This window comes from Streptomyces sp. NPDC006733 (assembly GCF_040636125.1).
Classification (GTDB): domain Bacteria; phylum Actinomycetota; class Actinomycetes; order Streptomycetales; family Streptomycetaceae; genus Actinacidiphila.
Genome location: NZ_JBEYJD010000058.1, coordinates 1 through 49,298, shown reverse-complemented (window position 1 = coordinate 49,298; position 49,298 = coordinate 1). Strand labels below are relative to the sequence as shown.

The 49,298-nt window shown below is 73.3% G+C and carries 39 protein-coding genes and 2 pseudogenes; 22 read left to right on the top strand and 19 right to left on the bottom strand.

Annotated features, from left to right (window positions below; all coding sequences use genetic code 11):
- Positions 1-195: 195 nt before the first annotated feature.
- The 5 genes from egtD to ABZ721_RS35585 form a co-directional block, all read right to left on the bottom strand.
- The gene (gene egtD, locus ABZ721_RS35605) at positions 196-1,167 is read right to left on the bottom strand and encodes an L-histidine N(alpha)-methyltransferase (RefSeq protein ID WP_358792927.1); all 972 of its coding nucleotides are present in this window, start codon (positions 1,165-1,167) and stop codon (positions 196-198) included.
- The gene (gene egtC / locus ABZ721_RS35600) at positions 1,164-1,916 is read right to left on the bottom strand and encodes an ergothioneine biosynthesis protein EgtC (protein ID WP_358792926.1); all 753 of its coding nucleotides are present in this window, start codon (positions 1,914-1,916) and stop codon (positions 1,164-1,166) included. Before egtC ends, egtD begins: the two co-directional genes overlap by 4 nt.
- Complete coding sequence (gene egtB / locus ABZ721_RS35595) at positions 1,916-3,265, bottom strand: ergothioneine biosynthesis protein EgtB (protein ID WP_358792925.1); 1,350 nt, start codon at positions 3,263-3,265, stop codon at positions 1,916-1,918. Before egtB ends, egtC begins: the two co-directional genes overlap by 1 nt.
- On the bottom strand, positions 3,262-4,596 hold the full coding sequence (gene egtA, locus ABZ721_RS35590; protein ID WP_358792932.1) for an ergothioneine biosynthesis glutamate--cysteine ligase EgtA: 1,335 nt from the start codon (positions 4,594-4,596) through the stop codon (positions 3,262-3,264). The genes egtB and egtA overlap by 4 nt, the downstream gene beginning before the upstream one ends.
- A 156-nt stretch (positions 4,597-4,752) precedes the next feature.
- Positions 4,753-5,979 (bottom strand): aminotransferase class I/II-fold pyridoxal phosphate-dependent enzyme, encoded by a 1,227-nt coding sequence (locus ABZ721_RS35585; protein WP_358792924.1) that lies wholly within the window; start codon positions 5,977-5,979, stop codon positions 4,753-4,755.
- 114 nt (positions 5,980-6,093) lie between these two features.
- On the opposite strand from ABZ721_RS35585, the gene ABZ721_RS35580 reads away from it, so the two are divergent.
- Positions 6,094-6,618, top strand: a complete 525-nt coding sequence (locus ABZ721_RS35580) for a hypothetical protein (RefSeq protein WP_358792923.1) — start codon at positions 6,094-6,096, stop codon at positions 6,616-6,618.
- A 196-nt stretch (positions 6,619-6,814) separates the two neighbouring features.
- Positions 6,815-9,550, top strand: a complete 2,736-nt coding sequence (locus tag ABZ721_RS35575) for a sugar-binding domain-containing protein (protein WP_358792922.1) — start codon at positions 6,815-6,817, stop codon at positions 9,548-9,550.
- Between the two features lie 88 nt (positions 9,551-9,638).
- Here ABZ721_RS35575 and ABZ721_RS35570 read toward each other — a convergent pair whose 3' ends face one another.
- The gene (locus tag ABZ721_RS35570) at positions 9,639-11,861 is read right to left on the bottom strand and encodes an RICIN domain-containing protein (protein ID WP_358792921.1); all 2,223 of its coding nucleotides are present in this window, start codon (positions 11,859-11,861) and stop codon (positions 9,639-9,641) included.
- 34 nt (positions 11,862-11,895) lie between these two features.
- Entirely contained in the window at positions 11,896-13,314 is a 1,419-nt protein-coding gene (locus ABZ721_RS35565) for a ricin-type beta-trefoil lectin domain protein (RefSeq protein WP_358792920.1), read from the bottom strand.
- Between the two features lie 372 nt (positions 13,315-13,686).
- Here ABZ721_RS35565 and ABZ721_RS35560 point away from each other — a divergent pair, with 372 nt between their 5' ends.
- The 3 genes from ABZ721_RS35560 (at position 13,687) to ABZ721_RS35550 (ending at position 16,219) form a co-directional block, all read left to right on the top strand.
- A complete protein-coding gene (locus ABZ721_RS35560) occupies positions 13,687-15,141 on the top strand; it encodes an NAD(P)/FAD-dependent oxidoreductase (RefSeq protein ID WP_358792919.1) in 1,455 nt (484 codons plus the stop codon).
- Between the two features lie 155 nt (positions 15,142-15,296).
- The gene (locus ABZ721_RS35555; RefSeq protein ID WP_358792918.1) at positions 15,297-15,716 is read left to right on the top strand and encodes a phage holin family protein; all 420 of its coding nucleotides are present in this window, start codon (positions 15,297-15,299) and stop codon (positions 15,714-15,716) included.
- Positions 15,713-16,219 carry a DUF3618 domain-containing protein gene (locus tag ABZ721_RS35550; RefSeq protein WP_358792917.1) on the top strand — a complete coding sequence of 169 codons (507 nt, stop codon included), beginning with the start codon at positions 15,713-15,715 and terminating at the stop codon, positions 16,217-16,219. Before ABZ721_RS35555 ends, ABZ721_RS35550 begins: the two co-directional genes overlap by 4 nt.
- A gap of 96 nt (positions 16,220-16,315) precedes the next feature.
- Here the strand turns inward: ABZ721_RS35550 and ABZ721_RS35545 are convergent, their stop codons facing one another.
- A complete protein-coding gene (locus ABZ721_RS35545) occupies positions 16,316-16,585 on the bottom strand; it encodes a DUF4235 domain-containing protein (protein WP_358792916.1) in 270 nt (89 codons plus the stop codon).
- 323 nt (positions 16,586-16,908) lie between these two features.
- On the opposite strand from ABZ721_RS35545, the gene ABZ721_RS35540 reads away from it, so the two are divergent.
- Both ABZ721_RS35540 and ABZ721_RS35535 read left to right on the top strand, forming a co-directional pair.
- Positions 16,909-18,267, top strand: a complete 1,359-nt coding sequence (locus tag ABZ721_RS35540) for an NAD(P)/FAD-dependent oxidoreductase (RefSeq protein ID WP_358792915.1) — start codon at positions 16,909-16,911, stop codon at positions 18,265-18,267.
- A gap of 19 nt (positions 18,268-18,286) precedes the next feature.
- Positions 18,287-19,816 (top strand): MFS transporter, encoded by a 1,530-nt coding sequence (locus tag ABZ721_RS35535; protein WP_358792914.1) that lies wholly within the window; start codon positions 18,287-18,289, stop codon positions 19,814-19,816.
- 12 nt (positions 19,817-19,828) lie between these two features.
- On the opposite strand, the gene ABZ721_RS35530 is transcribed toward ABZ721_RS35535, so the two are convergent.
- Positions 19,829-20,989, bottom strand: coding sequence for a PP2C family protein-serine/threonine phosphatase (locus ABZ721_RS35530; RefSeq protein ID WP_358792913.1), 1,161 nt, complete (start codon positions 20,987-20,989; stop codon positions 19,829-19,831).
- A 95-nt stretch (positions 20,990-21,084) separates the two neighbouring features.
- Here ABZ721_RS35530 and ABZ721_RS35525 point away from each other — a divergent pair, with 95 nt between their 5' ends.
- The gene (locus ABZ721_RS35525) at positions 21,085-21,576 is read left to right on the top strand and encodes a MarR family transcriptional regulator (protein ID WP_358792912.1); all 492 of its coding nucleotides are present in this window, start codon (positions 21,085-21,087) and stop codon (positions 21,574-21,576) included.
- Positions 21,577-21,601: 25 nt separating this feature from the next.
- On the opposite strand, the gene ABZ721_RS35520 is transcribed toward ABZ721_RS35525, so the two are convergent.
- Positions 21,602-23,992 carry a SpoIIE family protein phosphatase gene (locus ABZ721_RS35520; protein WP_358792911.1) on the bottom strand — a complete coding sequence of 797 codons (2,391 nt, stop codon included), beginning with the start codon at positions 23,990-23,992 and terminating at the stop codon, positions 21,602-21,604.
- Positions 23,993-24,165: 173 nt separating this feature from the next.
- Positions 24,166-27,117: pseudogene (locus ABZ721_RS35515) on the bottom strand (response regulator); the annotation flags it as partial.
- A 326-nt stretch (positions 27,118-27,443) separates the two neighbouring features.
- Between ABZ721_RS35515 and ABZ721_RS35510 the strand changes: the two are divergent.
- On the top strand, positions 27,444-28,394 hold the full coding sequence (locus ABZ721_RS35510) for an anti-sigma factor RsbA family regulatory protein (RefSeq protein ID WP_358792910.1): 951 nt from the start codon (positions 27,444-27,446) through the stop codon (positions 28,392-28,394).
- A gap of 144 nt (positions 28,395-28,538) precedes the next feature.
- Here ABZ721_RS35510 and ABZ721_RS35505 read toward each other — a convergent pair whose 3' ends face one another.
- Both ABZ721_RS35505 and ABZ721_RS35500 read right to left on the bottom strand, forming a co-directional pair.
- A complete protein-coding gene (locus ABZ721_RS35505) occupies positions 28,539-29,414 on the bottom strand; it encodes an RNA polymerase sigma factor SigF (RefSeq protein ID WP_358792909.1) in 876 nt (291 codons plus the stop codon).
- 84 nt (positions 29,415-29,498) lie between these two features.
- Complete coding sequence (locus ABZ721_RS35500; RefSeq protein ID WP_358792908.1) at positions 29,499-30,335, bottom strand: undecaprenyl-diphosphate phosphatase; 837 nt, start codon at positions 30,333-30,335, stop codon at positions 29,499-29,501.
- Between the two features lie 447 nt (positions 30,336-30,782).
- On the opposite strand from ABZ721_RS35500, the gene ABZ721_RS35495 reads away from it, so the two are divergent.
- The gene (locus ABZ721_RS35495) at positions 30,783-31,214 is read left to right on the top strand and encodes a YchJ family metal-binding protein (protein ID WP_358792931.1); all 432 of its coding nucleotides are present in this window, start codon (positions 30,783-30,785) and stop codon (positions 31,212-31,214) included.
- 10 nt (positions 31,215-31,224) lie between these two features.
- On the opposite strand, the gene ligA is transcribed toward ABZ721_RS35495, so the two are convergent.
- Complete coding sequence (gene ligA / locus ABZ721_RS35490; RefSeq protein WP_358792907.1) at positions 31,225-33,303, bottom strand: NAD-dependent DNA ligase LigA; 2,079 nt, start codon at positions 33,301-33,303, stop codon at positions 31,225-31,227.
- Between the two features lie 60 nt (positions 33,304-33,363).
- Between ligA and ABZ721_RS35485 the strand changes: the two genes are divergently transcribed.
- Positions 33,364-33,534: a hypothetical protein gene (locus ABZ721_RS35485; protein WP_358792906.1), complete on the top strand. Its 171-nt coding sequence runs from the start codon at positions 33,364-33,366 to the stop codon at positions 33,532-33,534.
- Positions 33,535-33,552: 18 nt separating this feature from the next.
- Here the strand turns inward: ABZ721_RS35485 and ABZ721_RS35480 are convergent, their stop codons facing one another.
- Positions 33,553-34,173 carry a HutD family protein gene (locus ABZ721_RS35480; RefSeq protein ID WP_358792905.1) on the bottom strand — a complete coding sequence of 207 codons (621 nt, stop codon included), beginning with the start codon at positions 34,171-34,173 and terminating at the stop codon, positions 33,553-33,555.
- Positions 34,174-34,681: 508 nt separating this feature from the next.
- Here ABZ721_RS35480 and ABZ721_RS35475 point away from each other — a divergent pair.
- The 6 genes and pseudogenes from ABZ721_RS35475 to ABZ721_RS35450 all read left to right on the top strand — a co-directional run bounded on the left by ABZ721_RS35475 (position 34,682) and on the right by ABZ721_RS35450 (position 41,379).
- Positions 34,682-35,143 (top strand): NUDIX domain-containing protein, encoded by a 462-nt coding sequence (locus tag ABZ721_RS35475; protein WP_358792930.1) that lies wholly within the window; start codon positions 34,682-34,684, stop codon positions 35,141-35,143.
- Between the two features lie 238 nt (positions 35,144-35,381).
- The gene (locus ABZ721_RS35470) at positions 35,382-36,560 is read left to right on the top strand and encodes a lactonase family protein (protein ID WP_358792929.1); all 1,179 of its coding nucleotides are present in this window, start codon (positions 35,382-35,384) and stop codon (positions 36,558-36,560) included.
- A gap of 153 nt (positions 36,561-36,713) precedes the next feature.
- Positions 36,714-38,399: pseudogene (locus tag ABZ721_RS35465) on the top strand (NPCBM/NEW2 domain-containing protein); the annotation flags it as partial.
- The gene (locus ABZ721_RS35460; protein ID WP_358792928.1) at positions 38,391-38,855 is read left to right on the top strand and encodes an NPCBM/NEW2 domain-containing protein; all 465 of its coding nucleotides are present in this window, start codon (positions 38,391-38,393) and stop codon (positions 38,853-38,855) included. The pseudogene ABZ721_RS35465 and the gene ABZ721_RS35460, both read left to right, overlap by 9 nt.
- A gap of 175 nt (positions 38,856-39,030) precedes the next feature.
- The gene (locus ABZ721_RS35455) at positions 39,031-39,525 is read left to right on the top strand and encodes a peroxiredoxin (protein ID WP_358792904.1); all 495 of its coding nucleotides are present in this window, start codon (positions 39,031-39,033) and stop codon (positions 39,523-39,525) included.
- Positions 39,526-39,693: 168 nt separating this feature from the next.
- Complete coding sequence (locus ABZ721_RS35450; RefSeq protein WP_358792903.1) at positions 39,694-41,379, top strand: serine/threonine-protein kinase; 1,686 nt, start codon at positions 39,694-39,696, stop codon at positions 41,377-41,379.
- A 32-nt stretch (positions 41,380-41,411) separates the two neighbouring features.
- On the opposite strand, the gene ABZ721_RS35445 is transcribed toward ABZ721_RS35450, so the two are convergent.
- Positions 41,412-42,650 carry an MFS transporter gene (locus ABZ721_RS35445; protein WP_358792902.1) on the bottom strand — a complete coding sequence of 413 codons (1,239 nt, stop codon included), beginning with the start codon at positions 42,648-42,650 and terminating at the stop codon, positions 41,412-41,414.
- Positions 42,651-43,157: 507 nt separating this feature from the next.
- Between ABZ721_RS35445 and ABZ721_RS35440 the strand changes: the two genes are divergently transcribed.
- Positions 43,158-43,331 carry a hypothetical protein gene (locus ABZ721_RS35440; protein ID WP_250974274.1) on the top strand — a complete coding sequence of 58 codons (174 nt, stop codon included), beginning with the start codon at positions 43,158-43,160 and terminating at the stop codon, positions 43,329-43,331.
- A gap of 381 nt (positions 43,332-43,712) precedes the next feature.
- Here the strand turns inward: ABZ721_RS35440 and ABZ721_RS35435 are convergent, their stop codons facing one another.
- Complete coding sequence (locus tag ABZ721_RS35435; protein ID WP_358792901.1) at positions 43,713-44,267, bottom strand: SRPBCC family protein; 555 nt, start codon at positions 44,265-44,267, stop codon at positions 43,713-43,715.
- Positions 44,268-44,493: 226 nt separating this feature from the next.
- Here ABZ721_RS35435 and ABZ721_RS35430 point away from each other — a divergent pair, with 226 nt between their 5' ends.
- On the top strand, positions 44,494-44,955 hold the full coding sequence (locus ABZ721_RS35430) for a universal stress protein (RefSeq protein WP_358792900.1): 462 nt from the start codon (positions 44,494-44,496) through the stop codon (positions 44,953-44,955).
- On the opposite strand, the gene ABZ721_RS35425 is transcribed toward ABZ721_RS35430, so the two are convergent.
- Together ABZ721_RS35425 and ABZ721_RS35420 are read right to left on the bottom strand one after the other, a co-directional pair.
- Complete coding sequence (locus tag ABZ721_RS35425; RefSeq protein WP_358792899.1) at positions 44,939-45,523, bottom strand: winged helix-turn-helix domain-containing protein; 585 nt, start codon at positions 45,521-45,523, stop codon at positions 44,939-44,941. The two genes, ABZ721_RS35430 and ABZ721_RS35425, sit on opposite strands and share 17 nt — an antisense overlap.
- 309 nt (positions 45,524-45,832) lie before the next feature.
- The gene (locus tag ABZ721_RS35420; protein WP_358792898.1) at positions 45,833-46,051 is read right to left on the bottom strand and encodes a hypothetical protein; all 219 of its coding nucleotides are present in this window, start codon (positions 46,049-46,051) and stop codon (positions 45,833-45,835) included.
- Between the two features lie 213 nt (positions 46,052-46,264).
- Between ABZ721_RS35420 and ABZ721_RS35415 the strand changes: the two genes are divergently transcribed.
- The 3 genes from ABZ721_RS35415 to ABZ721_RS35405 all read left to right on the top strand — a co-directional run bounded on the left by ABZ721_RS35415 (position 46,265) and on the right by ABZ721_RS35405 (position 49,253).
- The gene (locus tag ABZ721_RS35415) at positions 46,265-48,340 is read left to right on the top strand and encodes an FUSC family protein (RefSeq protein ID WP_358792897.1); all 2,076 of its coding nucleotides are present in this window, start codon (positions 46,265-46,267) and stop codon (positions 48,338-48,340) included.
- 121 nt (positions 48,341-48,461) lie between these two features.
- Positions 48,462-48,650, top strand: coding sequence for a hypothetical protein (locus ABZ721_RS35410; RefSeq protein ID WP_358792896.1), 189 nt, complete (start codon positions 48,462-48,464; stop codon positions 48,648-48,650).
- Positions 48,651-48,704: 54 nt separating this feature from the next.
- Positions 48,705-49,253, top strand: a complete 549-nt coding sequence (locus ABZ721_RS35405; protein ID WP_358792895.1) for a flavoprotein — start codon at positions 48,705-48,707, stop codon at positions 49,251-49,253.
- Positions 49,254-49,298: the final 45 nt, after the last annotated feature.

Here is a 49,298-nt window from a genome sequence, read left to right as displayed (position 1 = left end):
CGATCGCGGCGATCACCACCGCACCGGCGACCACCACACCGACAAGGATCCGATGCGTCCGGGTCATGCGTATCGCGGGCACCCGCGACCCCTCCTGTCGGTGTCGTACATCAGTTCAGCGGTGCCCAGAGTCTCATGGGCGGGGACCGCCGGAACCGACACCCCTGGAAGAGCCGCGGGTGAGCGCCTCGCGCGCTAGCGGGGAACGGACAGCGACAGCCCGAACCGGCCGCCCGCGTCCGTCCACCAGTGGCGCAGGTCGAGGCCGGCGGCCTCCAGTTCACCGCGCAGCCCCTCCCGGCGGAACTTCGCCGAGATCTCGGTGCGCATCTCCTCGCCCGGCTCGAAGGTGACCGCGAGGTCCAGCTCCGGGATCTTCACCGTCTGGTGGGAGCGGGCCCGCAGCCGCATCTCGATCCACTCGTTCTGCCGGTCCCACAGGGCGAGGTGGTCGAACTCGGCCGGGTCGAAGTCGGCGCCGAGTTCGCGGTTGATGACGTGCAGCACGTTCTTGTTGAACTCCGCGGTCACCCCGGCCGCGTCGTCGTAGGCCGCGACGAGGGTCCCCTCGTCCTTGACCAGGTCCGTGCCGATCAGCAGCGCGTCGCCCGGGGCGAGGCCGGCGCGGACCGCGCTCAGGAACACGGCGCGTTCGGCGGGCAGCAGGTTGCCGAGCGTGCCGCCGAGGAAGGCCACCAGCCGCGGCCCCTCGGGGCCGGGCACGCGCAGGTCGCCCTGGAAGTCCCCGATGAGCGCGTCGACGCGCAGCCCGGGGTACTCGGCGAGCAGCGCCTCCCCGGCCTGCTGCAGGGCGGCCTCGCTGACGTCGACCGGCGTGTACGCCTTCAGCGTCCCGGCGGCGAGCAGTGCGTCCAGCAGCAGCCGGGTCTTGTCGGACGACCCCGAGCCGAGTTCGATCAGGGTGGCCGCTCCCGTGGCGGCGGCGATCTCACCTGCCCTGGTCTGGAGGATCTCCCGCTCCGCGCGGGTGGGGTAGTACTCGGGGAGGCGGGTGATGTCCTCGAAGAGCTCGCTGCCGCGGGCGTCGTAGAACCACTTGGGCGGCAGCCACTTGGGATCCGCGGTGAGTCCTTCGTGTACGTCGGAGCGCAGGGCGTCGGCGGTGGCGTCGGCGGGCAGGCGGCGGGTGAGCGTGAAGGTACTCAACGGTTCGGCTCCTTGAGCGTGGTGAGCTGGATCTCGTCGCGGGTGGCGACGAGCAGGGTCCGGTCGGGGACCCTGACCCAGGTGTCCGCGTCGTCGTGGGGCTCCGAGACGACGAGGACCGAACGGCCCGGCTCGTGGCGGTAGTAGAGGGTGTCGCCCCAGGCGGTGGCGGCGATGGCGGCCCCGTCGGCGAGGAGCAGGTTCAGCCGCCCCCGGTCGGGCGGGACCAGGTCGGCGATGGCGCCGGCGAGGGCGTCGCCCGGCGGTTCGCCGGCCCGCAGCCGGTGCAGCACGAGGGCCCAGACGAAGGCGGAGTCGCAGCGCGCGTCCAGGGAGAGCAGCTCCGCGGCGGAGAGCCGCGCGGCGGCGGCCTCCAGGTTCGCGGGCCACCCGGTGAGCGCCCCGTTGTGGCTGAAGAGCCAGCGGTCGGCGGTGAACGGCGCCGCGGCGCTCTCTCCCCCCTCCCCGCCCTCGGTCGCCGAGCGGACGGCGGCCAGCAGCGCGCCGGTGGTGACGACGCGGGCCAGGCCGGGGAGGGACGCGTCGGCCCAGATCGGGCCGGCGCGGCGGTAGCGGGCGGGCACCGGATCGCCGTCCGCGTACCAGCCGACGCCGAACCCGTCGGCGTTGACGGTGCCGTGCAGCTGCTCGCGCGGTGCCCAGGACTGCCGGTACAGGCTGTGCTCCGGCGCGGTGAGCACGGTGCGCAGCGCGACGGGCGGCCCGAGGTAGGCCAGGTGCCGGCACATCAGCGGCAGTCCTGGGAGCGGGCGGTGCGGAAGCCGGAGAAGATCTGCCGGCGCACGGGGTGGTCCCAGTTGCGGAACGTGCCGCGGCAGGCGACCTGGTCGACGGCGAAGGCGCCGCCGCGCAGCACCTTGTAGTCGCCGCCGTAGAAGACCTCGCTGTACTCCGGGTAGGGGTAGGCGGTGAAGCCGGGGTAGGCCAGGAAGTCGCTCGCGGTCCACTCCCAGACGTCGCCGATCAGCTGGCGCACGCCCAGCGGGGACGCTCCGGCGGGGTAGCTGCCGGCGGGGGCCGGCCGCAGGTGGCGCTGGCCGAGGTTGGCGTGCTCGGGGCCCGGGTCCGCGTCCCCCCACGGGTAGCGGCGGGAGCGGTCGGTGGCCGGGTCGTGGCGGGCGGCCTTCTCCCACTCGGCCTCGGTGGGCAGCCGGCGGCCGGCCCAGCGGGCGTAGGCATCGGCCTCGTACCAGGACACGTGCAGGACCGGCTCGTCCGCGGGCACCGGTTCGGTGACGCCGAAGTGCCGGCGCAGCCACTGGCCGCCCTCCTGGCGCCAGTACAGCGGCGCGGTCAGGCCGGTCCGCTGCCGGTGCTCCCAGCCGGGGCCGGTCCACCAGCGCGGGTCGTCGTAGCCGCCGTCGGCGACGAACCGCAGGTAGGCGCCGTTGGTGACGGGCGTGGTGTCGATGTGGAACGCGTCGACGTGGACGCGGTGGGCGGGACGCTCGTTGTCCAGCGCCCAGGGCTCGGTCGAGGTGCCCATGGTGAACGGCCCGCCGGGCACCAGGACCTCGCGCGGCAGGGTGGCGGCGTCGGCGGGCGCCGCGGGGGGCGCCGGCGCGGTGAGGACGGCGGGCCCGGTCCGCAGCTGGTGGGTGATGAGCATGGTCTCGTCGTGCTGCTGCTCGTGCTGGGCGACCATGCCGAAGGCGAAGCCGGCGTCGAGCAGGCCGCTGCCGTGCAGCGGGGTCTTCTCGATGAGGTCCATGACCCGGCCGCGGACCTCGTGGTTGTAGCCGCGGGCCTCACCGGGCGGCAGCAGCGGCAGCCGGGGGCGCTCGGCGCGCGGGTGCTCGAAGGCGTCGTAGAGGGAGTTGATCTCACTGGGGAAGATGGGCTCGTGGCCGCCGACGGTGCGCAGCAGCCACAGCTCCTCCTGGTTGCCGATGTGCGCGAGGTCCCAGACCAGGGGCGACATCAACGGCGAGTGCTGGGCGGCGAGGTCCGGGTCGTCGACGCATTCGGTCAGGACCCGGGTGCGGTCGCGCGCGGTCGTCAGGACCGCCGCGATGCGGTCGCGCAGCGCGGCTTCGTCCTGCCCGGGGGCCTGCCCGGGGGCGGTGCTGTCGTTCACGCGCGGTCCTCCTCGGTCGGTGCGCCGCCGTCGGCCGGCGGGCGGCCGGTCGCGGAGCGGTGCTGGTCGATCAGGTCGTCGGCGGGACATCGGCCGCGTGCGACATACCGTTCGGCGAACTCGGTGACGGTCTCCTGGACGTGCGGGGGCGCGCCGATCCTCGGCAGCGCCTCCAGGGCGGCCCGGAAGCAGGCGTCGGCCGCCCGGCGCAGGGCGGGGTCGGTCAGGCCGCGGCGGGCCGCGCGGACCCACAGCGGGTTGCGCGGGGCGGGCGGCCCGCCCGCGCCCAGCGGCAGCAGGGCCCGCAGCGCCGCCTGGTGGGCGGCCGGGTCGTCGAACAGGGCGGTGACCACGGCGAGCGGCACCATCCAGCCGTCGTCGCCGGACTGCGCGTCGATCATGCGCAGTTCCAGGTGGCCCTGCGGGCGGACGGGCGGGAACAGGGTGGTCAGGTGGTAGCGCAGATCGTCGAGGGTGGGTGCGGAGCCGTGCGGGCCGCCGGTCGCGATCCAGTCGCGGAAGGTGAGTTCGGCGGGGGTGGTCCACGGCGTGCCGTCCTGCTGCCGTATGCACATCACGGGCGCGTCGAGGGCGTAGCGGGCCCAGGCGGCTCGTGGCTCGCGGTCCAGTGGCGGGGCGAGGGTGCGGGCGGTGTCCATCAGCGACCACACGGCCTGGCGGGTGGACCGCCAGCCGCTGGGGACGCCCTGGCGCAGCGGCGAGTTGGCGAACGCGGCGACCAGGACCGGGCCCAGCAGGTGGGCCAGCCGCCAGCGGGAGCGGATGCCGTGCGGGCCGGGGGTGTCGGTGCCCGCGTCCACGCAGACCTGCACGGAGGCGGTGGCGCACATCATGGAACGGCCGGCGGTGCCCGCACGGTCGAAGTACTCCTCCATCGCGACATAGCGCGGGAGGTCCAGGATGCGGCGGGGTGTTCGATAAGGGTCGTGGCCGTGACCGGCGGCGACCAGGCCCTGCGCCTTGAGGTGGCCGCGGACGGCGGCCAGGTCGGCCGAGGTCTCCTCGACGCACTGCGCGAGGGAGTCGGCGGGGCGGGAGCTGAGTTCTATCTGCCCGCCCGGCTCACGGGTGAGCCCTGCGTTCAGCGGGAGCTGTTCCAGGCCGCTGACGGCTTGTGCCAGCCGGCCGGGGTCGAGGTGGACGGCCGGGTCGTGCGCGTCGTACAGGAACCATTCGAGCTCGGTGCCGATCCTGGTCGGTGGTCCGGTCTTGAAGCAGATGCCGTGGATGAACAGCTCGGCCTCGGCCTCGGTGACCGGTCCCGCGGATCCGGGGCTCCGCCGGGCCGGTCGCCTGGCGGTGCCTGCCATGTCTTGGCGCATGGTGATGTCTCCCATCGGGCCGCTGTGGCGGCCGCTCACCAATGTGCCTCACCACGGCCGATTGCGCTCGCTATTTCATATGCTTTGTTCGAATATGTTAGCTTTTTGGCCGATGTTGCCCGGTGCCCTCCTGGTCCGCCCGGATCACCGGCCCGCGGACCGCCTTCCCGGCGCCTTTTCGGCGAAACGGGCGATCCGTTCGGCCGCCTCGGCGAGCGCCGGCGCCGGCAGCGCGAAGTTCAGCCGCGCCCACCCCCGCCCGGCCGCCCCGAACGCGGCGCCGTCCGTCAGCTCCACCCCGCACGCGGCCAGCAGCACCTCACGGATCCCGGCGTCCGGCGCGAGCCCCTCGGGCCGGGCACCGCCGAAGGCCGCCCCGTCCAGCCACAGCAGGAACGACGCCTCCGGCACGCACGCGACCGCTCCGGGCACCGCGTCCGCCAACCGGGTGACGATCAGGTCCCGCCGGTCCGTCAGCCCGGCAGTCAGTGAACGCAGCCACGGCTCGCCGTGTTCCAGCGCGATCTCCTGGGCGAGTGCGCCGAGCAGCCGCCCGCCCTCGAAGAAGCCGAACCCCTCCAGGGTGGCGACGACCCGTCGCCGCAGGTCCGGGTCGGGGACGAGGAGGAACGCGTCCGCCAGGCCGCTGACGTTGAACGCCTTGCCCACCGAGTGGACGACGACGGTGCTCGCCGCGAACTCCCCCGCGGCCCGCACGGCGGTGACGTGCCGGTGCCCCGGATGCACGATCTCGCAGTGCACCTCGTCGCTGATCAGGACGCCGTCGCCGCCGGCGGCCGCCGCGGCGAGCGCGTGCAGCTCGTCGGCTTCCCAGACCCGGCCGGTGGGATTGTGCGGGCTGCTGAGCGCCACCACGGCGCCCGGCTGCCGCCGGCACGCGGCGGCGAACTCCTCGACGGGCAGCCGGTACGTGCCGCCCGTCCGGTCGAGCGGGATCTCCCGGACGGTCCGGCCGGCGGCGCCGGCGACGGCCGCGAAGCCGCCGTACTCGGGCGTCGGCGTCAGCAGCGGACCGCGCGGCGCCGGGCCGGCCGCCGCCGCGTCGAGCACCACGCGGACCGCGGTGCGGGGGCCGAACGGCAGCAGCACCACCCAGTCGGGATCGACGGCGGCACCGTGGCGGCGGCCGTACCAGCGCGCGACGCGTTCGCGGGCGGCGGGATCGACCCGGCTGTAGCCCAGCGCGGGGTGTCCCAGCCGCTCCCGCAGCGCCGCGAAGAGCGCGGGGAACCCCGGCAGGTCCATGTCGGCCACACCCAGCGGGATCCGCCCGGGGTCCTGCTCGACCCCGGCGTTCAGCCACTTCACGCTCCGGGTGCCCGTCCGGTCCAGCCCGTCCCCGCCGCGCATCCGCTCTCCCTGTCGTCACGTCGGCCAGTCCCGCCCCTGCCTCCCCATCCCTTCCACGGAAGTAACCCGGAGATATCGCTTGCCTCTCTAGATGAGAGGAGTAATTTCTATTACATGATTACATCGAAGGATCGTGAGGCGGTACGCGGCTGGTTCGCCGGGCGGCTGCCGGAAGGACTGTTCACCGAGCTCCTGGAGGTCACCGTCGACCGGGAGGAGATCACCGTCGTGGGCCGCATCCCCGAGCCCGAACTGGCCGCGGACGCCCCGCAGGCGGAGCGGGACGCGGCCCGGGAGGGGCGCATCGCGGAGTTCCGCGGGCGCACCCGCGCCGCCCGCATGGAGGTGGCCCGCGAGGCCGAGGAGAAGTACGGGCGCAAGGTGTCGTGGGGCGTGCAGTGCGCGGACACCCGCGGCTGGTACACCACGGTCGCCGCGCCCGTCATGACCCGGCTGCGCCAGCCGGAGCGGCAGGTGCTCGACACCCTGATCGCCGCGGGCGTGGCCCGCAGCCGCAGCGACGCGCTGGCCTGGTGCGTCCGGCTGGTGCAGCGCAACACCGACGACTGGCTCGGCGATCTGCGCGACTCGCTGGAGCACGTCGAGCAGGTGCGCGCGCAGGGGCCGGACACCGACTGACGACCGACCACCCGGACAGCACCCCCGTGCCGGCGCCGCCCGCCCCGCGGGCCGCGCCGGCACGCGCACGTCCGCCAGGCACCGTTGACAGGTCCTGCCCGGCTCCCTAGGTTCGGGGCCACCGGGTTAGTAAAGTTTCTTAACTTAAGACTCGGCACCCAGGCGCGAACCCCCACGAGCCACTGGGAGACCCAGCGTGCTACTCCGTCCGGCACCCCACCGACGACGGCAGGCCACCGCGGCGGCCCTCGCCGTCCTCGGCCTCGCCCTCGCCCTCATCCTCCCCGCCAACGCCGCTCCCCCGACCCCCGGCGCCGGCCGCTCCCCGGCGCCGGTCACCGCGACGGCCTCCGAGCCGGGCACGGCGACCGCCCTCACCGGCTACGCCATCCAGTCCTCCGCCAAGGTCACCGACTCCCCCACCGCGGTCTCCACCCCCGGCTACCCGGCCGCCGGGTGGTACCCGGCCGGGCCGCGCTCCACCGTGCTGGCGGCGCTGCTCGCCACCGGCCGCTACGCGGACCCCTTCTACTCGCAGAACCTGAAGAAGATCCCGGCCGCGGACTTCGACGTCCCGTGGTGGTACCGCTCCGACTTCACCGTCGACGACCCGTCCGCGCGCACCTACCTGGACTTCAGCGGTGTCGTCTCGGCCGCCGACGTGTACGTCAACGGCGTCCGGGTCGCCACCAAGGACGCGGTGGCCGGCGCCTACACCCGGCACGAACTGGACGTCACCGCCCAGGTGAAGGCGGGCACCAACACCGTCGCCTTCCTCGTGCAGCCCAACGATCCGCGCAAGAACCTCACCATGGGGTGGATCGACTGGCTCCAGCCCCCGCCCGACGAGAACATGGGCCTGGTCCGCGACGTCCTGGTGCGCCGCGGCGGACCGGTGGCGCTGCGCGACGCGCACGTGGTCACCGCCCTCGCGCTGCCCTCCCTGGACTCCGCCGACCTGACCGTCAAGGCGCAGGTCCGCAACGACTCGGCCGCGCCGGTCACCACGACCGTCTCCGGCACGATCGGCGACCTCGCCTTCGGCCAGGACGTCGCCCTGGCCGCGCACCAGACCAAGGCGGTCGTCTTCGCACCGTCCGGCTACCCGCAACTGCGCCTGAGCCGGCCCGCGGTGTGGTGGCCCGCGGGCATGGGCGCCCAGGCGATGTACGACCTGCGGCTGACCGCCACCGTCGCGGGCACCGCCTCGGACGGCGCGCACGAGCGCTTCGGGATCCGGGACGTGAAGGCGCCGCTGAACGCAGACGGGGCGCGCCAGTACTCCGTCAACGGCCGCAAGCTGCTCATCAAGGGCGGCGGCTGGTCACCCGACGTGTTCCTGCGCTGGGACCGGACGTACACCGAGGACCGGCTGCGGTACGCCCTGGACCTGGGCCTCAACACCATCCGCCTCGAGGGCCACATCGAACCGGACGAGTTCTTCGACCTGGCCGACCGGTACGGCATCCTGACGATGCCCGGCTGGGAGTGCTGCGACAAGTGGGAGGGCAACGTCAACGGCGGCGAGCCCGGCGACAAGTGGACCGCGGCCGACTACCCCGTCGCCAAGGCCTCCATGGCCGGCGAGGCCGCCCGGCTGCGCGGCCACCCCAGTGTCGTCTCGTTCCTCATCGGCAGCGACTTCGCGCCCGACGCCACCATCGAGAAGAACTACCTCGACGCCCTGAAGGCCGCCGACTGGCCGACCCCGGTGGTCGCGGCCGCCTCCGCCAAGTCCTCGCCGCAGTCCGGGCCGTCCGGCATGAAGATGAGCGGGCCATACGACTGGGTGCCGCCCAACTACTGGTACGCCAAGCGCGAGGGCGGCGCCACCGGCTTCAACTCGGAGACCAGCGCGGGCCCCGACATCCCCACCCTGGACACCCTGCGCCGCACGCTGTCCCCCGCCGAACTCGAGACGCTATGGAAGGACCCCACCGCCAAGCAGTACCACCGCTCGCCCTCGCAGACCTTCAGCGACCTCAAGCTCTACGGCAACGCCCTGGCCGGCCGGTACGGCAAGCCCACCGGCCTGGACGACTACGTCCGCAAGGCCCAGCTGGCGCAGTACGAGGCCGTACGCGCCCAGTTCGAGTCCTACGGCCGCAACGCCTCCGACAGCTCCCAGCCCGCCACCGGCGTCGTCTACTGGATGTTCAACAGCGGCTGGACCTCCCTGCACTGGCAGCTCGTCGACCGCTACCTCGACCAGGGCGGCGCCTACTTCGGCGCCAAGAAGGCCAACGAGCCGCTGCACGTGCAGTACTCCTACGACACCCGCTCCGTGGTCGTGGTCAACAACCGGCACGCTCCCGTGTCCGGGCTGACCGCGCGGGTGAGCCTGTACAACACCGACGGGACCCTGAAGTACGACAAGGCCGGTACCGGGCTGACGGTCGGCGGCGACGGCGGCAAGACCACCGCGCTCACGGTGCCGTCCACGGTCGGCGGGCTGTCCACCACCTACCTGGCCAAGCTCGTCCTCACCGACGCCGCAGGCGCCGAGGTCAGCCGCAACGTGTACTGGCTCTCCACCCGGCCGGACGTCCTGGACTGGGACAACACCGACTGGTACTACACGCCCACCACCGCCTACGCCGACCTCAAGGGGCTCAGCTCGCTGGCTCCGGCCGCCGTCTCGGCGACGGCACGGACCACGGCCGGCGGCGACGGAACGTCCACCACCACGGTCGTGCTGCGCAACACGGGCACGGGCCGGACGCCCGCGCTGCTGACCGACGCCCATCTGGTGGACGGCGCCGGCGCCCCGGTGCTGCCGGTGACCTGGTCCGACAACCAGGTGAGTCTGTGGCCCGGCGAGTCGCTCACCCTCACCGCCTCGTACCGCACGGCCGACCTGCACGGATCCGCGCCCCGCGTGCGGATCTCGGGCTGGAACACCGCCACCGCCACCGTCCCCGCCGCCCGGTAGGGAGCGGCACCCGGCACCACCGCGCCCGGCCGCTGGGAGTCCAGCGGCCGGGCGCGGTGTCGTGTTCGCCCAGGACAGGGCTACGGAGCTACGGGTAGCTGACGAGGTTGGCGACGTTGCTGCCCGAGTTGGACGGCCCGCCGGTGGAGTTGATGACGTGGTTGATGGTCCCGGTGCCGCCCAGGGAGACGGTCACCATGTTGTGGAACTTCACGCCCGGGGTGTTCGGGACCTCGAAGGAGTGCTCCTCCACGACACCGGGGTTGCTGCTGAAGTAGCAGTAGCTGCCGAAGCCCCACGCCTCGTGACTGGTGACGGAGTCCGCGACCTTGTAGGCCGCGTAGCCCCTGGTGCCGCCGTTCATCCAGGCCGCCTGGTTGGGCGGGTCGTACGGCAGCTCGTTCTGGTAGAAGTACGTGCGGCCGCCGTTGCCGTTCCAGATGGTCTGGTACTGCTGGTAGTGCTCGACGAAGAGCCCGTACATGGTGACGTTGTTGCCGTTCACGACCAGGCCGGTGGCGGCGGTGTTGGACGTCCAGCCCACCCCGCTGCCGTGGTCGGCCCGCCACAGCCACATGTGGTCGCCGATGACGTTGGAGCTGTTGACCACCAGGCTCTGGGTGGCCTTGCCGACGCCGGCGCCGCCGATGCGGAAGAACACGTCGTGCAGGGAGGTCGGGTTGGCCGCGTGACTCTGGCTGGAGCCGGCCGCGCCGACCTGCATGAGGGTCGCGGAGTTGACCGTGCCGGCGTCGATCAGCAGCCCGGCCACCTTCACTCCGTCGACGTCCGCGACCGACATCGCGGTCACGCCGTTGTCCGGGACCAGCGTGGCGAGGCCCAGGCCGAGGACGACGGTGTCGGGGCGGGTCACCCTGATGGTGTCGTTCAGGTGGTAGACGCCCGGAGTGAACAGCAGGTTCTTGCCCTGTGCGAGGGCGGTGTTGATGTCACCCGCGGTCGCGCCCTGCTTGACGATGTAGAACTGGCTGATCGGCAGCGCGGACCCGGCGGCCGAGCCGCCCGCCCAGGTGGTGCCCTGCGAGTTCGACCGCAGCGCGGGGACGAACACCTGGTAGGCGCCCGCCGCGTCGATGGAGAGGAAGGGCTTCTCCCGGGCGACGGGAGTCTGGTTGACCGTGGTGTACGGCGGGTTGGGGAAGGAGTTCGCGGGCGCGTTGGTGTCGCCGACGAAGACCATGTTCCAGTTCGATCCGGTCCAGCTGCCCCACTGGCTGTTGCGGGAGAGCCACTGCTGCTGCGAGCCGGAGCGCACCTGGCCGTCGACCTTGGAGTCGGCCATGAAGCCGCCGCTGGACCAGCCGCCGTCGTCCAGCGCGAGGTTGCCGCGCACGTGCATCCGCCGGTAGGGCGCGGCCTGCGAGACGGCCCAGCGGTCGGTGCCCGAGCTGGGGTTGACGGAGAGGTTCTCGGCCGAGCGCCAGAAGTTCTGGGTGGCGTTGCCCTGGAACCAGTCGGCTTCCGCGTGCACGCCGCCGTTGATGGTGACCGAGTCCGGCGACAGGCCGAGGCCGGCCACCTGGGTGTAGAAGCCCACGTTGACGTCGGCGTTGTAGGTACCCGGCTTGAACAGCAGAGCGAAGCGGTTGGCGCCGAACTGGTTGCTCTCCTGCTGGGCGAAGACGGTGTTCAGCCGGCTCTGGATCGCCGACGAGGACATCGACGGGTCGAAGACCGAGACGTTGGGGCCGAGGTCGGGGGTGCCGGGCGGGTTGTCGGGCGGGGTCCCGTTCACCGGGGCCACCTGGAAGGACTGGGCCGTGGTGCCGTTGCACGCCCACTGCTGCAGCTGGACGCTGTTGCCGGTGGAGGCGCTCGGCACGTCCAGGCACTTGCCGCTGTTGCGGCTGACGAAGTGGTACGTGCCGCCGGCCTCCTCGACCGGCAGCCACTGCTGGTTGCTGCCGCCGCCGTAGGTCCACAGGTGGACCAGGCCGCCGTCGGCGGTGGAGACGTCGGCGACGTCCCACACCTGGGCGGCGTTGCCCTGGCTGTTGACCCGGACGTAGCCGTCGCTGGTGGCCTGGAACTGCCACTGCTGCGCGGCACTGCCGTTGCAGGTGTACTGCTGCACGGCGGTGCCGTTGGCCGTCGAGGCGGCGCGGGCGTCCGCGCACAGGCCGCTGTTCTTGTTGGTGACGGTGACCGGCCCGGTGGGCAGGGCCGCAGCCGACGCCTGGTCGGCGGGGGCCAGCAGCGTCCAGCCGGTCAGGGCGGCGACGACGAACGCCAGCGCCAGCGGGCCCGCTTTCGCGGCGGATATCGGATGGTTCCTGTGTCGTGCGGTCATGGGGTCCTCCTGTCGTGGTGGGGGGCGGCGGCCGTCAGCTGGGAAGCGTCCACTGCTGGTTGGCCGATCCCGCGCAGTCCCACAACTGGAGGCGGGTGCCGTTGGCCGAGCTCTGTCCGGTGGCGTCGAGGCAGCGGCCCGAGGCGGGGTTCACCAGCGTGTTGCCGGAGCGCGTCCACTTCTGGGCACCGCCGCCGGAGCAGTCCCACAACTGGATCTTCGTGCCGTTGGCGGTGCCCTGGCCGGTGGCGTCCATGCACTTGCCCAGGGCCTTCAGCGAGCCGTCGGCGCCGACGGTCCAGTTCTGGGCGTTGGTGCCGTTGCAGTCGTAGAGCTGCACGGCGGTGCCGTTGGCGGAACTGGCCGCCGCCACGTCGACGCACTTGCCGCCGATCCCGGTGACGCGCCCGACGGGCTCGGTCCCGCCGCCGCCGTTGTTGCCGGTGATCGCGTTGAAGGTGCGGGCGAACTGGTACGGGCTCTGCGAGGTGCCGCTGCAGGTGTCGGACAGGGTGCCGTTGCTGGCGCAGGCCTTGTCACGGCCCAGGGCCCAGAAGGACAGCTCCTGGATGCCGTGGGAGGCGGCGAACGTCTCCAGCGCGGTGGCGTTGGCGGTGGTGAAGACCTCGCTGGTCGTGTCGTTCACCCCGATCATGGGCGTGTTGCCCTCCATGGCCCACAGTTGCTCGGAGGTCTTGGTCGTCCAGATCTGGCCGAGCTGTCCGTGCAGGGCGGTGGCGGCGTTGATGGCGGCCTGGCCCATGTCCATGGCGGGCCCGTAGTCCATCGTCATGATGTTGACGACGCTGACGTTGAGGCCGCGGCTCTTCGCGTTGTTCAGCAGGCTGAGCGAGTTGGACTCCAGGCCCGTGGGGTTGACCGGGAGGGTGTAGTCGACGGCCAGCGTGCGCCCGGCCGCCGCGTACTGCTGCTGCAGGCCGGCGAGCGCCTGGTTGCGGCGGTCGTTGGCCGCGGTGTCGTTCAGCGCGCCGCCCTCGATGTCGAGGTCGATGCGGGTCAGGTTGAGGGTGTCGACGACCCGCTTGTACTGCGCCTGGAGCGTGGAGACCGACGTACACGCCTGGCCGAGTTCGGTGCCGGAGGCGCCGCCGAAGGAGGCGATGACGTCGCCGCCGGAGGCGCGCAGGCTGTTGATCGCGTTGGTCCAGCCGGCGTCGGCGATGTCGGTGCTGCCGTTGAACGTCGCGTTGCAGCCGTTGCCGGCGATGACGAAGGCGAGCGTGAAGTACTTCAGACCGGTGGCGGCCTGCGCACTGGCCATCGCCGAGGGCGAGTTCCAGGTCTCGACGTAGGGGGCCGCGTAGTGCGCGGGGAAGCCGGGTCCGGGGTTGGCGGCGGCGTTGGCGGCGGGGCTGCCGCCGAGCAGCAGACCGGCCGAGGTGAGCGGGATCGCCGCGGCGACCAGACTTTTCTTCAGGCGTGACCAGGGCATGGCTGTCCTTCGGAACGTGCGCGAAAGCGCGTGGGGGGTGGGCCCGCCGCCCGGGGGGTGGCGGATTCCTGACCGGTGGTGCGGCGTGGTGGAACGAGCCGCCGGTGAGCTGGTGGGGGGTCGGCGGCGGCCGCGCGGGAGAAGGCCGCGTCAAGAGGTCGGAGAAGCGCGGCTTCTTTTATCACCACTTAGTTCAAGGGGTGATTGAACTAAGTGGCGATGGTCGCGTCAAGGGTCTGGACCAATCAAATGGAAACCTTCCTACCGGTGCCTTCCGGCACCGCCGCGCCCGCACCGGGGGTGGTGGCCGTAACCCGGGCCGTTCGGCGAAGATGGCAGCCGGACGCCCACCCCCTGCAGACAGGTCCTGTCATGAGCCCTTCCCCCCAGTCGTCCGAGCCCACGGAGTACGACGTCGTCGTCATCGGCGCGGGACCCGTGGGAGAGAACCTCGCGGACCGCACCCGGGCCGCCGGCCTCACCACCGTCGTCGTGGAGAGCGAACTCATCGGCGGCGAATGCTCCTACTGGGCCTGCATGCCCAGCAAGGCGCTGCTGCGCCCGGTGGCCGCGCTGGCGGGCGCCCTCGGCGTCGCCGGCTCCCGCGAGGCGGTGGGCGGCGGCACCCTGGACGCCGCCGCGGTGCTGGCCCGGCGCGACGACTTCGCCTCGCACTGGAAGGACGACGGCCAGGCCGCCTGGCTGGAATCCGTCGACGTCGACCTGGTGCGCGGCGAGGGCCGGCTCGACGGGCCGCGCAGGGTCGTGGTCCGCACCCCCGGCGGCACGGAGCGTGTACTGACCGCCCGTCACGCGGTCGCGGTCTGCACCGGCAGCCGCGCCGTCCTGCCCGAACTGCCCGGCCTCGACGAGGTCCGCCCCTGGACGAGCCGGGAGGCCACGTCGTCGCCGGCCGTGCCGGGCCGGCTGGTCGTGGTGGGCGGCGGTGTGGTCGGCGTCGAGATGGCGACGGCCTGGCGGGCGCTGGGGTCGGAGGTCACCCTGCTGGTGCGCGGCTCGCACCTGCTGCCGAAGATGGAGCCGTTCGTCGGCGAGTCCGTCGCGACGTCCCTGACCGACGCGGGAGCCGTCGTCCGCACCGGCGTCGACGTGGCGGCCGTGCGCCGGCCGTCGCCGTCCGGGCCGGTGACCGTGGTCCTGCACGGCGGGGAGGAGATCGAGGCGGACGAGGTCCTGTTCGCCACCGGCCGCGCACCGCGCACCGACGCCCTCGGCCTGCACACCATCGGGCTCACCGACGGCTCGTGGCTGGAGGTCGACGACTCCTGCCGGGTCACCGGCGTCGACGGCGGCTGGCTGTACGCGGTCGGCGACGTCAACCACCGGGCGCTGCTGACCCACCAGGGCAAGTACCAGGCCCGGATCGCGGGCGCCGCCATCGGCGACCTCGCGGCCGGCCGGCCGCTGGACAGCTCGCCGTGGGGCCCGCACGCGGCGACCGCCGACGTGGCGGCCGTCCCGCAGGTGGTCTTCACCGAACCGGAGATCGCCTCCGTCGGCCTGACGGCCCAGGAGGCCGAACGTGCCGGGCGCCGGGTCCGCGTCATCGACCACGACCTCGGCCAGGTCGCCGGCGCCTCCCTCTACCAGGACGACTACCGCGGTCAGGCCCGTATCGTCATCGACCTGGACCGCGGCCACCTCATCGGCGCCACCTTCGCCGGCCCCGGCGTCAGCGAGCTGCTGCAGTCGGCCACCATGGCCATCGCCGGCGAGATCCCCGTCGACCGCCTGTGGCACGCCGTCCCCGCCTACCCGACCATCAGCGAGGTCTGGCTGCGCCTGCTGGAGACGTACCGGGGGTAGCGGCCGCAGCATTTGGGGGCCGCCGTCGCGCGTCATCGTCGCCCGTCGTCGTCACGACATTCCGTGAAACCGGGTTTACCAGGTTTCCAGCAGGTCAGGCGGACAGTAGAGCCAGCGGCCAGCCGACGACGCGCGCCAACGAGAGGCAACCCCCCATGACCCTGCCTGAGAACCACGCCCGCACCGGTGAACCCGACAGTTCTGTGGGTGAACTGGTCAAACGGGCGTCGGAGCAGCTGTCCGAGCTGGTCCGCGGGGAAATGCGGCTGGCGCGGGCCGAGCTGGCGGAGAAGGGCAAGCGGGCCGGGCTCGGCGGCGGGTTGCTGGGCGGGGCCGCGCTGATCGCGGTGATCGGACTGCAGGCCCTGGTGGCCACCGCGATCGCGCTGCTGGCTCTGGCCGTCTCGGTATGGGCGGCGGCCGCCATCGTCACGGGCGTCCTGTTCGTGATCGCGGCCGTCCTGGCGCTGCTGGGGAAGAAGCAGGTGGCGCGCGCCGTTCCGCCGGCCCCCGAAGCGGCCATCGACAGCGTGAAGGCAGACGTGGAAGAGATCAAGGGAAGGGCACACCGATGACGAGCATCCCCGAGGCCAACGAGCCCGGTGCCGCCGCGAGCAAGGACGAGCTCCGGGAGCAGATCGAGCAGACGCGGGAGGAACTCGGCGACACCGTCGAGGCCCTGGCCGCCAAGGCCGACATCAAGGGGCGGGCGCAGGACAAGGCCGCCCGGGTGAAGGACCAGGTCGGCCGGAAGTCCGCCGAGGTGACGGCGGAGGCGCGCGACAAGGCGGCCCACGTGACGGACAAGGCGGCCGCGGTCACGGCCGACGCCCGGGAGAAGGCCGCGCACGTCACGGCCGAGGCCCGCGGCAAGGCGGCCCAGGTCACGGCCGAGGCACGGGACAAGGCGGCCCAGGCCGCCCACATCGTGCAGGACCGGACGCCCGAGCAGGTCAAGTCGGTCGCCGTCCAGGCCGCCGACACCGGCCGGCGCAACCCCGTGCCGGTGGCCGTCGGCGCGGCGGCGCTGGCCGTGCTGGCGGTGGTGCTGTTCAAGCGCGGCGGCAAGCGCCGCTAGGTCGTGTCTTCCTAGGCAGCGACGAGAACGCCGGTGGGACCCGCGATCCGCGGGTCCCACCGGCATTCTCACTGCCGCGCCGCAACGGCGCTCCTGCTAGTCGCCCGGCCAGGTGCCGGTGACACGGCGCCAGCCGACGGCCCCGCCCCGCTGCACGGCCGCGCGGACCACCGAGAAGATCACGCCCTCGATGGCTGCCGCGGCCAGCACCTCGCCCCATGTGTGGTCGCTCTCGAGCGGTTCCGGGGCGTCCCCGGGTCCGACCCGGTCCCACACCTTCCGGAAGATCAGCCCGGCCACGGCGCCGCCCGCCATACCGACGACCAGGCCTATCGGCTTGTACACGACTTTCGCTGTCTTCGGCACAGCGATGCCCCCTTCTCCTTCACCCGCGGTCCACCGCAGGTGTCACTTCACCGCATCGACGGGTCCGAACGCCATACCCGGTCCGGACCCCGCGTCCCGGCTGAGGTCCGACTGCCCCCTCCCCCTGCCGCTACGCCTGCGCCGCACGTCGTGATCAAACGGGTGACGGGATGTTTTCCGTACCGGATCGCGGGTTAGCCGGAACCATGGAGCCCGTTCACACCGTCCGACCGGCCGGTGACCGGGCCGGGCCCGCACGGCGTCGCGCTGTCGCGATCGTCACCGCGTCGCCGACCGCGTAACGGACAACGGAGGCTGTGGACATGGACCGACCCCGGATCGTCGTAGTGGGAGGCGGGTTCGCGGGGCTGGAGTGCGCGCGCCGGCTGGAGCGCCTGCTGGGGCCCGACGAGGCGCAGATCTCGCTGATCACCCCCTTCGGGTACTCGCTGTACCTGCCCCTGCTGCCCCAGGTCGCCTCCGGGGTCCTGACGCCGCAGTCGGTGGCCGTCTCGCTGCGCCGGATCCTGCGGCGCACGTCCGTCATCCCCGGCGGGGCGATCGGCATCGACCCGCAGGCCAAGGTCTGCGTGGTCCGCAAGACGACCGACGAGACCGTCAACGTCCCGTACGACTACCTGGTCCTCGCACCCGGCAGCGTCACCCGCAGCTTCGACATCCCGGGCCTGGAGGAGAACGCCCGCGGGATGAAGACGCTGGCCGAGGCCGCGTACCTGCGTGACCACGTCATCGCGCAGCTCGACCTCGCCGCGAACAGCACGGACCGCGCGGAGCAGGAGGCGCGGCTGCAGTTCGTGGTGGTGGGCGGCGGCTACGCCGGCACGGAGACGGCCGCCTGCCTGCAGCGGCTCACCACCGGGGCGCTCAAGCGCTACCCGCGCCTGGACCCGTCGCTGATCAAGTGGCACCTGATCGACATCGCCCCCAAGCTCATGCCGGAACTCGGCGACGAGCTGGGCCGCAAGGCCATGACCATGCTGCGCCACCGCGGCGTCGAGGTCTCGCTGGGCGTCTCGGTCGCCAAGGCCGCCCCGGAGAGCGTCACCCTGACCGACGGCCGGGAGCTGCCCTGCCGCACGCTGGTCTGGACGGCCGGTGTCGCCGCCAGCCCGCTGATGGGGACCCTGGGCACGGAGACCGTCAAGGGGCGCCTCGTGGTGGACGCGTCGATGGAGGTCCCCGGCCTGGACGGCGTCTTCGCGCTGGGCGACGCCGCCGCCGTTCCCGACCTGGCCCGCGGCGACGGCCAGATCTGCGCGCCGACCGCGCAGCACTCCCAGCGCCAGGGCAAGGCGGTCGCGGACAACGTCGTCGCGGTCCTGCGCGGCCAGGAGACCCGTCCCTACGTCCACAAGGACCTCGGGCTCGTCGTCGACCTGGGCGGCACCGACGCGGTCTCCAAGCCGCTGGGCATCAACCTCTCCGGCCTCCCGGCGCAGGCCGTGGCGCGCGGCTACCACCTGATGGCGCTGCGGACCAATGTCGCCAAGGTGCGCGTGGTGACGAACTGGGTGCTCAACGCCACCGCCGGCGACGACTTCGTGCGCATCGGCTTCCTGGCCCGGCGGCCCGCCCGGTTGCGGGACTTCGAGTACACCGACGCGTATCTGACACCGGAGCAGATCCGCGAGCATACCGCTCCCCTGGCCGCGCGTTCCTGATCGCCGAGGAGGCGTCCCCATGTCGCTGTCAGACACCCCGAGCCGGTCGCACGGCTCCGACAGACCCGGCGGCGACCCGTCGGAGACCGGCACGATCACCACCGCGGTGCCGGCCCGCCTGGACCGCCTGCCGTGGTCGCGCTGGCACTGGACCATCGTGATCGGTCTGGGCACGGTGTGGATCCTCGACGGCCTCGAGGTCACGGTCGTCGGCAACATCGCCGGCCGGCTCTCCGAGCCGGGCAGCGGACTGGACATCACCTCCTCGCAGGTGACCGGTCTGGCCGCCGCCCTGTACGTGGCCGGGGCGTGCGTGGGCGCGCTGTTCTTCGGCTGGCTCACCGACCGGTACGGCCGCAAGAAGCTGTTCCTGATCACGCTGGCCGTCTACCTCGCGGCCACCGCGATGACCGCGCTGTCCTTCAACTCCTGGTGGTTCTTCACCTTCCGGTTCCTGACCGGGCTGGGCATCGGCGGCGAGTACGCGGCGATCAACTCGGCCATCGACGAGCTGATCCCGTCCAAGTTCCGCGGCCGGGTCGACCTGATCATCAACGGCAGCTTCTGGCTGGGGGCCATCGCCGGCTCCCTGCTGTCGGTGCTCATGCTCGACACGGACATCTTCGCCATCGACGTGGGCTGGCGGCTCACCTTCGCCCTGGGCGTGGTGCTGGGTCTGATCATCCTGGTGGTGCGGCGGCACGTGCCGGAGTCCCCGCGCTGGATGTTCATCCACGGCCGGGGTGAGGAGGCGGACCGGCTGGTGGCGTCCGCCGAGGAGCAGATCAAGCAGGAGAAGGGCCGCGACCTGCCGGAGCCCGCCGGTGAGATCACCATCCACCAGCGCGCCTCGATCGGCTTCGGCCTCATCGCGAAGACGGTCTTCCGCGACTACCCCAAGCGCGCCACGCTGGGCCTGGCGCTCTTCGTGGGCCAGGCGTTCCTCTACAACGCGATCACCTTCGGCTTCGGCGCGATCCTCACCACGTTCTACGACGTCCCCACCGGCCACACCGGCTACTACTTCGCGGTGATCGCGGCGGGCAACCTGATGGGTCCGCTGCTGCTGGGCCGGCTCTTCGACACCTGGGGCCGGCGCCCCATGATCGCGGGCACCTACATCGGCAGCGGGCTGCTGCTGTTCGGCACCGCGTGGCTGTTCGGCAACGGCAACCTGACGGCCAACACCCTGACGGCGTGCTGGTGCGTGGTGCTGTTCTTCGCCTCCACCGGGGCCAGCAGCGCCTACCTCACCGTCTCCGAGATCTTCCCGATGGAGACCCGGGCGATGGCCATCGCGTTCTTCTACGCGATCGGCACGGCCGCGGGTGGCATCACCGGCCCGCTGGTGTTCGCCAAGCTCACCGAGTCCGGGGTGGTCGACGACACCGTTCTGGCGTTCTGCATCGGCGCCGCGCTGATGACGGTGGCCGGGATCGTCGCCGCCTTCCTGGCGGTGCCGGCGGAGGGACGCTCCCTGGAGGACATCGCCACCCCGCTGTCGGCCGCGAAGCCGTCCACGCCCAAGACGTCCACCCCGGCCACCTGACGGCCCGGCGGGTCAGGCGGGCGCGCCGAACCAGTCCAGGCATACGACCAGCGCGTCGTCGTCACCCTGGGACGAGCCGCGGTGCGCGGTGAGCGCCTCGAGTACGGCCCGCGGCACATCGGCCGCGGGCAGCAGCCGGGTGGCCAGCAGCGCGCGGCCCAGCGCCCGCTCGCCGTACGTCTCGCCGCCCGCACCGGGGACCGCGTGCACCCCGTCGCTGACGAACAGCAGCCGGTCGCCCGGCAGCACCTGGAACGACTCGGGCACGTAGTCGGTACCGTCGAACATGCCCAGCGGGAGCTGGGCGTCGAACGGCAGCGGCAGCACCGCTCCGTCACGCAGCAGGAACGTCAGCGGGGAGCCCGCCTCGATGACCTCCACCCGGCCGGTGGCCAGCTCGAAGCGCAGCAGCAGGCACTCCAGATGCTGCTCGCCGCGGTGCTGGCCGTACAGCGCCTGGTCGGCGAGCGCGGCCTGGTCGGCCAGGCCGAGTCCGGCCCGGCGGGCGTTGCGCAGCGCGCCCACGCCCAGGCTGGTGAGCAGGGCCGCGTCGATGCCGTCGCCCATCCCGTTGGTGATCGACAGGAGCAGCGCGTCGGGCGAGGAGGACCAGTCGAAGTTGTCCCCGAACGTGTCGTACGCGGGCTCCAGTTGCGCGCCGAGCGCGAACTCGGGCCGGAGGCAGGAGCGGGCGGGCAGCAGCTGCCACTGCATCTCGGCCGCGAGGGTGAGCCGGTCCAGCCGGCGCGCCTGGACGTACAGGTCGGTGTCGCGCTCGGCGACCACCACCTCGTGGGCGAGCAGCACGGCGATCTCCAGCAGCTCCGCGACGGCGTCCTGGGCCGGCGGCTGCGCGAACGTGACGCTCAGCACGCCGAGCCGGTCCCCGCGCGCGGTGACCGGCAGGTGCAGGACGCTGTTGCCGCCGCGCCGCTCGACGTGCGGTTCCTGCGAGCCGAAGGCCCGCCCGGCGCCCGATCCGTGCACCGGCAGTGCCGGGGTACCGTGCGGCGGAACCGTCATCGCCTGCAGGTAGCCCAGGCTGTAGTCGGCCATCAGCAGGTCGGCGCCCAGGGCGTCGTGACTGCGGGCCAGGATCGGCCGCAGGACGTCGAGCAGGGCGGGAGAGGTCGCGGCGCGCAGCGCGCGTTCGCACTCCTGGGGAACGTTCATCGGTGGCCGGCCATGCCTTCGATCGATGGGGCGGTACTCACCGGCGGGTGCCGGAAAGCTGACAGTCGGGGTCTGACAATGCGAAGGTGAAGGCTATGCACTCCTCCCGATCCGCAACTCACCTCGAGGAGGCGGCAGGCGCCGCCTCGGACATCACCGAGCTGCTCGAGGTGCTGTGGGGCCGCGGACGGGACGATTCCGCGGCACCGGTCTCGGCATCGCAGCTGCGGGTGCTGTTCATCCTCGCGGACAATGAGGACATCAACCTCCGCAACCTGTCGGAGGCGCTGGGCTCGACCCCGCCGTCCGTCAGCAGGCTCTGCGACCGGCTGCAGGCCGTCGGATACCTGGAGCGCGACCCCAATCCGGAGAGCCGCCGCGAGGTCCGGCTGCGGCTGAGCGGGCGCGGGGCGAAGTTCCTGGAGGAGTTGCGGGCCCGGCGCCGCGAGCAGCTGTCGCAGGTGCTGGTCCTGATGCCGCCGTCCGCGCGGGCGGCCCTGCTCAGCGGGCTGCGCGCCTTCCAGCACGCCGCCGCTGCCGAAGGGTCCGCGGCGCCGGGGCACTCCGCCGCCGCACACATCGCGTAGCGGCCTCCCGCGGCGCACGGGCGGCTCACCGCGGCCGGAAGCCGATGACGCAGGTGTCGTCATCGGTGTCGGAGTTGCTGTGGGTGAGCAGCCGGTCCAGGTCCTTCTCCAGGTCGCCGGTGGGCGGCCCGGCGTCGCGCAGCAGCTGCTCCAGCGACTGGTTGACGGTCCGGTCCCGGCGCTCCAGCAGCCCGTCGGTGTACAGCAGCAGAGTGTCCCCCGGCGCCAGCAGGACGGTCTCCTCCGCGTACCGCGCCTCCGCCACGGCGCCGAGCAGGATGCCGGCGGGCAGCGGCAGCACCGTGGAGCGCTCGCCGCGGACCAGGACCGGCGGCGGGTGCCCGGCGCGGGCCCAGCGGACCACCCGGGTCGCCGGGTCGTACAGTCCGCAGACCACGGTGGCGGTGACGTGCTCGGTGAGCCGGTGGGCGACGGTGTTGAGCCAGCCCAGCATCCGGCCCGGTCCCGCGCCGGTCGCGGCGAGGCCGCGCAGCGCGTTGCGCAGTACGACCATGCCGGTGGCGGCGTCGATGCCGTGCCCCGCGATGTCGCCGACCACCAGCAGGACCTGCTTGCTCGGCAGCACCACGACGTCGTACCAGTCACCGCCGACCAGGTGCCGCTTCTCCGCCGGCCGGTAGCGGACCGCGACCTGCAGCCCCGACACCTCGATGGGGGCGGGGGCCGCCGGCATGATGGCGCGCTGCAACTGCAGGGCCAGCTCGTCGCCTTCGTCGGCGCGCTGCTCGGAGTCGGCGAGCCGGTCCCGGGTGGCCGCCAGCGCGACCTCCGTCCAGTGCTGCGAGGAGACGTCCTGGTAGGCGCCGTGCACGGTCATCGGGCCGCCCGCCGGACCGGGCACCGGCTCCGCGACGGCCCGGATGTAGCGGACCACCCCATCGGGCCGCAGCAGGCGGAAGGCGGTCGACGCGGGCCTGCGCCGGTGCAGCACCTCCCGCAGGAACCGTCCGATGACGTCGGCGTCGTCGGGGTGGGCGTGGTGCTGCAGGCGCTCCAGCGGGATCGGCGCGGAGTCCGGCGGCAGCCCGTAGAGGTCGAACAGCTGGCTGTTCCAGATGACCTCGCCGATGGCCGGGGTCTCCTCGAAGCCGCCGATCCGGCCCAGCCGCTGGGTGTGTTCGACCAGGGCCGCCAGGCGCGTCGCGCTGTCGTGGGTGCGCCAGCTCACCAGCAGGCAGTCGCCGTACCGGCCGATGCCCAGGTCCGCGGTCGCCTGCGGCAGCGCACCACCGGCGGTGGCCGGCAGGACCATCCGCTCGGTGCGGAACGGCTCGCCGGTGGTGTGTGTCCGCAGCGCCCGCTCGAACAGCCCGCCCGGCGCGGCCGCCAGCGGATAGACCTCCAGCAGCGACCGTCCGGTGACGTCGGCACGCGGGCGGCCGGCGAAGTCCGCGCAGAGCTCGTTGGTGTACGTGATGCGGAAGTCGCCGATCCGGCCCTGGTCGTCCACCAGGGGCCGCAGGACCATGGCGCGGTCCAGCAGGCCTTCGGCGAGGGCGCCGAGCGGGTCGGCGCCGGCCGCGAGCGGGTCGGCGGCGTCCGGTACGGCGGAGCCGGCCCCGTCCAGGGTGTGCGCGCACAGTTCGGCGAGGCCGGCCAACTGGCGGTGCACCGCGCGCGACAGCGGCTCGCCCGGCTCCGGCCAGCACACCTCCAGGACGCCGACCGTGCGGTTGGTCCGCCGGGCGGGGATCAGTGCGCGGGCGCCGTCCCCGGTACCGGACAGGCCGATGGACACGGCCGAGGCGGGCGGCGCGCCGTGCCACAGCGTCCGCCCCGACAGCAGCGCCTGCTGGGCCAGCACCCCGACGCGGGGCGGCACGTACCGCCAGCGGACGGCCTCCGCCGCGGGGAATCCCGCGCTGCCGGCGAGGGTGAGCGACCCGTCCTGGTCGGCCTGCCAGACCGCCACGGCGGTGGCGCCCAGCGGCCGCAGCGCGTGGACCAGCAGCGACCGCGCGACCGCCGGCGCGTCGGTGCCGCTGAGCGCGCCGGCCTCCGCCATCCGCAGCCGGACGGCCTCGGGGGGCGCGGTCCCGTCCGCATCCCCTTCCGGGGCCGGCACGGCGCGCGCCAGCATGTCGCGTGCCGCTTCGTTGACGATGTCGGCGGCCAGCTCGGCGGCAGGCAGCCCGGCCCGGTCGGCGAGCTCCTCCAGCTGCCGGGCGGCTCCGGCGGGTCCGCCCACGCCGCGCTCGACGAGGATGCCCTTCGCCACGTCGAGCAGTCCCCGGGTCGCGGCGGCCCGCTCGTGCGCGTCGAGTTCGCGGCGCAGCCGCGCCACGACCGCCGCCAGCCGTTCCACCCCGAGCCCGCCCGTGACAAGCTCCGCGAGCGGCTCGCGCGGCAGCGGCCGGTCCGTGTCCGGGGCGGGGTCGGGGGCGGGCTCGTTCACAGACGGGATTCCTTCGGGTCTCATCAGGTGGTGCGGGGCGCTGGAGTGCGGTTCGGGTCGGCACGGCGGGTCGGTTCGGGTCGGTTCACGGTGGTTCGGGGCCGGGGCCCGGTGCCGGGCGCCCGACCCGGGGGCGCGGGGGACGGCCGCCGGGGGCGGCGGCTCGGGGGGGCCTACCGCAGCCGGCGCCGGATACAGGAGATCAGCTGGGCGGAGTCCACCGGTTTGGTGACGTGGTCGTCGGCGCCGCAGGCCAGGCTCTTCTCCCGGTCCCCGTCCATCGCCTTGGCCGTCACCGCGATGATCGGCAGCTCGGCGTGGCGGGGCATCGCCCGGATCGCGGCCGTGGCCGCGTACCCGTCCATCTCCGGCATCATCACGTCCATCAGGATCAGGTCGACATCCGGGTTCAGGTCGAGCGCGTTGATGCCCTCGCGGCCGTTCTCCGCGTGCAGGACCCGGACGCCGTGCTGTTCGAGCATGGCCGTCAGCGCGAAGACGTTGCGGATGTCGTCGTCGATGACCAGGATCGTCCGCCCGTCGAGCCCCTCGGCGGCCCCGCCGGCGCTCCCCCGCGGCCGGTGCGACAGCAGGTGCCGGGCGATACGCTCGCGCAGCTCGTCGAGCCCGGAGAGCACCTGCAGCGGGCGGTGGCGGGCCCGCTCGGCGATGTCCCGCTGCCGCGCCGGGTCCAGCCGCCGCGTCGGGTGGACGAGGACCGGGACCCCGCGCAGCGCCGGGTCGTCCAGGAGCGCGTCGAGCGAGCGCAGACCGGACTCCCCGTTCGCGTCGAGTCCCAGCACCACGCAGTCGTACGGCTCGGCGGTGAGCGCCTCCGCGACCTCCGCCGTCCCCGCGGCGCTGCGCACCCGCACCCGGCCGCGCGGGTCGGCCGGACCCCGGCCGTGGTCGAGTTCGGCGACGACGCTCTCGGCGACGAGCGAGAGCAGCCCGCGCGGCCGGTCCTCGATGATGAGCAGCCGGCGCGGCTCGGACGCCCGCTCCACCGGATCCGGACCCGGCTCCGGGTGCCGGCGGCCGGGGTGCCCGTTCCGGTCCGGTGCCGGGGAGGACAGCACGAGCGGGTCCGCCGCCGCGTCACCGGCCGCCGCCGGACGCTGTCCGGGTGCGCCGGGGTGGGCGACGGGCAGCCGGAACGTGAAGACGCTGCCCTCGCCGCGGACGCTGGACGCCTGGATGGAGCCCCCGAGCAGCTGGGCGATCTCCCGGCTGATCGACAGCCCCAGGCCGGTGCCGCCGTAGCGGCGGCTGGTGGTGCCGTCGGCCTGCTGGAACGCGCCGAAGACCGCTTCGAGCTGCTGCTCCGCGATCCCGATGCCGGTGTCGCGGACCTCCAGGGCCAGCACGGGCCCCTGGGAGGCCGCCCCCGCCGAGGCCTCCTCGGGCGGGGCCGGGTGGACGCGCAGCGCGACCTCGCCCGCCTCGGTGAACTTCACGGCGTTGGACAGCAGGTTGCCCAGCACCTGGCGCAGTCGGGCGTCGTCGGTGAGCACCTCCGTGGGCGTACCGGGCGCCACCTCGACGCGGAACTCCAGGCCCTTCTGCGTGGCCTGCGGCCGGAAGGTGGACTCCGCCCACTCCACGAGCCCGCGCAGCGGCACCCACTCGGGGGCGATGTCCAGCTGGCCCGCCTCGACCCGGGACAGGTCCAGGATGTCGTTGATCAGCTGCAGCAGGTCGGACCCGGCGGAGTGGATCACGCCGGCGTACTCGACCTGCTTGGGCGTGAGGTTCTGGTGCGGGTTCTGGGCGAGCAGCTGGGCCAGCACCAGCAGGCTGTTGAGCGGGGTGCGCAGCTCATGGCTCATGTTGGCGAGGAACTCGGACTTGTACCGGGAGGCGAGCGCGAGCTGCTGGGCGCGCTCCTCCAGCTCCCGGCGCGCCTGCCCGATCTCCCGGTTCTTGGTCTCGATGTCCCGGTTCTGCACGGCCAGCAGGGCCGCCTTCTCCTCCAGCTCGGCGTTGGAGCGCTGCAGCTCCTCCTGCCGGACCTGCAGCTCACCGGAGCGCGCCTGGAGCTCGGCGGCCAGCCGCTGCGACTCGCCCAGCAGCGCGTCGGTGCGGGCGTTGGCGGCGATGGCGTGGACGTTCGCGCCGACGGTCTCCATCAGCCGGTCGAGGAGGGCGCGCTGGATCGGTGTGAAGCGGTACACCGAGGCGAGCTCGATGACGCCCAGCACCCGGTCCTCGGCGAGGATCGGCAGCACGATCAGGTTGGCGGGCGGGGTGTGGCCGAGCCCGGAGGAGATCACGTACCCGGCCGGGATGTCGTCCAGGGCGATGGTGCGGCGGCTGCGGGCCGCCTGGCCGACGAGGGACTCACCGAGCCGGAAGCGGACCGGCCCGTCGCTGCCGCCGGTGCCTGTACCGGTGGGACGGCCGTAGGAGCCGATCAGCCGCAGCTCGACGCCGTCGGGGGTGTCGTGCGCGAGGTAGAACGCTCCGTACTGCGCGGCGACGAGCGGCGTCAGCTCATCCATGATCAGTTCGGCGACGGCGTCCAGGTCCCGGCGGCCCTGCATCAGGCCGGAGAGGCGGGCGAGGTTCGAGGTGAGCCAGTCCTGCTCCTGGCCGGCCCGGGCCGTCGCGCGCAGCGACTCCACCATCGCGTTGATGTTGTCCTTGAGGTCGGCGACCTCGCCCCGCGCCTCGACGCCGATCCGCTGCGACAGGTCGCCCTCGGCGACCGCCGTCGAGACCTGGGCGATCGAGCGGACCTGGGTGGTGAGGTTGCCCGCCATGGCGTTCACGGAGTCGGTGAGGACCTTCCAGGTGCCGCAGGCGCCCGGCACGACCGCCCGGCCGCCGAGCCGGCCGTCGCCGCCGACCTCGCGGGCCACCCGGGTCACCTCGGCGGTGCACACCGCCACCTGGTCGACCATGCCGTTGAAGGCGGCGGCGAGCTCGCCGAGCAGCTCCGTGTCGCCGGGCAGCCGGGTGCCGAAGTCGCCGTCGCGGACCGCGGTCAGGCCCGTGAGCAGCCGGCGCAGCGCGGGCTCGGCCGGCGGGCCGCCGCGGCCGGTGGAGTCCGCGGCGCGGTCCCGTGACGGGTCGTCCGCACGGCCGCGCGCACCCTCGGTGCGGCCGCGCTGCGGCTGCACCCGCGCACCCACGTCCACCACGTCGCCCACGCCCGTCCTCATCCCGCCATCACGCCGTCACCGCATGCCGAGCGGGTGCGCCGAGGTACTTGCTCTTCGTTGCCGCATGACAAATGTTGCCGTGCCCTTGGCAGGCTAGCCCAGCATCCCGCCTTCCCGCGCCACACGCCAGGACTTCGTCGGCGAGGGCCACCCGGAGGCAGGGGTCGCAGGGGTGCCATCGTTCGCCGCGACGCGGGCAGACTGCTCATCAAGCACAATGGGACGTTGAGGGCGGGTGCCGCGGTGTGGTCGCGGACGGGGCCGCTGTCGATGGAGGCGTAGTGAAGATGAGCCCGATACCGCAGGAGAAGACGCGCCGTGGCGGGTTCACGCATCCAGCGCTCCTCTACCGCGGCAGCGACGCCTACCTCGCCGGGATCGTGCCGTTCATCACCGGGGGCCTCGACCGCGGCGAGCCGGTCGCCGTCGCCGTCCCCGGCCCGAACCTGGCCCTGCTGGAGGACGCGCTCGCCGACCGCGCCGGCGAGGTGCGGCTGCTCGACATGACGCTGGCCGGCCGCAACCCGGGCCGGATCATCCCCGGCGTGCTGCGCGCCTTCGCCGACGCGCACCCCGGCCGCCGGGTGCGGATCGTCGGCGAGCCGATCTGGCACGGGCGCTCGGCCACCGAGTACCCGGCCTGTGTCCAGCACGAGGCGCTGATCAACCTCGCCTTCGCCGACCGCGACGGGACGATCCTGTGCCCCTACGACGTGGAGCGGCTCGCCCCGGAGGTCCTGGCCGACGCCGCGGACACCCACCCCGTCCTCGTCGACGAGACGGGCAGCCTCCCCAGCCCGGCGTACGACCCCGCGCGCACCGTCGCGAAGTGGAACCTGCCGCTGCCCCAGGCCCCGGACGGCGCGCTGACGCTCGCCTTCGACGACGCGACCCTGGCCGAGCCCCGGCTCACCGCGTCCCGGTACGCCGTCGGCGCCGGCCTGGAGCCGGGACGGATCCCGGACGTGGAGCTGGCCGTGAACGAGCTGGCCACCAACACCGTCCTGCACGGCGGCGGTTCCGGCACGATGCGGGTGTGGACCGAGGACGGCCACGTCGTGTGCGAGCTGCGCGACCGCGGACACCTCACCGATCCGCTCGTCGGCCGCCTCCCGGTCGTGCGCGCCACCCCGGGCGGCCGCGGCATGCTGCTCGTCAACCACCTCGCCGACCTGGTGCGGATGCACACGACGGCGCGGGGCACGACGCTGCGCGTGTACTTCGCCCTGGCGGCGTAGCGCGCGGGCGACGGCACCGCCCGACGCCGCCCGGCGCGTTCACCTGGACGGAACACGCTGAAGGGCCGCTCACGCATCCGCGAGCGGCCCTTCAGGGTCCTTCTCAGCCTTCTCCGGCCGGCCGCGCCCGCGCGGCGCCCGGGGTCACTCCTGGATCAGCAGCTGCCCGCGCAGCCGCGTCAGGGTCCGGTTGAGCAGGCGCGAGACGTGCATCTGCGAGATGCCCAGCTCCGCGCCGATCTCCGCCTGCGTCATCTCGGCGCCGAAGCGCATGTTCAGGATGTGGCGGTCGCGCGGGGCGAGCTGGGCCAGCAGCGGCTTGAGGGTCTGCAGGTTCTCCACCGACTCCAGCGCGGGGTCGAGGTCCCCGAGCCGGTCGGCCAGCACGCCCTCCCCGCTGCCCTCGTCCTCGCCCGCGGGGATGTCGATCGACCCGGCGACGTAGCCGTTGCTGGCGAGCTGGCCCTCGACGACCTCCGCGGGGGTCAGGTCGAGCAGCGCGGCCAGCTCGTCGGTGGTGGGCGCGCGGTCCAGCCGGGTGGCCAGCTCCTCGGTGGCCTTGGCCAGCTCCAGGCGCAGCTCCTGCAGCCGGCGCGGCACGTGCACGGCCCAGCTGGTGTCCCGGAAGAAGCGCTTGATCTCACCGGTGATGTACGGGATGGCGAAGGTGGTGAACTCCACCTCGCGCGACAGGTCGAACCGGTCGATCGCCTTGATCAGGCCGATCGTGCCGACCTGCACGATGTCCTCGCGCGGCTCGGAGCGGTTGCGGAAGCGTCCGGCAGCGAAGTTCACCAGCGATATGTTCAGCTCGATGAGGGTGTTGCGGGCGTACTGGTACTCGCGCGTGCCCTCTTCGAGGGTCCGCAGCCGGTCGAAGAACAGCTTCGACAGCTCCCGGGCGTCCTTGGGCGCGAGCTTGCCCGGGGACTGGACGCGCGGCAGCTCCGCCGCGTCCGTGTCCGTCTCGGGAAACCGCACCGCGGTCGGGGAAGTCCGCGTCGCTACCGAGCCCGCCATGTCGCCCTCCTCAGGATGTCCACCTCGTCGAGGCGTCGTATACCCGTGCTTCCCCGGCACACACGTGGCGGATTCCGCCGGGCCTCAGGCGTCCAGAACGCCGGTCCCGAGCAGGGAGAACAGCAGGATCCCGATGATGACGCGGTAGACGACGAAGACGTTGAACGAGTGCTTGGCGACGAACTTCAGCAGCCAGGCGATCGAGGCGTAGGCGACCACGAAGGACACCAGGGTGCCCACGGCGAGGGGCAGCGCGTCGACGCCGCCGCCGGTGGCGTCCTTCAGCTCGTACAGGCCCGCGCCGGTCAGCGCCGGGATGGACAGGAAGAACGAGAGCCGGGTGGCGGCCAGCCGGTCCAGGTCGAGGATCAGGCCGGTGGAGATGGTGGCGCCGGAGCGGGAGAAGCCGGGGAAGAGCAGCGCGAGGATCTGGGAGCTGCCGACGATCATGGCGTCCTTGAGGGTGATCTCGTCCTCACCACGCTTGAACCGGGCCATCTGCTCGGCCACCCACATCACGACGCTGCCGCCGATGAGCGAGCCGGCCACCACCCACAGCGAGGCGAGCGGGCCGTCGATGAGCGGCTTGGCGAGGAGGCCGACGACGACGATCGGGATGGTGGCGTAGATGACCCACCAGGCGAACTTGTAGTCGTGGTTGTCGCGTTCGCCCTTGTCGACGATGCCGCGCCCCCAGGCGCTCGCGAACCGCACGATGTCGCGGAAGAAGTAGACCAGGACGGCGGCGATCGCCCCGACCTGGATGACCGCCGTGAAGCCGACCACCGCCTTGTCGTCCACCGGGATGTTCATCAGCCCCTCGGTGATCTTGAGGTGGCCGGTGGAGGACACCGGGAGGAATTCGGTGAGCCCTTCCACCACTCCGAGAATGGCGGCTTGGCCGACGCCGATGGCGCTCATTGGTCCGTCCCTGGAATTCGCGTCGAATGACCGGCTTGGCGGCGCCGCTGTCAGCGGGGGCCCTCACGGGCGCACCCAACGTCTACAAGATTGTAGACGCTGCGTGCGACTGTAGAGGACGGCCTGCCCACCGGGCGGGCCGGGACCAGAGTAGCGAGGGCGGCGCACCCCTGAGACCGGCATGCCCCCTACCCCCTGGCCCGATCCGGGAGCAGCATCGAGACTGTGGCGGGATCAGCGGATCTGGCAGCCTGTGACGAGTGCGGCCGTACCGATCGGACGGTGCGCGACCTCGGCCTGCGCGCGCCCCTGGCCCTGTGCGACGCCTGCTTCCGCGCGCTGCTGGAGGTGCGGGTGAACCGCCAGCCGCTGCCGCTCTCCCAGATCCTGGACGACGTCCGGCGCCCCGCTCCCGGCCACGGGTGGCCGGGCCGTCACACTGAACACGTGACACGCAACAGTGAACGGACGACACGGAACAACGCCCGCCCCCCGGCGGCGGCCCCCACCGCCCCCTGCCCCTGCGGGCTGGACGCGTCCTACCGCGACTGCTGCGGCAGGCTGCACAGCGGCGAGGCCGCGGCGCCCACCGCGGAGCGGCTGATGCGCTCGCGCTTCAGCGCGTTCGCCGTCCGCGACGCCGCGTACCTGCTCAGGACCTGGCACTCCACCACTCGGCCGGCCGACATCGCGTTCGAGCCGAAGCAGCAGTGGACCCGGCTGGAGATCCTCGGGGCGACGGGCGGCAGCGCCTTCCACACCGAGGGCACCGTCGAGTTCCGCGCCCACTACCGCCTGCGCGGCCACGAGGACTCGCAGCACGAACTCAGCCGCTTCGTCCGCGAGGACGGGCTCTGGGTCTATCTGGGCGAGGCGTAGCGCGGGACGCTCACGGCACGAGGTCGCCGAGCAGCTCGGCGAACTCCTCCGGGGTGATCACCCTGATCCCCAGCTCCTCGGCCTTCGCCCGCTTGGACCCCGCCTTCTCCCCCGCGACGAGCAGGCCGGTCCGCTTCGACACGCTCGACGAGGCCTTGCCGCCCGCGCTCTCGATCAGCTCGTTCATCCCCGTGCGGGACAGCTCCGCCAGCGCGCCGGTCATGCTGCCGGTCACCACCACCGTCAGGCCCGCCAGCGGCCCGGCCGCGACGGACTCGGCCGGCTCCGCCGCGTCGTCCTCGCCGGGCATCCGCGCCGGTACCCCGGGCTCGGCCATGTTCACCCCGGCGGCTGTCAACTTGTCGATAAGGGGAGACAGTTCGGCGATCTGGGCGACCACGACCCGGGCCTTCTCGGCACCGATCCCGGCGACGCCCTCCAGGGCGGCGGCGTCCGCCGCGCGGATCGCCTCCATGGTGCCGAAGTGCCGGGCGACGCGCCGGGAGATGCTGCGGCCGGTGCCCAGGACGCCCAGCGCGCAGAAGACCCGGTTCAGCGGCCGGTCCTTGGCGGCGGCGATCGTCGCCAGCAGCTTGTCGGCGCTCACCTCACCCATGCGCTCCAGCGCCAGCAGCTGCTCGCGCTCCAGGGTGAAGACGTCGGCGAAGTCGGCGACCTGGCCGGACTCCACCAGTTGGACGATGAGCTTGTGCCCCAGACCGTCGATGTCGAGGCAGTCGCGGGCCACCGCGTAGCGGATCGAGGCGAGTTGCCCGCACTCCCGGCCGCGCACGCAGCGCCAGCGCTCCTGAGCGGTGTCGATCTCGGAGGCGCAGCGCGGGCACACGGCGGGGAAGACGATCGCGGTCTCGTCCCCGGTGCGGAGCTGGACCACCGGCGCCTCGATGCGCGGGATGATGTCCCCCGCCTTGTAGACGGTGACCTGGTCGCCGATCCGCAGGTCCCGGCGGGTGATGTCGGCCGGGTTGTGCAGCGTCGCGTAGGTGACGGTGCTGCCGTCGATCTCGACGGGTTCCAGCACGGCGCGCGGGGCGATCACGCCGGTCCTGCCGACGTTCCACTCCACGGCGAGCAGCCGCGTCACCCGCTCCACGGCGGGGAGCTTGTAGGCGATCGCCCAGCGCGGGGCCCGGGAGCTGAACCCGGCCTTCTCCTGGTCGGCCGGATCGTCCGCCTTGATCACCACCCCGTCGATGCCGAAGGGCAGCGCGGCCCGCAGCGCGGCGATCTCCTCGACCCGGTGCTGGACCTCCTCGATCGAGGCGCAGGTGCGCAGCCCCACCGGGGTGGCCCCGGTGGTCCGCACGCCCGCGGCGGCGACGATCTCCATGACGCGGCTGTGGGGCAGCGCCGCCAGTTCGGCCGAGCCGCCCTCCAGCGGCAGTCCCGAGTAGGCCCAGAACGTCATCTCGATGACGTACGGCCGCTCCTTCGCCCGCAGGGTGCCGGCCGCCCCGTTGCGGGGATTGGCGAACGGAGTGGCGCCGAACTCGGCGCGGGTGCGGTTGGCCTGCTCGAACTGCTCGACAGTGAGCAGCACCTCACCGCGGACCTCGAACGTCATGGGGGTGCCGAGACGCTCCGGCAGCCCGACGATCGTCCCGATGGCGTGCGACACGTCCTCGCCGTGGGTGCCGTCGCCGCGGGTGACCAGCTGCTCCAGGCGGCCCTCGCGGTAGCGCGCGGCCACGGCGACCCCGTCCAGCTTCGGTTCGACCGCGTAGCCGCTCGCCACCGGTCCCCCGAGGCGCTTGGCCAGCGAATCCGCCCAGGCCGCGAGCTCGGCGGCGTCGAAGACGTTGTCGAGCGACATCATCCGCGCCGAGTGCTCCACCTCGCCGGCCGGCACCGCGCCGCCCGCGACCTTCCCCGTCGGGGAGGCCGGTGCGATCTCGGCGGGGTGCTCGGCCTCGTAGGCCGCGATCGCCCGCGCCAGCCGGTCGTACGTGGCATCGTCCAGGCGGGAGTCCCCGCCGCCGTAGTAGGCCGCGGACGCTTCGGTGGCCTCGGCGACGGCCCGCGCGTACGACTCGGCGTCGGCCGGCTCGGCCGTGATGATCTCGGTCATGGGTACATCGTGCCGCCCACCACTGACAACGGCCCGGGCCGGCGTGGCAGAGTGGGCGTCATGAGCTCCCCGCACCCCGCGGACGCGGCGGAACCGGCCGGTGCCGGCGGCGAGCCGGAGGGCGGCGAGGCCGCGTGCTGGCTCGACCGCGTCTGCCCGCAATGCGACGCGGTGGCCGACGGGCCCCCGCCCGCCCGCTGTCCGCGCTGCGGCGCCGAGTCGCGCGGCTGATCCCCGGGTCGTGCCGTCCTAGAGCGCGTCGCCGACCGGGCTGATGGTGATGACGGCCGCCCGGCCCTCGGACCGCAGGTGCGCGCCGCCGGCGTCCGCCCCCGTCACGAGCACCGCGTCGAAGCGGGCCAGCTCGCCGGCCGGGGCGTCGGCCGAGACACCGGCCGGGCCGGAGCCGTCGTCCAGGGCGAACGCGACTCCGTCGTCCAGGGCGACGAGGAGCACGGACCGGTGCTCGGGGACCTTGGCCGTGTGCGTCCCGTCCACGATCCCGACCATGGCCGCCGCCAGGCCGCGCCGGGTCATCACGTTGAGGTTGACCAGCGGCCCGCCCGTCAGCCGGCAGCCGGTGGCGGCGTCGCCGGGGAACGCGAACGGATGCAGCGGGAGGACCGGCGGGCGGGCGTCCCCGTCGATCGTCAGCACCATGCCCGCGCCGTCGACCACGGTGATGATCCGGTCGACACCCGGCAGGGCGGAGTACGGCCCGTCACGCACGACGTCGGCGAGGCTCACCCGCCAGTCGAAGTCGCCCAGGCCCGCCCCCGGCGGGTCCGCGGTGATCTCACGCGTCACGCCGCCACCGTTGCTCCACGGCGTCGGCACCCGGTCGCCGGCCCGCAGGATCCGCGTCTCCATGCCGTCGATGCTCCCGGCGCGGCGCCGGTCACGTCAAACGGTCCGCGCACAGCACGGCCCTCCGAGCGGGCGTCCCCCGGGCGCCCGCGCGGAGGGCCGACGCGCACGCCACCCCGCCCCGCCTCGGTTTCGGGGCGGGGTGGGACGTCGTGACGGCATCACGGCGTCTGACGGCGTCTGGGAGGCGGATGGCGCGAACGCCCGCTGAACGCCGCTTCTCGTGTCCGCCCACGCCGGGCCGGGTGTGAGCGGACCGTGCCTTCGCCGTGGCTCCTTTCGGCCGCTGTACGGGAGTTCTGGAACTGCCCCGATCGTCCCGCCTCCCCGGCCCGCGCGGCAGCGTGCGAACACCGTCCGCCGGAGCGCGGTGTTCGCACGGGTCGTGAACCCCGCACCCCCCGGTCGGGGCTGCCGCACAATGGGCCGACGTACCCCCGACGAAGGGATCCCCGTGGCCCGTCCCTCGGCCGCCGGCACCGACGGCGCGCTCGCCCCCGCACTGGATTCGATGACCCTGCTCGCCGCCGCCGTCATCGTGCACGACGCCGACCGGCAGCGGGTCGTGCTGCTGCGGCGCGGTCCCGGCGCGAAGTACTGCCAGGGCAAGTGGGACCTTCCCATCGGCAAGAGCGAGCCGGGCGAACCCGTCACGGCGACGGCCGCGCGCGAACTGCGCGAGGAGACGGGCCTGGTGGTGGAGGCTTCGGCGCTGCGCCTGGCCCACGTCATCCACGGCGCCTGGGGCGTCGAGTCCCCCAACGGCTTCGTCACCGTCGTCTTCACCGCCCACGACTGGTCGGGGGAGCCCGTCAACAGCGAGCCGGAGAAGCACTCCGCGGTCCGCTGGTTCGACATCGGGGCGCTGCCCGGGGAGATGGTGCCGAGCACCGGCCACGCCCTGCGCTGCGTCCTCGGCGACGGTCCGCGGATCTCGCTGCACGGCTGGCAGGATCCCGCCCCCGGCCGGTAGCCGCCCCGGCGCCCCGCACACCCGGCGCGACCTGGGCCGACCCGCACGCCCGCACGCGGACAGGGGTGCGGACGGCGGCCGGCAGGTGGCCGATTGATGATCTGCGGGGGTGAATTCGTTGCACCACGCGCAACACGCGTTGCGACAGTCGACGGACTCTGCTCATCTGGAGCACCGCACAGCAGCGGAATCGGCAACGCAGTACCGGGAGGTGTGTCGCGTGGAGGACAACGCAGGCATGGGCAGGCGGGGCCTGCTCGGCGCCGCGGCGGCGGCAGCGGCCGCCACGGTGGGCCTGGGGTGCGCCCCCGAGGCGACCGCGGCACGGGCGGACCTGCCGGCGGGAGCGGCGCGGGGGCCCTCCGCCGCCGGACCCCGGCCGCTCTACCTCGGCACGTACACCTCCGTGAGCGGGGGCGGCAAGGGCGTCGCGCTGGCGACGTACGAGCCCGCGACCGGTGCGATCACGTCCACCGGTGTGGTGACGGGCGTCGCGGATCCGTCCTTCGTGGCGCTCGGCCCGTCCGCCGCCACGCTGTACGCCGTCAACGAGCGCTCGCCCGGCACCGTGACCGCCATCGCCCTGCACGGCGGCACCGGTGGCGCGCCGAAGGTCCTGGGCACGCGGCCCACCGGCGGCGACGGCCCCTGCCACCTGTCGGTGCACCCGAGCGGCCGCTACCTGCTCAGCGCGAACTACGACTCGGGCAGCGTCGCCGTGCACCCGATCGGCCAGGACGGCAAGCTGGGCGCGCGCACCGCCCTGGTGCGGCACAGCAGCCCGGCGCCGGGACCCGGACAGGACGGGGCGCACGCCCACGAGATCCTCACGAGCCCGGACGGGCGGTTCGTGATCGCCGTCGACCTCGGCAACGACACCGTGTACACGTACCGGCTCGACGAGGCGGCGGGCACCTTGAAGCAGGTCTCCTACGCCGCCCTGCGGCCCGGCGCGGGCCCGCGGTCGCTGACGTTCCACCCCGGCGGGAAGTTCGCCTATGTGGCGAACGAGCTGGACAACACCGTCGTGGTCTGCGGCTACAACGCCACGACGGGCAAGCTCAGCCCGGGCGCGCCGCAGTCCACGGGGACCGGGAGCGTCAAGAGCTACCCGGCGCAGCTGCTGGTCTCCGCCGACGGAGCGTTCGCGTACCTCGCCAACCGTGGCCACAACAGCATTACCCGCTACGCCGTCGAGTCCGCCGGCGCGACGCTGCGCCTGCTGGACACGGTGCCGGTGGGCGGCGACTTCCCCCGGCACATCGCCCTCGACCCGACGGGCCGGCTGCTCTTCGCCGCCAACCAGAATTCCAACACGGTCACCGTCCTGAACGTCGACCCGGCGACCGGGAAACTCACCTCGGCGGGACGGCCGTTCGCCGCCCCCGGCGCGGTGTGCGTGCTGCCGGCGCCGTAGCCGCGTCGGATCCCACCCGCAGGACCCACGACCCGGAAGCGCACCGCGCTTCCGGGTCGTACTTCTTGACATGTCCGGTCAGTACCGCTGTGATGTGGTTGCTTTCGTTCGACACCGTTGAATTGTGCGCCATTTACCCCCACGGAGCCGCACATGCAGCCCGAACGGCACACCATCAGACAGCGTTTGGCGGCGCTGGCCGCCTCCCTCGCACTCGTCACCGGCGGCGGGGCACTCGCCGCCACCGCCGCCGTGACCGTGCAACTGGCCACGGCGGCACCCGCCGCGGCCGTCGACAACGGCCTGGCCCTGACCCCGCAGATGGGGTTCAACAACTGGAACTCCACGCACTGCCGGGCGGAGTTCAACGAGGCGATGGTCAAGGGGATCGCCGACATCTTCGTCTCGCAGGGCCTCAAGAGCGCCGGCTACACCTACGTCAACATCGACGACTGCTGGGCCCTGCCCAACCGTGACGCCTCGGGCAACCTCGTACCCGACCCGGTGCGCTTCCCCAACGGGATCAAGGCCGTCGCGGACTACGTGCACTCCAAGGGCCTGAAGTTCGGCCTCTACTCCAGCGCCGGCACCAAGACCTGCGACAGCGCCGGCTTCCCCGGCGGTCTCGGCCACGAGCAGCAGGACGCCGACCTGTGGGCGTCCTGGGGCGTGGACTACCTCAAGTACGACAACTGCAACAACACCGGGGCGGACGCCCAGACCCGGTACAAGGCCATGGGCAACGCCCTCAAGGCGACCGGCCGCCCGATCCTCTACAGCATCTGCGAATGGGGCTCCAACCAGCCCTGGAACTGGGCCGCGAACGTCGGCAACTCCTGGCGCACCACCGGCGACATCAGCGACAGCTGGTCCAGCATGATCGGCATAGCCCACCAGAACCAGCCGCTCGCGCCCTACGCCAAGCCCGGCGCGTGGAACGACCCGGACATGCTCGAGGTCGGCAACGGCGGGATGACGGACACCGAGTACCGCACCCACTTCAGCCTCTGGTCGCAGATGGCCGCGCCCCTGCTGATCGGCAGCGACCTGCGCAGCGCGAGCGCCGCCACCCTCGCCATCCTCAAGAACACCGACGTCATCGCCGTCGACCAGGACAGCCTCGGCAAGCAGGGCACCGTGGTCTCCAACTCCGGCGGCCGGGTCGTCATGACCAAGGCACTGGCGGGCGGCGACCGGTCGGTGACCCTCACCAACGAGAGCGGCTCCGCGCAGACGATCTCGACGACCGCCGAGGCGGCCGGGATCGGCGGCGCCTCCTCGTACGCGCTCAAGGACCTGTGGTCCAAGCAGACCAGCACCACCACGGGGACGATCAGCGCGACGGTCCCGGCGCACGGCACGGTGATGTTCCGGGTCACGCCCGGCAGCCCCGTCCCGCCGCCGACCGGCGTCAACCAGCTCAGCGACCTGCCGATGACGTCGGCCACCAACGGCTGGGGCCCGGTCGAGCGCGACCGCAGCAACGGCGAGCAGGCCGCGGGCGACGGGCGCACCCTCACCGTCAACGGCACCACCTACGCCAAGGGCCTGGGCACCCACGCCCCCAGCGAGATCACCTTCTACCTGGGCGGCAGCTGCCGTTCGGTCAACGTCGACGTGGGCGTGGACGACGAGGTGTCGACCAACGGATCGGTGGTCTTCCAGGTCTACCGGGACAGCACCAAGGTCGCCGACAGCGGGGTGCGGACCGCCGGTGACGGCCCGAAACACCTCAGCGCCGACCTGACCGGCGGAAGCCGGCTGCGGCTGGTGGTCACCGACGGCGGCGACGGCATCAACTACGACCACGCCGACTGGGCCGACGCCAAGCTGGCCTGCGGCAACGGCCCGGCGGCCGGCACCAGCGCGCTCAGCGACCTCACCTGGACGTCGGCGGTGAACGGCTGGGGCCCCGTCGAGCGCGACCGCAGCAACGGCGAGCAGCCCGCGGGCGACGGGCGCACCCTCACCGTCAACGGCACCACCTACGCCAAGGGCCTGGGCACCCACGCCGCCGCCACCGTCACCTACTACCTCGGCGGCACCTGCACCTCGCTCACCACGGACGTGGGCGTGGACGACGAGAAGACGGCCGACGGATCGGTGGTCTTCCAGATCTACCGGGACGCCACCAAGGTCGCCGACAGCGGCCTCGTCACCGTCAGCGACGCCGCGAAGCACCTGACAGCCGATCTCACCGGCGGCCTGGAGCTGAAGCTCGTCGTCACCGACGGGGGCAACGGCAACACCTCCGACCACGCCGACTGGGCACTGCCCCGCCTCACCTGCGGCTGACCGGCACCGCGGACCACCGGCCGGACGGGCGCGCCCCGTCCGGCCGGTGGTCACCCGAACGACCGGGGCCTGCCCGGCCTGCGGCACGCGACCGGGCAGGCCCTACCATTCCCGCAACACGGTGATCGCGTTCCGCCGCCGGGCGGGCGCCGACGCCGAGCCCGAGGGAGCGCACATGTCCAAGCAGCCCGCCGTGGGTACACCGGCCCCCGACTTCACCCTTCCGGGGCTCGTCCTCGCCGGCCCCGACGCGGACGCGGCGGAACGGGCCGACTACGCGCTCGCCCAGCAGCGCGGCAACCCGCTGCTCCTGGTCTTCTACCCCGGCGACGACACCACCGTGTGCACCAAGCAGCTGTGCTCCTACACCTCCGACCTGGACCGCTTCACCGGCCTGGGCGCCACCGTGTGGGGTGTCAGCCCGCAGGACCTGGACAGCCACGAGTCCTTCGCCCGCAAGCACCGCCTCGGCTTCCCGCTGCTGGCCGACACCGAGCGCACCGTGGCCAAGGCCTACGGCATCGCCGTCCCCGGCCTCGGTCTGCGCCGCTCGGTCTTCCTGCTCGACGGCGAGGGCACCGTGCGCTGGAAGCACGTCGCGCTGGCCGGCCTCACCTTCGTGAGCACCGACGTCCTGACGGAAGAGCTGGCCAAGGTGCAGGCCGGCTGAGCGCCCGCGGCCCGTCCGCCGAACGTCGGACACGGCGGCCGGCCGTCCTCCATAATCGAACGCGCTCCCGTGCAACCACCCGTCGAGTACAGGCGTCCACTCAGCGACCGGTAGTTCGGCGGAACATCCGCGCCGGAGCCCATCCGATTCGACGAGGTGCGCCCGACGATGACCGACCCACAGGATTTCAGACGGTCCGAGCCCGAGTGGTCCCTTCCCGGCTACCGCGAGCTGCGGGTCCTGGGACAGGGCGGCTGCGGCAAGGTGGTGCTCGCCGTCGACGAGCACAGCGGCGCCGAGGTCGCGGTCAAGTACCTCAACGAGGAGAGCCGGACACGGGCCGGCCTCCTCAGCAGCTTCCGCTACGAGGCGCAGCTCCTGCGGCAGCTGGACTCCCCGCACGTGGTGCGCGTCTACGACTATGTGGAGGCGCCCGAGGGCGCCGCGATCGTCATGGAGCTCATCGAGGGCGTGTCGCTGGGCGCGATGCTGCGGGCGAACGGCGCGGCCGTCCCCGAAGCGGCGCTGTCGATCCTGAAGGGATCGCTGCTCGGTCTGGCCGCCGCCCACGCGGCGGGCGTGGTGCACCGCGACTACAAGCCCGGCAACGTCATGGTCTCCACCAACGGCGTCTCCACTCTGGTGGATTTCGGCATCGCGGTCCGCCAGGGCGCCGACGCCCCGAGCGCCGGCACGCCGCCCTACATGGCACCCGAGCAGTGGCGCGGCGAGCCGGCGTCACCCGCCACCGACGTCTACGCGGCGACCGCGACGTTCTTCGAGTGCCTGACCGGCGAGCGCCCCTACACCGGGGCGACCATGGCCGAGCTGGCGGTCCAGCACATCACCGCCCCGATCCCGGACCACCGCGCCCCGGAGGAACTGCGGGGGCTGATCGGCCACGGGCTCGCCAAGAACGCCGACGAACGCCCCGTGAGCGCCACGGCGTTCCTCGCCGAACTCGAAGCGGCGGCCGGCATCGCGTACGGCCCGGACTGGGAGCGCCGCGGCCGCCGGGCGCTCATCGCCCTGGTCGCCCTGCTCGCCGCCCTGCTGCCGAGCAATCTCGGCGACGCCGCGCCCCCGCCGTCCGCGCCGCCCCCGCAGGGCGCCGGCGCGGGCCTGCCGATCGGCCACGGCAGGAAGCCGCGGCTGCCACGCGGGCGGGCAGCGGCCTTAGTGGCCGGCTCGGTCGCCCTGCTGGGCCTGGCGGCGGCGGGCACGGTCGTCGCCCTGGCCGGCGGCAGCCACAGCCCGCACCGCACGGGTGGCCTGTCGGCCCCGCCCTCGAGCTCGTCCACGCTGCCGGGCACCGTCGCCGCTCCCGGCACCACGCCTCCGGGCGGAGCGACGGTCGGCCCGAGCCTGACGACGAGCCCGTCCACGTCGACGTCGGCGTCGACCCCACCGACCCCGACGGACACCACCGCCACCACCACCCTGACCACCCCACCCACCACACCACCGACGACTCCCCCGACCACGGTCCCGACGACGGTGCCGACCACGGCGACGACGAAGCCGCCGGTCCTGGTGGTCACCTCCGCCTCGGTCGACTCGTTCGCCGCATCCGGTGGGGCGACCGCGGCGGCCACCTTCTCGATCGGCAAGGGCAGCACCGGTCCGTTCACCATCACGATCACCTGGTACGACGCGAACAGCGACGGCACGCCCGTGGCGACGGACGGGGCCCCCGACACGATCACGTTCAGCGGGGAGTACACCTTCAGCAGGTCCCACACCTTCACCGGGGCCGTCTGCGACAAGAAGTGGGGCGTCCGGATCACGACGAAGCCGGCCACCGGCCAGGGCACCGCCTATCTGTCCACCGCGGTCCGTGCCTGCGGCACATAGGACCGCTGACCGCGCGGCCGAGCGCTACCGCGCTACGCCACCGGGTCCCGCCCGTCGTACCGCGCGAACCTCGGCTGGAGAGCCGCCAGTACGCCGACGACCGCGATGCACGCCACTCCCCCGCCCACGATGGCGGCGGCGGGGGAGAAGAGGTCGGCGGCCGAGCCGGCGACGAAGTCGCCCAGGCGGGGGCCGCCCGCGACGACGACGATGAAGACGCCCTGGAGGCGGCCGCGCATGTCGTCGGGTGCGGCCGCCTGCAGCATCGTGTTGCGGAAGACCATGGAGACGGTGTCGGCGCAGCCGGCCAGCGCAAGGAAGAACAGGCCGAGCCACAGGTTGCGGGTGAGGCCGAAGACCGCGACGGCCGCGCCCCAGCAGGCCACCGAGATCAGGACGGCGAGCCCCTGGCGGTGGATGCGGCCGAGCCAGCCGGAGAAGAGGCCGCCGAGGAGCGAGCCGACGGCCGGGGCGGCGGTGAGCAGGCCGACGGTCTTCGCGTCGCCCGCGAACCAGAGGACGGCGATGGCGGGGAAGAGCACGCGCGGCTGGGCGAGCACCATCGCGGCCATGTCGGTGAAGAACGTCATCCGCAGATTCGGCCGGCCGCCCAGGAAGCGCAGCCCGTCCAGGACGGAGGCCCAGCCGCGCCGGGTGCCCGCCGCCTTCGAGGCGTCGCGCTCGGGGGTCATCGAGGGCAGCCGCCACATCGCGTAGAGGGAGGCGGAGAAGGTGACGACGTCGATCAGGTACGCGGCCTGGTAGCCCCACAGGCCGACGAAGACGCCGCCGAGCATGGGTCCCGCCATGGTGCCCAGGCCGCCGGCGAGCGAGGCCAGGGCGTTGGCGGCGGGCAGCTGCTCGGCCGGGAGCAGGCGCGGGATCATCGACGAGCGGGCCGGGGAGTTCAGCGCGAAGCAGACGGACTGCAGGGCGACGGTCGCGTACAGCAGCCAGACCTGCCGCAGGTCGAGCAGCGCGCTGGTGGCCAGGACCCCGGACAGGACGGTCGCGCCGCAGGCGCTGGCCAGGCCGAGCTTGCGGCGGTCCACGGCGTCGGCGATGGCTCCGCCGTAGAGCCCGAATATGACGAGCGGGACCAGGGAGCACAGGCCCACCAGGCCGACCGAGAAGCTGGAGCCGGTGATCGCGTAGACCTGCAGGGAGACCGCCATGGCGGTCATCTGCTGGCCGATCCAGGAGACCAGGTTGCCGAACCACAGCCGGCGGAAGTGCGGTGACTCGCGCAGCGGGGTCAGGTCCGCGAGCACGCGGCCGACGGCGAGGCGGGGGGTCCGGGCGGGTGGCGGGGTGGCGGCCGTGCCGGGTGCGGCCCTCCGGGGTTCCGGGGGTTCGGCCGGTTCTTCTGATCGCTTGCTTCGGAGCACCCGGCACGGTAACAACCGCGCCCCCGGCGCCCGCGCGGCGGGGTCACCCGGCCTCCGGCCATGCCCTCACAGCGCGCAACCCTTGAGGAGCCCTTGAGTGGCGCGCATGTGTACTGGGGTTCTCTTAGGGGTGACTCAACGGGGAAATCGGCTGGTGACAACCGGTCGGCGGGCTTACTCTGAGCGGAACGAACAGGATCACCGGGCAGCCAACCAGCGTCCCAGACCCTGTCCGGGGAAGCGGCCATCCACCACGACCGCTGTTCCGGCTCCGCACCAGGCGCCACCGCGTCCGCACCTTGCTCGATACATATGCCCCACCGGGTGTCCGACGCCCGGTCGTAGGCCGCGTCGGCGCATCCGGTTCACTCGAAGGAAATGGAGTGCGCGGTGACACCCGAGAAGACCAAGCAGCGTAACCAGGCCACCCCCGGACTAGGTGAGTGGCCGCCGCCGCTGAAGGAAGTGCGCAACCTCGATGTCTGGGCCCGGTCCGCGCCGATCAAGCTGGCGGGCTACGAGGACGACATGGCCGAGTCGCACATCCTGCGGAGCATCGACTAGGCAGACCTGTCAGCGGCAGGCAGAGGTGGCGCGGGAGCGGATCCCGCGCCACCTTCGCGTTGTGCGCCGCCCGCGCGGTGCGCTGCCTTCGTGCAGCGGTGCGCTGCCTTCGCGCAGGGGCGCGGCCCTGACCCGGTGCCGGGTGCCTCGGCGCGGTGGGGCCCGGATCTCGGCCTCGTGGCGCGAAGTGGACGATCGTCCTCGGGTCGGCGGACCGTCGCGGGGATGCCGGAACAAAAGGATGCCCCGGCCAGGACGGGGGGACCGGGCCGGGGCAACTCAGGGGAAAGGTGCGGTTTCCCGCCACCTTTCCTACTTAGTTTAACACTCAAGGAGTGATGTTCGACCGCACGGGAGTCCCCCGATTCCGCGGCTGTGTCGCTAGGCGCCGACGCCCGGCCACACGGCCCCGGCGGGCGGGGCGTAGTCGAAGGGCTCGGGGGCGGCCGGGGACGGTTCGGCGGGACGGACGGCCTCCAGCGCGCGCGGCCGGACGTGCAGGCCGCCGAGCGCCTCGCCCAGCTTGCGGGCGTCGACCGGCAGGTCGCGCCGCCAGGCCATGGCCACGACCGGCGAGAACAGCGCCATCCCGGCCGCCAGCGAGCTGTGCACGGAGAGCCGGACCAGCGTGTCCTCGCCGTGGGGTATCAGTTCGAAGCCGTACTCGGGCACCTGGGTGCCCAGCGGATTCCACATGCGCTGGCCCCGGAACACGATGTGCCGGCAGGGCTCGTAGCCGGCGCAGACCAGCCGGTGGGCCCGGTGCCGTCCCGGATAGCGGTAGCGGTACTCGGCGTTGGCCCCCGGCGGCACGGCGTCCGCGTCGACGCCGGCGACGCCCGAACTCCACAGTGAGAGGTTCCGGGCATCGGCGAGGAAGTCGAAGACCTCGGCCGCGGGCCTCGACACGATCACGCTGGTGGTCACCCTGGGCATCGCAAACCTCCCCGTTGCCGGCCGTCAGGTCGGCTTGGCTGTTGGCTCTCAGATGCGGGCGGCACGACGGCGGCCCGGGAGCCGCAGGACCCCAGGTCCTTCGTCCGACTCCTCACCGAAAGCCTGCATCCCAAAAGCCCGCGTGTCGTGGCGATGCGGCCATTGGAGTGATCACGCAGGTGGGGGGCGCCCCGGGGCCGAGGGGGCGGCAGGTTAGCCTCAGAGGGTGGTGGACAAGGAGCCCGCGCCCTTCGAGCGCGGCACGGACGGGCCCAAGGTCATCGTCGTCGGAGCGGACGGTTCCGAATCCTCGTGGCGGGCGGTGTCCTACGCCGCCGGCCTGGCGCGGCGGCAGAACGCGCTGCTCGCCGTCGTCTATGTGCAGCCGGTCATCGTCACCGGGGCACTCCTCGGCGCCCCGGTGGGCGAGGTGACCACCGAGGTCGCCGACGAGCTGCAGGCCGAGATCCGCCGGTCGGCGGACCGGCTCCAGGGGATATACGACATCCGCTGGGAGTTCCACACCTTCCGCGGCGACCCCTACAACGGGCTGGTCGCCGCGGCCGAGTCGCTGACGGCCGACGCGGTGGTGGTCGGCGCCTCCGAGCAGGCCGGCCACCGCATCGTCGGCTCGGTCGCCATCCGGCTGGTCAAGGCCGGGCGGTGGCCGGTCACCGTAGTGCCGTAGCCGCCACCGGCGCGTATTTGTAGCCCACCCGGCGGACGGTCACGATGCTGCCGCGGTGCTCCGCGCCGAGCTTGCGGCGCAGCCGCGCCACGTGCACGTCCACGGTGCGGCCGTCGCCCACGTGCCCGTAGCCCCAGACCGTGGTGACGAGCTGGTCGCGGGAGTGCACGCGGTGCGGGTGGGCGACGAGATGGGCGAGGAGTTCGAACTCCAGGTAGGTCAGGTCGAGCGGGCGGCCGTCGACGGCCGCGGTGCGCCGCTCGGTGTCGATCCGGACCCGGGCGCCGAGATCGGGCGCCGGTTCCGGCACCGCCTCGACCGGCACCGGCCCCGTCTCCGCGGGGACCAGCACCAGGTAGCCGACCATGCGCTGCTGGCCGGGAACGGACGGCAGCACGTGGCCGGGCGCCGGCAGCCAGGTGGCGCCGGGCGGCAGGAAGTCGGGGGCGGGCGGGACCTCGTCGGGGCGTACGGCACGCAGCCGGGACCGGAGCGGGGTGGTGGTCCCCGCGGCGGCCGACTGGGCGAGGCTGACGGCAGGGTGGTTCAGGGACTGGGTGTTCGACATGGGTTCGGCTCTTTCGCGCGAAGGGTCGTGAGGACGACGTATTGCGCGGTACCGGAATCCGTACTGCTGACGGCGACGGCCGAAGGCCGTGGTCCGCAGGTCAGCGGGGAGTGCGGGTCCGCGCGGCGATCGCGCGGCAACACTCTCGGTCGAAGTGGTGTCCCTGCCGGGACGGCCAGAAGGGCTCAAGGTCGGTACGACCTGTCGCGATGTCACTGGGGCTGGCCATGGGCCCTATTGAACCAGAAGCCACGCCCCGCGCGGCAGGGGGATGCCGCCGGGACGTGGATTCCGGTCAGTTCGAACGCGTCACATGGGTAGCGGTGCCGGGTCGGGCACCGGCTCCGGACCCGGGGTGGGCCCCGGTCCCGGCAGCGGCGGGCCCGGCGGCAGCGGGCCGGGGCCGGGCTGCGGCACCGGGCGCGGGACCGGGTCGGGCTGTACGGGGTCCGGCCCCGGCGGCGTCGGTTGCGGGTCGGGCACCGGAGGAACGCTGGCCCGGATGACGGTCCGGTCGGGATAGGCCATGGACTTCTCCTTCGCTTCGTGTCGCTGTGCGGCCGTGCCGTTGTGCTGCGCCGCCCGCCGGTCGGTCTGCCGGTCGGCGCCGACGCGGCCGCGGGCCGCGCCTACCCATCGACCTGCGGACTACGCACGGGTCCGCACGGCGTGCGCGTGTGATGCGCACGCCGCTGGAGGGGAAAGGCCGGTCGCGCGGCGTTTCCCCCTATCCTCTGGATCATGACCTGGTTGCGCGCGCTGAAGGAGACCGGCCGCTCCGGGTTGCAGGTCGAGCGGACCCGGCTGGAGCCCTTGGTCGCCGTCCGCGGCGCGGCCGGGGTCGCGATCGTGATCGGCCTGGCGCTGTGGCTGTCCTCCCCCACCGTGGCCGCCTCGTCCGCGTTCGGCGCCTTCGCCGCGGGGATCGCCACCTTCCAGCGCAGCTGGCGCTCGCGCCCGGTGCTCGCCCTCGCCGCGGGCGCCGGCCTGGCCGTCAGCACCTTCCTGGGGTACCTGGCCGCCTCCCACCTGCTGGTCTTCGTCCTGCTGCTGGCCGTGTGGACGTTCCTGGCCGGAATGGCCTGGTCGCTGGGGCCGACGTCGGGCATCGTCGCGGCCCTGACCGTCGCCGTCATGCTGGTCGTCGTCACGCTGCCCACGTCCGCCCTGAACGCCCTGGAGCACGCCGGGGTGATCGCCCTCGGCGGGCTGGTGCAGGCGGCGCTCATCGTGCTGTTCCCCATCCGCCGCTGGGGGGCGCAGCGCGACGCTCTCGCGGACGCGTTCGCCGCCGAGGCGGACTACGCGCGGCGGCTGCGGCAGGATCCGCACGCCCCGTTCGACTACGAGCCGTTGATGACGGCGCGCAGCGCGGCGGCGGTGACGCCCTGGGAGGCCCGGCGCCGCCCGGAGGAACTGCACGGCAAGCGGGCGCTGGCGGAGCGCATCCGGCCGGTGCTGGCGTCGCTGGCCGATCCCTCGGTCGGCGCCGCAGCGGAGGGGCCGGAACGGGACCGGGCCCGCGAACTGCTGGCGGCGTCCGCCACGGTGCTGGACGCCGTCGCCCGCGCGATCCGGCACGCGAAGCCGGTGAAGCCGCCGAAGGAGGTCGGCTCCTTCCTCGCGGTGCCGGAGCCGGAGGCGGAGCTGACCGGTTCGGCACGCCGGGTCGCCGCCCGCCTGATCAGCCTGCTCGCCGCCGCCGTGGAGAGCGCCAACGGCTCGGGCCCCTCGGACGCCACCGAGTCCGCCCACCTGCTGCGCCCCACCCTGCCCCGGCTCGTCCCGCTGGCCGCGCGGGCGATGCGCCGCCAGATGCGCTGGCAGTCGCCGATCCTGCGGCACGCGGTGCGGATGTCCGCGGTCGCCACCGCGGGGTATCTGCTCGGATCGGTGCTGCCGCTGGGGCACGGCTACTGGGCGCCGATGGCCTCGGTCATGGTGATGCGCCCGGACTTCTCCCAGACCTACGCGCGCGGCGTGGCCCGTTTCGCCGGCACGCTGGTGGGGGTCACCGTCGCCACCGGAGTGATGCAGGCCGCGTCGCCGGGCGTCTATCTCTGCGCGGGGCTCGCCGTGCTGTGCATCGCCCTGATGTACCTGCTGATGCGCACCGGCTACGTCGTCTCGCAGGCCTGTGTCTCGGCGTACGCGGTCCTGCTGCTGGGCATGGCGGGCGGCGAGTGGACCCAGGCGGTGCTCGAGCGCGTGCTGCTGACACTGCTGGGCGGGGTGCTGGCGATGGCGGCCTACGCGGTGTTCCCCGCCTGGGAGACCCCGCTGCTGCGCGACCGGCTCACCGAGCGGATGGAGACCATCGCGGGTTACACGGCCGCCGTGCTGGAGGGCTTCGCCGATCCGGCCGGGCGGCGCGCCTCGACGGTGCGCGAGGCCCTGCTCGAAGCGCGCGTCGCCGGCGCCGCCTGGGACCAGGCCGTGGCGCGGGCCGACGCGGAACCGGTCCGCCACCGCGGGCTGTCCCGCCGGGCCGCGCAGGACGCGGACACGGCGCTGTCGGCGATGGGGCGCGTGGGCATGCTGATGGAGGCGCACCTGCCGGGCCGCAACGCCGACGCCATACCGGCCGCCGCGGACTTCGCCCGGGTGCTGCGGGAGGCGGCCGCGGAGTCGGCGCAGGCGGTGCGCGACGGGGAGCCGCCGCGCTGGGACGCGGCCAGGGCCGCCCTCGACGGCTGGCCGGGCGACTCCACCCAGGAGCGCATGGTGCGCCGGGGCGTGGAGCTGCTGGTGGAGACCCTCGACGAGTTCCAGGAGGCCCTGCGCTCCCGCTCCGGCACCCAGGTCCCGCCCGTGTGAGGTCCGGGGAGCCGTGATCGGGCGTGTGCCGTGATCCGGGGAGCCGTGATCGGGCGTGTGCCGTGATCTCGTGTGCCGTGATCCGCCTCCCCCGCGGCGGGTTCGTCCGTAGGGTGGGCGGATGGCCGCCCAGAGCTGGAAACCCGTCCTCGCGGCGGTGTCCGCGCTGCTCTCGCTCCTCGCCGTCGTGCTGGTCCTGCCTGCGCTGACCGGCGCCGTCGGCTGGTCCGCCGTGATCGCCGCGGGCGCGCTGGCCGCGGTGGCGGGGACGGTGGCGCTGCTGCCCGCCGGCGCCGGACGAGACCACTGACCGCCCGCCCAGGGCTGGTTGCGCTTGATCGTCCGGCCGGTATGTGATGGGGCCATGGACTCTCGCACCCTGTACCTGTTCGGCTCCGCCGCTCCGCCCGTCTTCGACATCGCCCGGGTGATCGACGAGGCGCAGGTCGACGGCTGGGACGTGTGCCTGGGCCTGACCCCGACCGCCGCGCACTGGCTCGGCCACCATCTCGACGGGCTCGCGGCGCTGACCGGCCACCCGGTGCGGTCGCAGTACAAGCTGCCGGGCGAACCGGACGTCTGGCCCCCGGCCGACGTGATCCTCTTCGCTCCGGCCACGTTCAACACCCTCAACCAGTGGGCGCTGGGCATCACCGACCACTTCGTGGTGGGCGTCGCCGCCGAGGCCATCGGCAAGGGCATCCCGACGGTGGCGATGCCGTGCCTGAACTCCGCCTTCGTCCAGCACCCGCAGTTCGAACGCTCCCTGACCGACCTGCGGCTGGCCGGTGTGACGGTCCTGTACGGCGAGGACGGCTTCGTCCCCAACCGCCCGGATGAGGACCAGCCGGCCGACTACCCCTGGCACCTGGCCCTGGCCGCCACCCGCAACGCGGCCCCCGCCGCCCGGTGACCGCACGGCCGCGGGCCCCCCCCCCCGGGCGGGGGGGGGGGGCGC

Bases quoted from the DNA above. Each gene is read 5' to 3' on its own strand.
- ligA (WP_358792907.1), bottom strand. From the start codon at position 33,303: ATGACCGAGATCATCACGGCCGAGCCGGCCGACGCCGAGTCGTACGCG.
- ABZ721_RS35450 (WP_358792903.1), top strand. From the start codon at position 39,694: ATGACCGACCCACAGGATTTCAGACGGTCCGAGCCCGAGTGGTCCCTT.
- ABZ721_RS35535 (WP_358792914.1), top strand. From the start codon at position 18,287: ATGTCGCTGTCAGACACCCCGAGCCGGTCGCACGGCTCCGACAGACCC.
- ABZ721_RS35550 (WP_358792917.1), top strand. From the start codon at position 15,713: ATGACGAGCATCCCCGAGGCCAACGAGCCCGGTGCCGCCGCGAGCAAG.
- ABZ721_RS35530 (WP_358792913.1), bottom strand. From the start codon at position 20,989: ATGAACGTTCCCCAGGAGTGCGAACGCGCGCTGCGCGCCGCGACCTCT.
- ABZ721_RS35480 (WP_358792905.1), bottom strand. From the start codon at position 34,173: ATGGAGACGCGGATCCTGCGGGCCGGCGACCGGGTGCCGACGCCGTGG.
- ABZ721_RS35405 (WP_358792895.1), top strand. From the start codon at position 48,705: ATGGACTCTCGCACCCTGTACCTGTTCGGCTCCGCCGCTCCGCCCGTC.
- ABZ721_RS35415 (WP_358792897.1), top strand. From the start codon at position 46,265: ATGACCTGGTTGCGCGCGCTGAAGGAGACCGGCCGCTCCGGGTTGCAG.
- ABZ721_RS35475 (WP_358792930.1), top strand. From the start codon at position 34,682: ATGACCCTGCTCGCCGCCGCCGTCATCGTGCACGACGCCGACCGGCAG.
- ABZ721_RS35500 (WP_358792908.1), bottom strand. From the start codon at position 30,335: ATGAGCGCCATCGGCGTCGGCCAAGCCGCCATTCTCGGAGTGGTGGAA.
- ABZ721_RS35505 (WP_358792909.1), bottom strand. From the start codon at position 29,414: ATGGCGGGCTCGGTAGCGACGCGGACTTCCCCGACCGCGGTGCGGTTT.
- ABZ721_RS35510 (WP_358792910.1), top strand. From the start codon at position 27,444: ATGAGCCCGATACCGCAGGAGAAGACGCGCCGTGGCGGGTTCACGCAT.
- ABZ721_RS35570 (WP_358792921.1), bottom strand. From the start codon at position 11,861: ATGACCGCACGACACAGGAACCATCCGATATCCGCCGCGAAAGCGGGC.
- ABZ721_RS35525 (WP_358792912.1), top strand. From the start codon at position 21,085: ATGCACTCCTCCCGATCCGCAACTCACCTCGAGGAGGCGGCAGGCGCC.
- ABZ721_RS35470 (WP_358792929.1), top strand. From the start codon at position 35,382: ATGGGCAGGCGGGGCCTGCTCGGCGCCGCGGCGGCGGCAGCGGCCGCC.
- ABZ721_RS35455 (WP_358792904.1), top strand. From the start codon at position 39,031: ATGTCCAAGCAGCCCGCCGTGGGTACACCGGCCCCCGACTTCACCCTT.
- egtA (WP_358792932.1), bottom strand. From the start codon at position 4,596: ATGGCAGGCACCGCCAGGCGACCGGCCCGGCGGAGCCCCGGATCCGCG.
- ABZ721_RS35585 (WP_358792924.1), bottom strand. From the start codon at position 5,979: ATGCGCGGCGGGGACGGGCTGGACCGGACGGGCACCCGGAGCGTGAAG.
- ABZ721_RS35485 (WP_358792906.1), top strand. From the start codon at position 33,364: ATGAGCTCCCCGCACCCCGCGGACGCGGCGGAACCGGCCGGTGCCGGC.
- ABZ721_RS35410 (WP_358792896.1), top strand. From the start codon at position 48,462: ATGGCCGCCCAGAGCTGGAAACCCGTCCTCGCGGCGGTGTCCGCGCTG.
- ABZ721_RS35425 (WP_358792899.1), bottom strand. From the start codon at position 45,523: ATGTCGAACACCCAGTCCCTGAACCACCCTGCCGTCAGCCTCGCCCAG.
- ABZ721_RS35540 (WP_358792915.1), top strand. From the start codon at position 16,909: ATGGACCGACCCCGGATCGTCGTAGTGGGAGGCGGGTTCGCGGGGCTG.
- ABZ721_RS35580 (WP_358792923.1), top strand. From the start codon at position 6,094: ATGATTACATCGAAGGATCGTGAGGCGGTACGCGGCTGGTTCGCCGGG.
- ABZ721_RS35555 (WP_358792918.1), top strand. From the start codon at position 15,297: ATGACCCTGCCTGAGAACCACGCCCGCACCGGTGAACCCGACAGTTCT.
- ABZ721_RS35560 (WP_358792919.1), top strand. From the start codon at position 13,687: ATGAGCCCTTCCCCCCAGTCGTCCGAGCCCACGGAGTACGACGTCGTC.
- ABZ721_RS35435 (WP_358792901.1), bottom strand. From the start codon at position 44,267: ATGCCCAGGGTGACCACCAGCGTGATCGTGTCGAGGCCCGCGGCCGAG.
- ABZ721_RS35565 (WP_358792920.1), bottom strand. From the start codon at position 13,314: ATGCCCTGGTCACGCCTGAAGAAAAGTCTGGTCGCCGCGGCGATCCCG.
- ABZ721_RS35420 (WP_358792898.1), bottom strand. From the start codon at position 46,051: ATGGCCTATCCCGACCGGACCGTCATCCGGGCCAGCGTTCCTCCGGTG.
- egtC (WP_358792926.1), bottom strand. From the start codon at position 1,916: ATGTGCCGGCACCTGGCCTACCTCGGGCCGCCCGTCGCGCTGCGCACC.